The following is a 57,308-nucleotide window of genomic DNA, read 5'->3' as shown; positions in this document are numbered from 1 at the left end:
AATTTCAGCAGCCACCGCGCGGTCGCGGCCGCCCGCGCATCGGCTATACCGCCGTGCAGCGATCGGTGGGTTATCAGGAATTGGCGCAGGTCCTGGCCGACCAGCTCGGCAGCGACCCGCGCCGGCGCTCGGATGCCGCCATCGCGGCCGGGCGCGCGTGGGGTTCGAAATTGGAATCGGTGGATCAGCCGATCGAAACTCTCGAGGACGCCCGGGATCTGACCATCACCGTCGCCTCCGAACTCGGTTTCGCGCCCGAACGCGACCACGCCGACGAGACCGAGGAGCAGTCGCTCATCCGGCTCACCGCGTGCCCGCTGCGCGAATTGGCCCGCACCCACTCCGAGGTCGTGTGCGGCGTCCATCTGGGACTCATCCGGGAAGTGCTGGACCACAACGGCGCCCGCGACACCGTCACGGTACGGCTGCACCCGTTCGTCGAACCGGAGCTGTGCGTGACCCGCCTGGAACTGATCAAGGCGCGGGCCGCCGAGGGCGTGCCCGGGGTGAACGGTGAGGCCGGGGAAGAACCCCGGATCGCACCGTCAGCGAACCGGGTCGCCCCACAGCTGCGTAGCACCGACCCCCACCTGGGCAAGCAGTCGACGAACCAGCGGTAGACCGATACCGATCACGCTGGAGGGGTCGCCCTCGATGCGCTCGACGAACCAGCCGCCGCGACCGTCGAGGGTGAAGGCCCCGGCCACCTGCAGCGGCTCGCCGGTGGCGATGTAGGTCTCCAGCTCGTCGGCGTCCGGTTCGGCGAAATGCACCGTCGTGGTGCTGCAGTCCGCGGCCTCGCCGACGATCTCGCCGTCGCGCAGGCGCAGGACGCAATGCCCGGTGAGCAGATCGGCGCTGCGCCCGGCCATCACGGCCCAGCGTTTGCGCGCGACCTCGGGGGTGAGCGGTTTGCCCTGCAGCTCGCCGTCCACGAGCAGCATCGAATCACAGCCCACCACAACGGAATCGGGGAATTCGCCACCGATCCCGGCGGCGATGTCGAGCGCCTTGGCCCGGGCCAGTTCGATGACCACCCGATCGGGGGCGGTGCCGGGCGGCAGCGCGGCGGCCACCGCGTCCTCGTCCACGTTCGACACCCGGACCACGGGTTCGACGCCCGCGGTACGCAGGACGCCGAGCCGGGCCGGGGATTGTGACGCCAGTACGAAGGTCGTCACCGAGTTCAGTCGCGCAGGTGCGACAGCGTCGGGAAGGCGTACGGGGAGAACGGCGAGGAGCCGCGGTGCAGCAGGGTGGGCCTGCCCCACATGTCCAGCGGCCCGCTCGCGGCGGAGCCGGCGGGCGCGCCCGCGGCGGCGGCGACGACCGCGACCAGGGCGGCCAGTTCGATATCGGTGGGATTGCCCTTCAGAACCTGAACGATCGGCCCTGTGCTGGACTGTTCGGCATCGGCTACAGCCGTTTCGACCGCTTCTTCCGCCAGTCCATCGACGGCCAGATCCAGTTCGGCGGCGCGCAGTACTTCTTCGTCAGCCATGGTCGTCACAGCGCCAGTCCTCCTGTCCAATTGCCACGCGGGTAGCGCGGCGGGTTCACGGATGGTTGTTCGGATCCGCGAACGGTATTCGTTACGTCCCTCGAGGGGCGAGGGACGATTCCTACCATCTTTGCTCGGATGGGGCGATCTTGCGCGGTACGAGGGCCTCGGCACGAGCCGTACCGGGGCCCTGTCCACAGTGTGCGCCGCATACCGCGGTTATCGCCGATTCAGAGCGGAATGTTGCCGTGCTTCTTCGGCGGGAGGGTCACCATCTTGCGCTCGAGCAGCCGCAGCGCCGACACGATCTGGCCGCGGGTGTGCGAGGGCGGGATGACCGCGTCGACGTAACCGCGCTCGGCGGCCACGTACGGGTTGACCAGCGTGTCCTCGTATTCGTTCTGCAGTTCCAGGCGGAGCGCGTCGACGTCGGCGCCCTCGGCGGCGGCGTCCTTGAGCTGCTTGCGGTAGACGAATCCCACCGCGCCGGAGGCGCCCATGACGGCGATCTGGGCGGTCGGCCAGGCAAGGTTCACATCGGCGCCCATGTGCTTGGAACCCATGACGTCGTAGGCGCCACCGTAGGCCTTGCGGGTGATGATTGTGATCTTACCCACAGTGGCCTCACCGTAGGCATAGAGCAGCTTGGCGCCGCGGCGGATGATGCCGTTGTATTCCTGGCCGGTGCCCGGCAGGAAGCCCGGGACGTCCACCAGGGTGATGATCGGGATGTTGAAGGCGTCGCAGGTGCGCACGAAGCGCGCGGCCTTCTCCGAGGCGTCGATGTCCAGGCAGCCCGCGAACTGCGAGGGCTGGTTGGCCACGAAGCCGACGCTGCGGCCGTCGATGCGGGCGAAGCCGACGATGATGTTCATCGCGCGCTCGGCCTGGACCTCGAGGAACTCGTCGTCGTCGACCAGGGCACGGATGACCTCGTGCATGTCGTACGGCTGGTTCGGGGAGTCCGGGATGATCGTGTCCAGCGAGAGGTCGTCCTCGGTGAGGGACTCCTCGATGGCGCCGACGATCGGGTCCGACGCCGGGTGGCGCGGGGCCTCGGCGCGGTTGTTGCTCGGCAGGTAGCCCAGCAGGTCCTTCACGTAGTCCAGCGCGTCCTGCTCGCCGGAGGCCACGTAGTGGGCCACACCGGACTTCACCATGTGGGTCTGGGCGCCGCCCAGCTCCTCCATGGTGACCTCTTCACCGGTGACGGTCTTGATGACGTCGGGACCGGTGACGAACATCTGCGAGGTCTGGTCGACCATGACGACGAAGTCGGTCAGGGCCGGGGAGTACACGTGCCCGCCGGCGGCCGGGCCCATGATGAGCGAGATCTGCGGGATCACGCCGGACGCCTGGATGTTGCGGTGGAAGATCTCGCCGTAGAGGCCCAGGGAGACGACGCCCTCCTGGATGCGCGCGCCGGCGCCCTCGTTGATGCCGACGAGCGGACGGCCGGTCTTGAGGGCCAGATCCATGACCTTGACGATCTTCTCGCCGTAGACCTCGCCGAGCGAGCCGCCGAAGACGGTGACGTCCTGGGAGAAGATGCAGACGTCGCGGCCGTCGATGGTGCCGTAGCCGGTCACCACGCCGTCGCCGAGCGGACGCTGGTTCTCCAGGCCGAAGTTGACGCTGCGATGGCGGGCCAGCGCGTCGAGTTCGACGAAGGAGCCCTCGTCGAGCAGGGCGAGGATGCGCTCGCGCGCGGTCATCTTGCCCTTGGCGTGGACCTTGTCGACGGCGGCTTCACCCATCGGATGCTGGGCTTCATCGAGCCTGTTCCGCAGATCAGCCAGCTTCCCGGCGGTCGTGTGGATATCTGGGGCGCCCGCCGACCCCGGCGAAGGCTGCTGCTGGACACTCGTCATGCCGGGGAGTGTAACCAGTACCAGTGCCGTCTGTTAATCCCGTAGGGGCTACTCATGAGTACGGTTATTGACTGACCGCCAGTAAAAAGGCGCAGGTGGGGCCCGGTTTCCGCGCCGCGCGCGACCGTTCTGCCGGAAAAAATTCGATACCCGGGGTCACCGGACCATCACCCCGCCGTGACCGGGTGTACAGCCCGGGCGCGACCTGATGAACCGGACGAACCCGGCGCGGAGAGCCTATCCGCGCCGGGCGTCCCGGGTGGTCGGTTTCGAAATCCCGGCCGGCGGACCGGGATTCGGCTCAGGACAGGACCCGCCCCAGGGCGGCGACGGCCTCGTCCAGTTCCTCGACGGTGACGGTGAGCGGCGGCCGGAAGCGGATACCGCGCTCCCCCGACCCCAGGATCAGCACCCGTTCCTCGTCCCGCATGCGCTCGACCACGGTGTCGCGCAGCTGTCCCGATTCGAGTGTGATCGCGCACATGAGCCCGCGCCCGCGCGGTTCGGACACCCGCGGGTCCGCCGCGGCCAGCGCGGTGAGCCGGTCCAGCAGATGCGGGCCGAGCCGCGCGGCGCGCTCGACGAGACCTTCGCGGTCGATGACCTCGAAGACCCGCCGGGCCCGGACCATGTCGGCGAGATTGCCGCCCCAGGTGGAGTTGAGCCGGGAGCTGACCCGGAACACGTTGTCCGGCACCTCGTCCACGCGCCCGCCGGCCATGATGCCGCAGACCTGGGTCTTCTTGCCGAAGGCCACCACGTCCGGTTCGACGCCCAATTGCTGATAGGCCCACATGGTTCCGGTGAGGCCGACGCCGGTCTGCACCTCGTCCATGATGAACAGGGCGTCGTTGGCGTGACACAGTTCCTGCACCGCGCGCAGGAACTCGCCGCGCAGGTGCCGGTCGCCGCCCTCGCCCTGGATCGGCTCTGCGATGAAACACGCTATGTCGTGCGGGTTTTCGGCGAAGGCGCGGGCGATCTGGTCGAGCGCGCGCCGTTCGGCGGCCTCGATGTCGGGATGGTCGGCGCCGACGTACGGGGTGTCGATCCGCGGCCAGTCGAACTTCGGGAAGCGCGCGGTCTTGACCGGGTCGGTGTTGGTGAGCGAGAGGGTGTAGCCCGTCCGGCCGTGGAAGGCGCCGGTCAGGTGCAGCACCTTGGTGCCGAGTTCCGGTGCGCGCCCGTGTATTTCGTTGTGCCGGGATTTCCAGTCGAAGGCCGCCTTGAGCGCGTTCTCCACCGCGAGGCCGCCGCCGTCGATGAAGAACAGGTGCGGGAGCCGGGGGTCGCCGAGGACGCGGGCGAAGGTGTCCACGAACCGTGCCATCTCCACGGTGTAGACGTCGGAGTTGCTGGGCTTGTTCAAGGCAGCGGCCGTGAGGTTGGACAGGAACCGGCGGTCCCCGACCAGAGCCGGATGGTTCATGCCCAGCGCCGAGGAGGCGAAGAAGCCGAACATATCCAGGTATGCCGTGCCGTCGCGGGCGTCGACCAGCCTGCGGCCACGCGATTTGCGTAGATCCAGGACCAGATCGAAGCCGTCCGCGAGGATGCTCGCGGACAGGATTTCGTGCACCCGGGCGGGGGTGACCAGTGGCGTTTCGGCTACCGCCCCGAGCCGATCGAGTTCGAGGGTCACCGCCCCAGCGTAAATGAATTTTTACGGTCTTGCCCGCAACTTCCGAAGTAATTACGGAAGAGACCTACTTGTCATAGAATGTCTGCAGAATGATGGTGCTTCGTGTCCGGACATTGGCCGTCGCGCGGATTTCCTGCAGCAGCTGCTCCAGATGCCGGGGCGAAGCCACCCGCACCAGTAGCATGTAGCTCTCGTCACCGGCCACCGAATGGCACGCCTCGATGCCCGGGATGTGCTGGAGCAGTGCGGGTGCGTCATCGGGTTGCGAGGGGTCGAGAGGAGTGATCGCGACGAATGCCGACAGCAGCTGCCCGAGCGCTTCGGGATCCACGTTGGCGGTGTAGCCGCGAATCACCCCGCGCGCTTCCAGGCGCCGGACCCGGGACTGCACGGCGGACACCGACAGGTTGGCTTTCTCGGCCAGATTCGACAGGGTGGCGCGCCCATCGGCGATCAGCTCACGGATCAGCAAACGATCGATGTCGTCGAGTACGGGTTTCGCCGGTGTATCCGCCATCAGCGAAGGCTAACGCAGCGAACCGAACTCGTGGCCGGAACCCGGCACGCGGAGCCCTCGTTCCGGCCGATCTCACCGTCTCCGCGACTCTCCCGCACACCCGCGGCCCGCGTCGGCCGATCATCGGATTCGACGCGGACGCGCGAACTTCCGCCCGCGACCATGTACGGAGCTGCCCATGACTTCCGCGCTCACCGCCGACACCACCGGCGATCTACGCCTGCGCACCGCCGCGCTGCTGCGCGCCCTCGGCGCGAAATCGCCTGAATCGGGCGCACTCTCGGTCCGTACGCCGATCACCGGCGGCGAGCTGGCCACCCTGCGCCCGGACACCCCGGCGGAGGTGGACGCGGCGATCGGGCGCGCCGCGACCGCCTTCCGCGACTGGCGCACGGTGCCCGCGCCGCAGCGCGCCGCGGTCGTGCGCCGCCTGGCGCAGCTGCTCACCGAGCATCAGGCCGAACTCGGCGAACTGGTCACCCTGGAGGCGGGCAAGATCGGGGCGGAGGCGCGCGGCGAGGTCCAGGAGATGATCGACATCTGCGAGTTCGCCATCGGGCTCTCGCGCCAGTTGTACGGGCTCACCATGCCTTCCGAGCGCCCGGGGCACCGGCTCATGGAGACCTGGCATCCGCTCGGTGTGGTCGGTGTGATCTCGGCGTTCAACTTCCCGGTCGCGGTGTGGGCGTGGAACACCGCGCTGGCGCTGGTGTGCGGGGACACGGTGGTGTGGAAGCCGTCCGAGGCGACGCCGCTGACGGCGCTGGCGTGTCACACGCTGCTGCGCCGGGCGGCGGCCGACGTCGGCGCGGATCCGCAAGTGCACCAGTTGATTCAGGGCGGCGGCGAGATCGGCGAGCGCCTGGTGGACGATCCCCGGGTCGCGCTGGTGAGCGCCACCGGGTCGGTGCGCATGGGGCAGCTCGTCGCACCCCGGGTGGCCGCGCGCTTCGGGCGCGCGCTGCTGGAGCTGGGCGGCAACAACGGCGCGGTGGTGACGCCGTCGGCCGATCTGGATCTGGCCGCGCGGGCGATCGTGTTCGCCGCGGCGGGCACGGCCGGGCAGCGCTGCACCACGCTGCGGCGGCTGATCGTGCACGCCGATGTGGCCGGGCCGCTGCTGGATCGGGTGACGGCGGCCTATCGCCAACTGCGCGTGGGCAATCCGCTGGAGGAGGGCGTGCTGGTCGGCCCGCTGATCAACGAGCGTTCCTATACGGGGATGCGCGACGCGCTGGAGCGGGCGCAGGCCGACGGCGGCGAATTGCTCTGCGGCGGCGAACGAGTGGCGGGCCCGCACGCGGACGCGTACTACGTGCGCCCCGCCCTGGTGCGAATGCCCGCGCAGACGGCGGTGGTGCGCGAGGAGACGTTCGCGCCGATCCTCTACGTCCTCACCTATCACGATCTCGACGCCGCGATCGAGCTGCACAACGCGGTGCCGCAGGGCCTGTCGTCGGCGATCTTCACCACGAATCAGCGTGAGGCCGAACGGTTCCTGGGACCCGACGGCTCGGACTGCGGCATCGCGAACGTGAACATCGGCACGTCGGGCGCGGAGATCGGCGGCGCGTTCGGCGGCGAGAAGCAGACCGGCGGCGGCCGCGAGTCCGGGACGGACTCCTGGAAGTCGTACATGCGCCGGGCCACCAATACGGTCAACTGCTCGACCGAACTCCCACTGGCCCAGGGCATTCGGTTCGAGTAGAGCGCGAGTACGGGGAGACCGGCTCGGGTGCATCGCGTCCCGCCGCTTGGATCGAGGTCGCGAGACTGTCCGCGCCGAGCGAGGCGCACGTCCTGTCCTTCGGGACGACGTCGCGAAGTCTCCCCTGCCGACCGCCGCAGCGGGGCGGCCCGAACCCCCCGTGCGGTTCGGGCCGCCGCGTCGGGTCAGTCCTCGCTGATGGCGCGGATCTGGGCCTCGTAGCGGGCGCGGGTCGTCTCGTCCGCGGGGTGCAGGGCGCGGTCGCCGTTGAAGAGGCGGCGGACCAGGCGCACGGCGGCCTCGGGGGCGGCGGCCAGGGCCACCTCGACGGGGGCGAGGTAGTTGGGCACGGCGACTTCGGCTCGGCGGCTGCGTACGGTGCCGACGATGGCGGCGGCGACGTCCTCGGGGTCGACGGTGGGCAGGCCCGCGCCCAGGGTCAGGCCCGAGGACAGGCGGGTGCGCACGGCGGAGGGCATGACGCAGCTGACGCTGACGCCCTGCGGTTCGAATTCCAGGCGCGTCGCAGCGGACAGTCCGACGGCGGCGAACTTGCTGGCGTTGTAGACCGCCAGGCCCGGGATCGGGACCTTCCCGGCGAGGGAGGCGACGTTCACCACGTGGCCGCGGCCGCGCTCGATCATGCCGGGGACCACCGCGCGCATACCGTGGATGAGGCCCCACACGTTGATGTCGATGCTGCTGCGGCCCACCGCGTCCGATTCCTCGAGGAACGCGCCGGCGGGCATGACGCCCGCGTTGTTGATCAGGATGTCGACGGCGCCGAAGTCGGCGACGACCTTGTCCCACTGGCCGCGATCGCGCACGTCGAGTTCGTAGGCGCGGCCGTCGAGCGCGGCCGCGGCGGCCTCACCGGCGGCGAGATCCACATCGGCGATGGCGATCCGCGCGCCCTTGGCGGCGAAGAGCTCGGCCGTGGCCTGGCCGATCCCGCGGCCGCCGCCGGTGATCAACACCCGGGCGCCGTTGATATCGATTGCCGGATAGTTCTTTCCGAGAACGCTCATGCTGACTCCTGTGTCGTGCGGGGGTGGCGGGCCGGGCACCGCGCGGGTGCGGGCGGGGCGCGGCGGGCTCCCGCCGGCGCGGGTGACTCATTCGAAAGCGGCCTGGGACAGCGCTTTCCGGGTGCTGACCAGACTGTGTTCGAAGGTGGCGCGGCGGCGGCGGCCGTCCATGAAGTTGGGTCCCATGACGGCGAGATCCTCGGCCGAGGCGCCCAGGTACAGCACCTTGGTCCCGGTCGCGCGCAGCTCGGCGATCTCGGCGTCGAGCTTGGCGCTCATCCGGTTTCGCAGCTGGCGTTCGAGAAAGTGTCCGGCGCTGGTGGCGGGCAGCCGCCCGGGCGAGGCCATGGGCGCGATGACGACGACCTCGTCGAGTTCGGCCGGGATCAGCAGATCGACCGAGGCGGTGGAGGCCGCGCCGCCGTCGATGAAGGTGCGGCCCGCGATCGGCACGGGCGGGAACCAGCCGGGCACGCCCCACGAAGCTCGCAGGGCCGCACCGAGACTCGCCTCGGGCGCGCCCGGGGAGCCGAAGGCCACGCGTTCGCCGGTGGCGTCGTCCATGGCGACCAGCCAGGTCGCCGGATGCGCGACCCAGCCGCCGCCCGGGTTCAGGCGGTCGGCGAGGCGTTGCAGCCAGCCGGGATCGCCGCCGCCGATCGGCAGCAGGCCGCTGCCCGCGGTGAGCAGGGCGTGCCCGTTGCCGGGGCGGGCCAGCAGTTCGCGGGCCGCGCGGGCGGGCGCGCCGAGTCGCGGGCGCGGCAGGGGCGGGAAACGCCCGGGTTCGCACCGCATGTGCGAGGTGAGGATGGGATCGGTCGAGGTGCCGTCCTGCATGGCGACCAGTTCGTCCACGCCGACGCCGCTGCCCAGCATGGTCAGCATTTCCGCGCCGGCCGAGGTGCCGATCATGACGTCCGCGGTGCGCGGATCCCAGTCCAGCACATCGCGGGCGGCGGCCAGCGCCGCCACTATCCACGCCGCGCCCAGCGTTCCCCCGCAGCCGATGGCCAGGCCACGTCGCTGTGGCCCGTTCCTAGTACTCATGGTTTCAGACACTAGCAGTTTTTGGATACCGGCGGTATCCCGAATCCGGAGGTACATAGAATTGACCCCATGGCACGACTGACCCGGACCGAAACCCAGGCCCGTACCCGCGCTGACCTGCTCGCGACCGCCCGCGATCTATTTCTGACCGAGGGGTACGCCAAGACCAGCCTGGAACGGGTCGCCGAGGAGGCCGGGTACTCCAAGGGGGCGGTGTACTCGAATTTCAAGACCAAGTCCGCGCTCGGGCTGGAAGTGATCGAGCTGATTCACGCCACCAAGTTCAGCGAGGCCGGTGAGCTGCTCGAGGGCGGCGGCAGTCTCGACGAACGGCTCGAGCGATTCCGGCAGTGGGCCGAGCACACCCTCGGCGACGTGGGCTGGACCATGCTGGAATTCGAGTTCGCGATCGTGGCGCGCGAGGATCCGGCGCTGCAGGCCGGATTGGTCTCCAGTTTGTCGATCGTGCGCGGAGCCATTGCCGCGCAACTGCAATCGCTGGCCGACTCCATGGCCGTGCGCCTGCCGCTGCCCGCCGAGGATTGCGCCAACGCGATCCTGGGTCTCGGTGTGGGACTGGGCATCATGCGCGCCATCGATCCGAGCATCTCGGCGCAGTTGATCACCGACGCGGTGCGTGGGATCTTCGTCGGATCGTTGCGCGTGGACGCGGTGCCGGGGACCTCGGGCGCGACGGGGTGACTCTCACGGGCGGAAGTGCAGCGTCCATTCCCCGCGGTAGTGCAGGCTGGTGATGTTCACCGGCGGAACGTCTATGCGCCAGAACGATTTCGCGGGCGCGTCCAGGGTCACCAGCAGGGCCGCGCGGATGACGGCCGGATGGGTGATGGCGATGGTGGGTTCGCCGTGGGCGGCGATGTCGGCCAGCCACTCCCCCGTGCGCTCGATGACGTCCACCACCGATTCGCCGCCGTGCCCGCGATAGCTCGGGTCGGTCAGCCACAGGTACAGGTCCTCCTTGGGGACCGACATGAGCTCGCCGCCGCGCCAGGCTCCGGCGTCGAGGTCGCGTAATCGGTCGTCCTCGGCGCCGAGCAGACCCATGAGCGCGGCGGTCTCGACGGTGCGGCGTTCGGGGGCGGTGAGCACGCGCGCGTCGTGCATGCGGCCCCGGGCGGAGACCGCGCGGCGGCCGGCTTCGGTGAGGGGTTCGTCCACCGGGAAGCGTGCCTTACGCATCGCCTCGGTCATTCCGTGACTGACCAAGTCGAGTCGAAGCACCTTCTGCACGGTTGGAAGCGTACGCGCGGGGTCGGCGGGCGTAATCCGATTGCCCGCCCTTCGCTCGGCTCGACCGACCGGTTCGCCGCCGTCACCGCCGGGAACGGCCGCGCCCGCCCCGGACTGTCGGTGCCGGGGTGCAGACTGGGGCGATGGATCGGTTCTCTCCCGCGACCCGGCAGTGGTTCGACGGCGCGTTCCCCGCGCCGACGTCCGCCCAGCTGGGGGCCTGGCAGGCCATCGCCGCGGGTGAGCACACGCTGGTCATCGCGCCGACCGGCTCGGGCAAGACGCTGTCGGCGTTCCTCTGGGCGATCGACAGGCTGGCCACCCGGCCGCCGGAGCCGCCCGCGCCGGCCAGGACCGGGCGCGGGGCCCGGGGCAAGAAGTCCGCGGAGCCGGTCGAGCGCACGACCTCTGTGCTCTATATCTCGCCGCTCAAGGCCCTGGCCGTGGACGTGGAGCGCAATCTGCGCGCCCCGCTGGTGGGGATCACCCAGACCGCGAAGCGGCTGGGGTTGCCCGCGCCGGAGATCAGCGTGGGCGTGCGCTCCGGTGACACCTCCCCGGCCGCGCGCAGGCTCCTGCAGCGCACCCCGCCGGACATCCTCATCACCACGCCCGAATCGCTGTTCCTGATGCTCACCTCGGCGTCGCGGGAGGCGCTGCGCGGGGTGCACACGGTGATCGTGGACGAGGTGCACGCCATCGCGGGCTCCAAACGCGGTGCGCACCTGGCGCTTTCGCTGGCCCGGCTGGACGCGCTGACCGAGCGGCCCGCCCAGCGTATCGGGCTGTCGGCGACGGTGCGCCCGCCCGAGGAGGTGGGCCGCTTCCTGGTGGGGGCCGCGCCCATCACCATCGTGCATCCGCCCGCGCCCAAGACCTTCGATCTGTCGGTGCGCGTTCCGGTCGCGGATATGACCGAACCCGATGCGGGCGGCGCGGATTCGGACCAGCCCGGGTCGATCTGGCCGCACGTGGACGAGGCCATCGTGGACCTGGTGCTCGAGCATCGGTCGTCGATCGTGTTCGCGAATTCGCGGCGGCTGGCCGAGCGGCTCACCGCGCGCCTGAACGAGGAGTACGCGGGCAGGCTCGGCGAGCCGGTGGACACCGAGCACGCGCCGCCCGCGCAACTGGGGCCCTCGACCGAGGTGATCCACGGCGCGGCGCCGTTGCTGGCGCGGGCGCATCACGGGTCGGTGAGCAAGGAACAGCGCGCGATCATCGAGGACGATCTCAAGAGCGGGCGGCTGCGTTGCGTGGTGGCGACCAGCAGCCTCGAACTCGGAATCGACATGGGCGCGGTCGAATTGGTGGTGCAGGTGGAGGCCCCGCCGTCGGTGGCGAGCGGGTTGCAGCGGGTGGGGCGCGCCGGGCACCAGGTGGGCGAGATTTCGCGCGGCGTGCTGTTCCCCAAGCATCGCACCGATGTGGTGCACTGCGCGGTGGCGGCGCAGCGCATGGTCACCGGGCAGATCGAACGGCTGCGCATTCCGGCGCATCCCCTGGACATCCTCGCCCAGCAGACGGTGGCCGCGTGCGCGCTGGAGCCGATCGACGCCGAGACCTGGTTCGAGACGGTGCGGAGCACGGGCAGCTATGCGGCCCTGCCGCGTTCGGCGTTCGATTCGGTGCTCGATCTGCTCGCCGGCCGCTATCCCTCGGACGAGTTCGCCGAGCTGCGCCCGCGCATCGTGTGGGATCGCGACGCGGGCACCCTCACCGGCCGGCCCGGTGCGCAGCGCCTGGCGGTCACCTCCGGCGGCGCGATCCCCGATCGCGGCCTGTTCCCGGTCTTCATGGTCGGCGAGAAGGCTTCGCGCGTAGGCGAACTCGACGAGGAGATGGTCTACGAGTCGCGGGTGGGCGACGTGTTCGCCCTGGGCGCGACCAGCTGGCGGATCGAGGAGATCACCTTCGACCGGGTCCTGGTGACCCCGGCCTTCGGCCTGCCCGGCCGACTCCCGTTCTGGCACGGCGATTCCCTCGGCCGTCCGGCCGAGTTGGGCGCGGCCCTGGGGGAATTCGTGCGTACGGCGGGCAAGGCCGTGGAACAGCACGCCAATTCGCGCGCCGGGCTCGACGGGTCCGTGGATCGGCGGCGGGAGCCCTCGACGCCCGTCGCCCTCGCCACCGCGATGGCGGAACTCGAGCTGGGTGACAGCGCGACGGACGTGCCCGACGCCGCCGACGCCCAGGTCTCGAAGCCTCGCGGCACGCGTGGGAAGAAGGCCGCCGCGGGTAAGGATGTGGGTGGCGCGCCGGTCACCGAGCTGGAGCGGGTCACCGCCGCGGCCGGGCTGGACGCCAACGCGACCGGGAACCTGGTGGCGCTGCTGGCCGAGCAGCGGGAGGCCACGGGGCAGCTGCCGACCGACAAGACGCTGGTGGTTGAGCGGTTCCGGGACGAGCTGGGTGACTGGCGGGTCGTATTGCACTCGCCGTACGGGATGCCGGTGCACGCGCCGTGGGCGCTCGCCGTGGGTGCGCGGTTGCGCGAGCGGTTCGGGGTGGACGCCGCGCCGACCGCGTCCGACGACGGCATCGTGGTGCGGTTGCCGGACACGACCGACGATCCGCCGGGTGCGGAGCTGTTCGTCTTCGAACCGGACGAGATCGACGACCTGGTGACCGAGCAGGTGGGCGGTTCGGCGCTGTTCGCCTCGCGGTTCCGCGAGTGCTCCGCGCGGGCGCTGCTGCTGCCGCGCCGGGATCCGGGGCGGCGGGCGCCGCTGTGGCAGCAGCGGCAGCGGTCGGCGCAGCTGCTGGACGTGGCGCGCAAGTTCCCGGATTTCCCGATGCTGCTCGAGACCGTGCGCGAGTGTCTGCAGGACGTGTACGACCTGCCCTCGCTGCGGGATCTGCTGGGCCGCCTGGCCCGCAGGCAGTTGCGGCTGGTCGAGGTCGAGACCGCGACGCCCTCGCCGTTCGCGAATTCGCTGCTGTTCGAATACGTCGGGCAGTTCCTGTACGAGGGCGACAGTCCGCTCGCCGAGCGGCGGGCGGCGGCGCTGTCACTGGATTCGAGTCTGCTGGCCGAGCTGCTGGGGCGGGTGGAGCTGCGCGAGCTGCTCGACCCCGAGGTGCTCGCGCAGACCGAACGGGAGTTGCAGCGGCTCACCCCCGAGCGGCAGGCGCGCGACATGGAGGGGCTCGCGGACCTGCTGCGGCTGCTGGGGCCGGTGACCGCCGGTGAAGCGGCCGATCGCAGTCTCGAGGATCCGCGGCCGTGGTTCGCCGAGCTGGTGAAAGCCCATCGGGCGCTGGAGGTCTCGTTCGCGGGGTCGACGTGGTGGGTCGCCGTCGAGGACGCCGCGCGCCTGCGCGACGCGCTCGGCGTGCCGCTGCCCATCGGTGTTCCGGCCGCGTTCATCGAACCGGTCGCCGATCCGCTCGGTGACCTGATCGGGCGCTACGCCCGCACGCACGGCCCGTTCACCCTGGCGGCGGCCGCCCATCGGTTCGGGCTCGGCACCGCCGTGGTCGCGACCGCGCTGCATCGGCTGCACGCCGAGAAACGGGTGGTGGAAGGCGAATTCACGCCCGGGTCCACCGGCACCGAATGGTGCGACAGCGAGGTGCTGCGCCGCCTGCGCCGCCGGTCGCTGGCCGCCGCGCGCAAGGAGGTGGAGCCGGTCGCCACCGCGGCGCTCGGCCGGTTCCTGCCCGCGTGGCAGCACATCGGCACGGGTGAGCTGCGTGGCGTGGACGGTGTCGCCGCCGTCGTGGAACAGCTTGCGGGCGTGCCGATTCCGGCATCGGCCTGGGAGTCGCTGATCCTGCCCGCCCGCGTGCGCGACTACTCCCCGGCGATGCTCGACGAACTCATGGCGACGGGTGAGGTGCTGTGGTCCGGCCACGGCTCCATCACCGCCAAGGACGGCTGGATCGCCCTGCATCCCGCCGAACAGGCGCCGCTGACCCTGCCCCCGCCCGACGCCATCGACCTCACCGAAGCCCAGATCAGCCTGCTCGTGGCCTTGGGCGCCACGGTGATCGGCGACGGGCAGAGCGTCGGCGCAGCGGCCGGCGGCAGCTCGTCGGCCGGTGCGTCGTCGCCGGGGGATTCGAGCGATGTCGCTGCGCCGCAGGCCGACTCGGCGGTGGATACCGCCGGAAGCCCTGCCTCCGAAGATGATCCGGCACCCGGCCGATCGACAACGCAGGGCGGGTCCGGATATCAGGTGGTGTCACCCGCCGGCGGTGGAGCGTACTTCTTCCGGCAGCTGCTGGAGGCTTCCGGTATCGAGGGCGAGAGCGCGGTGGTCGCCGCGCTGTGGGAGCTGGTGTGGGCCGGCTACGTGGCCGGTGACACCTTCGCGCCGGTGCGCGCCATGCTGTCCGGGACGACGCGAACCACCACCGCGCATCGCACCCCGCGTCGCGCCCCGCGTGGCCGTATGTATCTGCCGCGCACCGGGGTACCGGCGCGCACCAGCCCGCCGAACACGGCCGGGCGCTGGTCCCTGCTGCCGGACCGCGTGTCGGACAACACGATCCGCGCGCACGCCACGGCCGACATCCTGCTCGAACGCTACGGCGTGCTCACCCGGGGCTCGGTGCAGAGCGAGGGCGTCACCGGCGGGTTCGCGCTCATGTACCGGGTGCTCACCGAGTTCGAGGATCGCGGCCGGTGCCGCCGCGGCTACTTCGTGGATTCGCTGGGCGGCGCGCAGTTCTCGACGACCGACGTGGTGGATCGGCTGCGCTCGTTCGACTCCGACCGCACCCCCGGCGCGAGCGAACCGGCGGGGCGCGGGCTGGCCCTGGCCGCCTGCGATCCCGCGAATCCCTTCGGCGCGGCGCTGCCCTGGCCCAAGTCGGCGGCCGAGGGCGCGGGCCATCGCCCGGGCCGCAAGGCCGGCGCGCTGGTGGTCCTGGTCGACGGTGAGCTGGCGCTCTACCTCGAACGCGGCGGCAAGACGCTGCTCACCTTCACCGAGGACCCCGCCGTCCGCACCGCCGCGGCGGCCGAACTCGCCGCCCTGGTCACCGGTCGTCGCGTGGATTCGCTCGTCATCGACCGCGTGGACGGGGAGTCGGTGCACGGCAACACGTTCGCCGATTTCCTCACCGGGGCCGGTTTCGCCGCCACCCCCAAGGGTTTCCGTCTCCGGAGCCGTCCGTGAGCGGAGATCCGGGCCTGCGGCCCGGAATCCGGAAGGACCGCCGTGCCCGAGGGTGACACGGTCTTCCTGGCCGCCGCACGACTGCGTACCGCCCTGGAGGGAAAGACGCTGACGCGCAGCGACTTCCGGGTGCCGCGCTACGCGACGCTGGACCTGCGCGGTCAGCCGGTGGAGAGCGTCGGCAGCTACGGCAAGCACCTGTTCGTCCGCACGCCCGGCCTGAGCATCCACACCCATCTGAAGATGGAGGGCACCTGGCGGGTGTACGAGCCCGGACAGCGCTGGACCAAGCCCGGATTCACCGCCCGCCTGATCCTGGGCGCCGAAGACACGGAGGCCGTGGGCTTTTCGCTGGGCCTGGTGGAGGTGCTGCGCCGCGCGGACGAGCACACCGCCGTCGACCACCTCGGCCCCGACCTCCTCGGCCCGGCCTGGGATCCGGCCGAGGCGGTCCGCCGCCTGTCCGAGCGCCCCGACCGCCCCGTCGGCCTGGCCCTGCTGGACCAGACGAACCTGGCGGGCATCGGCAACATCTACCGCAGCGAGGTCTGCTACCTCCGCCGCGTCCACCCCGCGACCCCCGTCGGCGACATCGACGACCTCACCGCCCTGGTAGATGAGGCGCACCGCATCCTGCTGCAGGCGGTGACCACCCCGCCCCGCCGGGTCCTGGTCTACGGCCGCCAGCGCCAGCCCTGCCGCCGCTGCGGCACAGGCATAGTCGTCCACCTCCTGGCCGACGACCCCACTCTCGCCCGCGCCGACCGCGGCATCTACTTCTGCCCCCGCTGCACTCCCCCACCCGCCGCCTGACCCGCGCCGCGCTCGCGCCCGGCCGCCCCGCGCCCGGCCGTCGCGCTGCACCCGAGTCGCCATCCATCTCCCGGCCGACAACCCGCTCGGCCGACCGCGTCATCTCCTTCTGCCCCGCCGCACTCCCCTGATCTTCGACAACCCGCCGCTGCCGCGGCACCGGCAGCGTCATCCACCTCGCGGTCGTGATCCGCGACGCCCCCGGGCCGGGGCGGGATGCGGTACCGATGCGATTGCCTCAGCGGCCCGATCACGCACCTGTTCACCGCCCCGCGCAGACCCCCCGTGCACGACGAACGCGCCCCTGCGATGAACTCGCAAGGGCGCGTGGCCCACACAAGGCGAAGCAGCGCGCGCGCTACTTCTCCGCGGGTACCGGGACCGGCTCCAGGATCCGCGGGCGGGGCTCGGGGGCGGCGGCGCGCAGAGCGTCGGCCGAGGCGTCGTCCTCGCGCGCCTGGGACTCGATCTCGGCGGTCACGCGGGCGTTGTAGGTCGCCACCTCGCGGGCGATGTCGGACTCGTCCCAGCCCAGGATGGGCGCCGCCAGGCGGGCGACCTGCTCGGCGCACTCCGCGCCGCGATGGGCGTACTCGATCGAGATGCGGGTCCGGCGGGCCAGGATGTCGTCCAGGTGCAGGGCGGCCTCGGCGGCCGCCGCGTACAGCACCTCGACCTGGAGGTAGCCGGGGGCGGCGGTGATCGGTTGCAGCAGATCGGGTTTGCCCTCGGCCAGGCCCAGCACCTCGTCGATGAGCGAGCCGTACCTGTTGAGCAGGTGCTGGATTCGGTACGGGTGGATGCCGTACTTCTCGGCCAGATGCGGCACCTGGTTCATGAGCGCGTGATACCCGTCGGCCCCGAGCAGCGGCACCTTGTCGGTGATGGTGGAGGGCACGTTGCGCGGAATGTCCTGCAGCGCTTCGTCGAGCGCGTCGTACGCCATGACCCGGTAGGTGGTGTACTTGCCGCCGGCGATGGCGACCAGCCCGGGCGCGATGCGCGCGACGGCGTGTTCGCGGGAGAGCTTGGAGGTCTGATCGCTCTCGCCCGCCAGCAGCGGCCGCAGGCCCGCGTAGACGCCGGTGATGTCCTCGTGCATGAGCGGGGTGACCAGCACCGAATTGACCTGCTCCAGCAGGTAGTCGATGTCGTGCTTGGTCGCCGCGGGATGCGCCAGGTCCAGGTTCCAGTCGGTGTCGGTGGTGCCGATGATCCAGTGGTCGCTGTGCCACGGGATGACGAACAGCACCGAAGTCGGGGTGCGCAGGATGAGCGCGGTGTCGCTGGCGATGCGGTCGCGTGGAACCACGATGTGCACGCCCTTGGACGCGCGCACATGGAATCGTCCGCGCAGATGCGACAGCGCCTGGATCTCGTCGGTCCACACCCCGGTCGCGTTGATGACCACGCTGGCCTTGACCTCGGCGGTCCGGCCGTCCTCGCTGTCGTGCACCTTGACCCCGGTGATCCGGTCGGCCTCGCGCAGGAAGCCGACGACCTGGGTCGAGGTGCGGATGACCGCGCCGTAGTGCGCGGCGGTGCGCGAGAGCGTCATGGTGTGCCGGGCGTCGTCGACCACGGTGTCGTAGTAGGTGAGCCCGCCGGTGAGCGCGGTGTGCTTGAGGCCGGGCGCCAGCCGCAGCGCCCCGGACTTGGTCAGATGATGCTGTCCGGGAACCGATTTCGCGCCGCCCATGGTGTCGTACAGGGTGAGCCCGGCCGCCACGTACGGCCGCTCCCAGCCGTAGTGGCTCAGCGGGTACAGGAATCGCAGCGGCTTGACAAGGTGCGGGGCCAGGGTGGAGAGCGAGAGCTCGCGCTCGTGCAGGGCCTCGCGCACGAGACCGAACTCCATCATCTCCAGGTAGCGCAGGCCGCCGTGGAACATCTTCGACGAGCGGCTCGAGGTGCCCGAGGCCAGATCGCGGGCCTCCACCAGGGCCACCTCCAGACCGCGGGTGGCGGCGTCGAGCGCGATACCCGCGCCGACCACCCCGCCGCCGATCACCACGACGTCGAAGGTGTCCTTGCTCAGCCGAGCCCAGGCAGCTTCGCGCTGCTCGGGGCCGAGAAACTGTGATCGCGGGTGCTTCGCCATGCTCGACTCCTCCGGGCCGCGCCGTGTCCGACGACGTGGAATTGGTATCGATGACGCTCTCGGTCTCGGATCAGCTACTCGATAGCAACCGTAGTCCACGGCCGACACCGACCGTGCGACCCGCACCCCTGGTGTCCGCTGCCGCGCGCACCTCCGCGATCGACCGGCCGACCCGCCCGGCGGGCAGGCGCGCGTCATCGCCACATCGGCGTGGCGGCGTCTAGTAGCCTGCTCGAATGCGTCGCTATGTGGCCGCCATCGATTCCGGCACGACCTCCAGCCGGTGCATCGTCTTCGATCACCACGGACTCATCGTGGGAGTCGCGCAACGCGAGCACGAGCAGATCTTCCCGCAGCCGGGCTGGGTCGAGCACGATGCCGAAAGTATCTGGCGCAACACCGAATCCGTCATCGCCGAGGCCCTGGACAAGTGTGGCATCACCGCCGCCGACGTGGCGGCGGTCGGTGTCACCAACCAGCGCGAGACCACCGTGGTGTGGGAGCGCGCCACCGGCAAGCCCATTCACAACGCCATCGTCTGGCAGGACACGCGCACGGCGGAACTGACCGTCGAGCTGGGCGGATCCGACGGGCCGACCCGCTACGCCGACCGCACCGGGCTGCCGCTGTCGACCTACTTCGCCGGGCCCAAGCTGCGCTGGATCCTGGACCGGGTGCCGGGGGCGCGCGAGCGCGCCGAGGCCGGCGAACTGTGTTTCGGCACGATCGACAGCTGGATGCTGTGGAACCTCACCGGCGATCACATCACCGACGTCACCAACGCCTCGCGCACGATGCTCATGGATCTGCGCACGCTGCAATGGGATTCGGCGATCTGCGCGGATTTCGGGATTCCGGAGGCGGTGCTGCCGCGGATCCGCAGCTCCTCGGAGGTGTACGGCGAGATCACCGGCACCGCGCTGGCGGGCGTGCCGGTCGCGGGCATCCTGGGCGATCAGCAGGCCGCCACCTTCGGGCAGGCGTGCCTGTCCCCCGGCGACACCAAGAACACCTACGGCACCGGCAATTTCATGCTCATGAACACCGGGGAGACGCCGGTGTTCAGCGAGCACGGCCTGCTCACGACCGTGTGCTACCGGCTCGGCGATCAACCCGCGGTGTACGCCCTCGAGGGGTCGATCGCGGTGACCGGATCGCTGGTGCAGTGGCTGCGCGACAACCTGGGCATGATCGCCTCGGCGGAGGAGATCGAACCGCTGGCGCACACCGTCGCCGACAACGGCGGACTGTACATCGTCCCCGCCTTCTCGGGCCTGTTCGCGCCGCGCTGGCGGCCGGACGCGCGCGGGGTGTTCGCGGGCTTGACCCGATTCGTCAATCGCGGGCACATCGCGCGAGCGGTACTGGAGGCCACGGCTTTCCAGACCCGCGAAGTCATCGACGCCATGCGCGCCGATGCCGCCGCGCAACAGCTGGACGTGGCGAAGGTGACGCTCAAGGTCGACGGCGGCATGGTGTCGAACGAGCTGCTCATGCAGTTCCAGTCCGACATCCTGGACGCGCCCGTGGTGCGGCCCGTGGTCACCGAGACCACGGCCCTGGGCGCGGCGTACGCCGCCGGGCTGGCGGTCGGCTACTGGGCCTCCCCCGACGACATCCGCGCCAACTGGGCCGAGGACAAACGCTGGACCCCCGGCATGGACGCGCAGACCCGCGAACACCTGCTGCACGAGTGGAACAAGGCCGTGGAGCGCACGTACGACTGGGCCTGAGCCCGCGAATCACCCGCGAGTCCACCGCCCGCCTGATATCGCGCGCACCGAACACCGTGGTGATGCCGCCGCGCCGGCAGCGTGGGCGTCAGACCTGGGCGGGCGTCGCGGCGCGGGCCAGGCGGCCGACCGCCTCGGTCAGTACGTCGGCGTCGGAGGTCGTGAAGCACAGGCGCATGGAGTGGCCGTAGTCGGTGTCGACGGCGAACGCCGCGCCCGGCACGTAGGCCACGCCCGCGTCCAGGGCGCGCGGCAGCAGCGCCTGCGTGTCGGTGCCGTCGGTGAAGTCGACCCAGACGAACATGCCGCCCGAGGCGTCGGTGGCCACGACCCGGTCGCCGAAGGTCGCGCGGACCGCGCCGACCAGGGACCGGGCGCGGGCGCCGTACACCTCGCGGACCGAATTCACGTGGGCGGCAAGCCAGTCGGTGTCGGCGAGCAGGTCGGCGGCGATCTGCTGGGTCAGCGCCGAACCACACAGGTCCGCGCCCTGCTTGAGCAGTTCCACCGCGCGGCACACCGCGGCGGGGGCCACCATCCAGCCCACGCGCAGGCTCGGCGCCAGGATCTTCGAGGCGCTGGACAGGCGAATCACGTTGGGCGAGTAGGTGGCGACCGGCGCGGGCGCGGGTTCGTCGAACCACAGTTCGCCGTACGGATCGTCCTCGATCACCCAGAAGCCGTGCGCGGACGCGAGTTCGGCGAGTTCGGCCCGCCGGGCCGGGCTCATGGTGACTCCACCCGGATTGTGGAAGTTGCTCACCGTGTGCACCACCGCCGGGCGCTCGCCCCGCGCCAGCAGGTCGCGCAGCGCGTCCACGCGCATGCCCTCGGCGTCGAGCGGGACGGCCGCGATGCGCGCTCCCGCGGCCCGGAAGACCTGCAGCGCACCGACATACGCGGGGTCCTCCACCACGACCAGCGCGCCCGGGTCCAGCAGCACCTCGGACAGCAGCGAGAGCGCCTGCTGCGATCCGTGCGTGACGAAGACCTCGCCGACGGGCACCGAACGCCCCAGCCGCCCGGATTCGCGCGCGGCGAGCACCTCCCGCAGCGGCCCCCACCCCGGCGACTCGGTGTACTGCAGTCGCCCGCTGTCCGCCAGCGCCGCCTCGGCCGCTACCGCGATCCGCTCCCGCGGCATGAGCGCGGCGTCCGGCAGCCCCCCGGCCAAACTGATGATCTCGGCGCGCGCGGTGAGCTTGAGCAGGTCACGAATGGCCGAGCTCTGCAGCCCGTCGAGCCGCCGGGACAGCGGTGGGGTGATCGCGGACATGGGACACCTCCGAGGAAAGCCGGGGTTTACGTTCTCCCACTGTGTCACACCGCTACCAGCATATGAAATTCGATTCCCACATAGTGATACACCAGACAACGACGAAGGGCGCCCGGCACGATGCCGGACGCCCCTGCGCGGTGTGAGGGATCAGCGTTCGTCGATGGCGTAGATCAGGTGTTTGCCGTTGCGGGTCACCGTGGTGATGTACTGCTGGTAGACGTCGGTCGCGCCGTCGGGGCGGTAGACGGTGAGGTCGACCACGTAGGCCTCGGGGCCCATGGCGAAGATGCGCAGGCAGTGCATCGTGCCGACCGGGGTGGGGTCGATACCCGCGGTCTGGATGACCTCGGCGGGCGAGACGTTCGGCGCGTCGGGGGCCACGAAGGACCGGGCCTTGGCGCCGTCGCGATCGATGTAGAAGGCGTGCTGGAAACCCAGGATGGCGTCCACGCCCGCGGTCGTGCCGCCGGTGCCGTTGCCGATCGTGAGGCGGCCCTCGCGCTTGGCGGCGCAGCTCGGCGCGGCGGGCACGGTCACCGGCGCACCGGGCAGCGCGGGGGTGGTACTCGTCGCCGTCGTGGTCGCGGCCGCCGTCGTGGTCGGCGCGACCAGTGGATCGTTGTCGTCACCGCCACCGCGTGTCACGGCGACCACGATGAGCCCCGCGACGATCAGCACCGCGAGCACGCCGCCCACGATGGTCGAGATCCGCGCCCAGGGCAGCGACCCGTCCTCGTCGGACTTCGGCGCGGCGGCGGCCTTGGGGGTCAGTCGCTTGGCGATCGGATCATCGGACCACGCCAGCGACTCCTGTTGCGGCGCGGGCTTCTTCGGGGTCAGCAGCTTGCCGATGGGGTCGTCCGCCCAGGCCAGGGACTCCTGTTGCGGTGCGCGCGATTCCGGCTTGCCAGAGGGCATTCCGGCCTCGGCGTTGCGCAGCCACGCCGATTCCCGGCCCGCGTTCGCGGTCTTGATGCCGCCGCCGGTCGCCCACCCGGACGCCTTGGGCGCGGGCGGATCGGCCAGCGGGTGGCGCACGGTCTCCTCGGGACTGCCCCCGAAACCGTTGTCGTGCTGCGTGTCCGCGTACCACTGCGCATCCGGCGCGGTGCTCGAATCGGGCGCGCGATACTCCGGCGGGACGGCCGGGGTGGTCGGCGAGCCGTCGGCGGGCCGCCAGGCCAGCTCCGGGGCGGCCAGGGCGGGCGCGGGCGACCAGCCCGGCGCGCCCGCCTCTGGGCCGGCACCGAACGCGCCGAACGCGGGCGGCTCGTATTCACCGGTGGGCGGGCCGAATTCGGTGTCGGCCGCACCGAATTCCGATGCCGGGGCGCCGAATACGGTGGCGGCCTCGGACCCGGCCACGGGCGCGCCGAACACCGCGCCCGCGTCACCGGCCGCGGTGTCGAAGCGCACGGTGGGATCCGACGGTGCGACATCGAACGCGGTCGTCGGATCGGCCCCGGTGGCGGGGGCGCCGAACTCCGACACCGGCGCCCCGAAGATCGTCTCGGCGCTCGGCCCGGTGACCGGCGGCCCGAATCCGGCGACCGGCGCGCCGAAGTCCGCGACGGCGGGCCCGAACTCGGATTCGGCGGTCGAACCGGATTCCGGCTGCGCGCCACTCGATTCGGAGTGCTCCGCGCCCTCGGGCGCGGGTAGGGGCTGGGAGGGGTCCGCCGACTCGTCCTTGCCGGAAACCATCGCCCGTCCTTTCGCCACACACGCGTGGGGCGGTCGCTTCCGACCGCCCCACGCGACGACTCACAACTTCCACCGGCCCGTCATCGGACCGGACCCCACCCTCAGTACTGGACCGAGCCACCCACCTGGGTGGTCACGCCACCGAGGTCGGTCGTCTGCCCGGGAATATCGCCCACCGGGAGCCTACCAATCTGGCTCGCGGCTTCCAGGACCGTGGCGCCACCGGGCATCAGCCGGATGAAGTTCTCGGTCTCGGCCTTGGCGGCGTTGGCCGCCGCGGTGTCCAGGATGAACTCGAGCTTGCGGTCGTCGCCGCCGTTCGCGGTGGCGAACGCGGTGACCTTGATCTGGTTGCCCACGGTGAAGTCGAGGGCGACACCGGCCTCGCCGAGCCCACCGGGGGTGGTGTAGCCGATGGTGCCGACGTAGCCGTCGAGGTTGCTGAAGTGGTGCGTGTTGGCGGCCCAGCCCGGCAGGGTGGCCCCGCCGTCGACGGTCGCGCCGATCTCGGTGCGCGGACCGGTCATCTCGACGACCGGCGCGGCGGGCGCGGTCTCCACGACCGGGGCCTGCCACTGCGGCTTCGGGGTGACCACGTCGTCACCGGTGAGGGTGTTGATCGCGGTATCGGGATCGGCGCCCTCGGTGCCGTCGATGACGAGTTCGGTCTCCGGCTCGGTGGTCCGGCCCGGCACCGTGGACTGACCCGGATTCGTCAAGCCCGGTTGCGTCGACTGCTCGGGCTTGACCTCGACCTGGACCGGCACGGACTGACCGGGCACCGGCAGCGGCGCGACGCGCGGCGAGCTCACACCCGGCTGCGCGACCTTGGGCTGCTGAGCCTTGGGATCGACCGACGCGGGCTCGGTGTCCTCGGTCTTGGTCTCGGGCTTCTCGGTCTCCGGCTTGGTGACGCCGGGCTGGCTCTGCTGCGGCTTGGTGTTGTTGTTCGGCACGCTCTCGGGCTTGGTACCGGGCACGACATCGGCCTTCTCCGGGACCGGCGCGACCTCGGGAGCAGGGTTCTCGTCCGTCGCGCCCGGCTGTACCGGCGCCGACGGGGCCGCGCCCGGATCGGCGGGAGCGGCGTTCGCGGGGGCGCTCAACAGGCTCACCACGGCGGCCGCGGCAGCCAGCGGCAGCGAGGTGCTCGCCTTGATTCGATTCGGCTTGCGGTGCTTCACTTTTGGCTCGTTCCTTCGTCCCTCGTCCGCACGATCGGACGTGAACGACCGCGAGCTGCGCCCCGGCACTACGCCGGAAAGGGTTGACCCCCCGACAATCTCGCGACCGCCCGACCGATCGCTTCCCGTCGCGAAGTGAATCACACCGACCGAAATGGAGCAAGGCGACAGGGGTTATCGCCCGGAAAAGATCATTCGTTAATCGAGATCGTCGTGCCGCATGAGCTGGCGTGCGGCCTCGGTCACAGAACCTGTCAACGAGGGGTACACCGAAAAGGTCTGGGCCAGATCGTTGACCGTCAGGTTGTTCTGCACCGCCAGGGCGATGGGCAGGATCAGCTCCGAGGCGATCGGCGCGACCACCACGCCGCCGATGACGACGCCGGTGGCCGGGCGGCAGAAGATCTTCACGAAACCCCGTCGCAGGCCCGACATCTTGGCCCGCGGGTTGGTGTTGAGCGGCAGCATGACCGTGCGCGCGGGCGTCTCACCGTTGTCGATGGCGGTCTGGCTGACGCCGACGGTGGCGATCTCCGGACGCGTGAAGACCGCCGAGGCAACGGTTTTCAGGCGAATGGGCTGCACGCCCTCGCCCAGCGCGTGGTACATCGCGATGCGGCCCTGCATGGCCGCGACCGAGGCCAGCGGCAGCAGGCCGGTGCAGTCGCCGGCGGCGTACACGCCGGTCGCCGTGGTGCGCGACACCCGATCGACCCGCAGGTAGCCGCCCTTGTCGAGCTCGATCCCCAGGCGTTCGAGGCCGAGCTTGCCGGTGTTCGGCACCGAGCCGACGGTCATCAGCGCGTGGCTGCCGGTGACCGTGCGCCCGTCGGACAGCTTCACCACGATGCCGTCCGCGGTGCGCTCGACCGCGTCGGCGCGCGCGTGCTTGACCAGCTCCACACCGCGTTCGGCCAGGGCCTCCTCCAGCACCAGGGCGGCGTCGGCGTCCTCGCTGGGCAGCACGCGGTCGCGGCTGGAGACCGCCTTCACCTTCACGCCCATCTCGGTGTACGCCGAGGCGAATTCGGCGCCGGTCACACCCGAGCCGACGACGACCAGGGTTTCGGGCAGCTCCTTGAGGTCGTAGAGCTGACGCCAGTTCAGGATGCGCTCGCCGTCCGGTTCGGCGCCGGGCAGCACGCGCGGGCTGGCGCCGGTGGCGATGAGCACCACCTCGGCCTCGATCACCTGCTGCTGACCGTCCGCGCAAGTGGCCTTGACGAGGTGGGTGGCCAGATTCGGGGCCTGATCGATCAATTCGCCGTACCCGGCGATGATCTTGACCCCCGCCTGCTGCAGCTTGACCTTGATGTCGGAGGACTGGGCCTGCGCGAGCGCCTTCACGCGCGAGTTGACCTCGGCCAGGCGCACCTGGGCCTGCGAGTGGTGCACGGTGATACCCAGGTCGCGAGCGCGGCGCAGATCGGTGCGCACACCGGTGGAGGCGATGAAGGTCTTGGACGGCACGCAGTCCCACAGCACGCACGCGCCGCCGATCCCGTCACTGTCGATCAGCGTTACCGGGGCTCCGTGCTGAGCCGCCACCAGTGCCGCCTCGTAACCGGCGGGGCCACCGCCGATGATCGCAATGCGGGTCATTGTCCCTCGCTTCATGCCTGGGCTCCGGGATCTCCGGCGCCGCCCCCACCACGTTATCCGCAGTGGTACGGACACCTCCGACCGCATCTGAAGACAGCTTCGTCACAATTTCGGGTGGTCCGGACGGCGATCGCGGCTGTTCCGGAGCAAACCGGCCAACTCACTCGAACCGCCCAGGATCGGGATCGGGAGTGGTTGCCGGTGATTGTTCGATAGTCTTCTATCGTGCCGATTTACGCCGCCTACGGATCCAACATGGATCCCGAGCAGATGCTCAAGCGCTGTCCGCACTCCCCCGTGTACGGAACCGGCTGGCTGGAGGGTTGGCGCCTGACCTTCGCCGGGGACGACATCGGCTGGGAGGGACCGCTCGCCACGGTGGTCGAGGAGCCCGGCTCCCGGGTCTTCGTCGTCCTGTACGACGTGCCCGGCGAGGACGAGGCCAGCCTGGACCGCTGGGAGGGCTCGGACTTCGGCATTCACAAGAAGATCCGGCTCCGCGTCACCCCCAACCAGGGCAACGCCACCGAACCCGTGCTGGCCTGGCTGTACGTGCTCGATGCCTACGAGGGCGGCCTACCCTCGGCCCGCTACCTCGGCGTCATCGCCGAAGGGGCCGAAAAGGCGGGCGCCCCAAGCGAATACGTTCACGCCCTGCGCACCCGCAACAGCAAGAACGTCGGCCCCGGCACCTTCGGCCTGAGCTGAGCCCCGCCCCTTTACTCCGAAATCCGGGCCGCGCCCACGGCACCGCCCGATCGAAACACCCACGTCCATAACCGAAGCCGGGTCCCGCCGAAAGGCGCGGCCCGGCTTCTTGCATCCGGCGGTGCGTCCCACGAACACCGCTCCACGGTCCGACACCCGGGCACGGTCACCGGGCCGGTCAACGACCCACATCCGAGCCCCGGGCGCGTCCGGTGGGCACGCCGGGCGTGGGTAGAGCCCCAACCATCAACCGCCGCCCCGCATTTCCCATACGAACTACGCCGGGCCGCACCTGACAGGTGCGGCCCGGCGTTCTGTTCCGGCGAACGAGTACGTCAGTACGAGTTCAGCACGATGTTCGTCATCACCCGCACACCGACCGCGAGCGCGCGCTCGTCGATGTCGAAGGTCGGCTGGTGCAGGTCGAGCTGCTCGCCCTGCCCGGACCACACGCCGAGGCGGGCCATGGCCCCCGGCACCTCCTCGAGGTACCAGGAGAAGTCCTCGCCGCCGCCGGACTGCTGGGTGTCGGCGAGGGCGTCGGGGCCGACCTCGCGGATCGCGTCCTCGAACATGCGCACGGCCAGTTCGTCGTTGACGACCGGCGGGACGCCGCGCTTGTAGTTGAGCTGGTAGCGCACCCCGGTCGGGGCGAGCAGGCCCTCGACGATCTCGCGGACCAGCGGCTCGAGCAGCGACCAGGTCGCGTGATCGCCGGTGCGGACCGTGCCGGTGAGCATGCCGGTCTGCGGAATCGCGTTGGGCGCCTTGCCCGCGGACACCGCGCCCCACACCATCACGGTGCTCGTGCGCGGATCGATGCGGCGGCTCAGCAGACCGGGCAGACCGGTGATGACGGTGCCGATGGCGTAGACCAGATCGCTGGTCAGGTGCGGGCGCGAGGTGTGCCCGCCGGGCGAGTCCAGCACCAGCTCGACCGTGTCGGCGGCCGAGGTGATGGCCCCGACCCGGATGCCGACCCGGCCGACCTCGAGCCGGGGGTCGCAGTGCAGCGCGAACATCCGCGACACGTCCTCCATGGCGCCGGCGGCGACCATGTCGATCGCGCCGCCGGGCATGACCTCCTCGGCGGGCTGGAACACCAGCCGCACGCCGACCGGCAGGTTCGGGACCTCGGCCAGCGCCAGGGCGGTGCCGAGCAGGATGGTGGTGTGCGCGTCGTGGCCGCAGGCGTGCGAGACGCCGGGCACGTTCGAGGCGAAGGGCAGACCGGTGTACTCCTGCATGGGCAGGGCGTCCATGTCCGCGCGCAGTCCGATGCGCGGGGTGTCCGGTCCGATATCGACGATCAGGCCCGTGCCGCTGGGTAGTTTGCGTGGTTCCAGACCGGCCTTGACCAGCCAGGACTCGAGGAACTCGGTGGTGCCGAACTCGGCCCGCGAGAGTTCCGGATTGGCGTGGATGTGCCGCCGCCAGGAAATCAGATCATCGGCGTGCTCGGACAGCCACGCGTCCACCGCATCTCGACCACTCATCTCGCCCATTTCGACGTCCATCACACCCATGTCGACCCCCACCGAGCTGCCCGCCGCGACGTCAGCGGCTCCCTGCGCCACGCAGGCAGCCGCTAGTGATCCCGTGGTGGCCCGTGTGGACTGGCCGGTTGTGCTCACCGAATGTCCTCCTGTCGCTGAAACTGCCGTTGACTGACGCGTTCCGACAACCTGTCCCTGTGAAATTCGTCGCCTGCGATCTGTATCGCGGTGCGGGCCAAAGCCGTTGCCCCGTCGATGACAGCAAGATCGGCGGAGGCGTTCACGGCCGCGGCGGCGAACGCGGGCTGATGCGTCACCGCACCCCCGGCGTCGATGCCGATAACGGGGTGAATACCGGCGATGACGTTGGTGACATTGCCCATATCCGTGCTGCCCAGCGGTCGTGCTGCCTCGAGTTCCGGGGCTATGGGCTCGCGTCCGAGTTCGCGAATCTGCTCGCGATAGGCACACAGTAGTGCGCTGTCGGGCGTGAGCTCGGTATATGTCGGCGCGAGCTTGCGGATTTCGTGTGTGCATCCGGTCGCCAGCGCTCCCGCCTCGAAACAGGCCGACGCGCGTTGCATCAGATCGTCCAGGGCCGCGGAGTCGACTGCCCGTAGGTAATACAGCAGTTCCGCATGGCCGGGCACGATGTTCGGGGCGATACCACCCGTGGCGACTATACCGTGGAGTTGCTGTCCGGGCAGGAGATGTTGGCGTAGCAAACCGAGCGCAACTTGAGCGACGGTGACGGCGTCCCCGGCGTTTCGCCCGTGCTGCGGCGCGGCGCTCGCGTGGGCTTCGCGGCCGCTGTAGGACACCGACAGATCCGCCAGGGCGAGCGACCGCGCACCCACGATGTCCTCCGGACCAGGGTGGATCATCATCGCCATGGCCAGGTCGTCGAAGACGCCGCGGTCCAGCATGAGAACCTTGCCGCCGCCGGATTCCTCGGCGGGCGTGCCGAGCAGTTTCACGGTGATGCCGCAGGCATCGGCGACCTCGGCCAGACCGAGCGCCGCGCCGACCGCCGCGGCCGCAATAATGTTGTGCCCGCAGGCATGTCCGATTTCCGGCAGGGCGTCGTACTCCGCGCAAATACCGACCACCAGGTCTCCGTGGCCGAATTCGGCGGTGAAGGCCGTGGGCAGATCGGCGACGCCGGTCTCGACGCGGAATCCGCGCTCGCGCAACGGCTCGATGGTCTTGGCGACGCTGCGGAACTCCTCGAACGCCAGCTCGGGTTCGGCGTGGATGGAATGCGACAGGGCCAGCAAACCATCGCGGGCCTCGGCGATGGCGGCGTCGGCGATCTCGAAGCGATCAGCGAGCACGGCGCCGGGGGTCGGCACAGCGGTCAAGGCCGGCACGAGCGGATCGCGCCGACCACTCGAGGCGGACGACCGTCGGTCGTCACCGCTGCGCGCTGGTGGCATGACACACAGTCAACCACTGTCCAGCAACCCCGCAACTTCGACGCACAGCTACCTACCGTTAACTGGCAAACGCAAGAGGTCGTCCGCACCCGAGCGTGGCACGCCGGACACGGACGACCGGTAACTCAGCTCGGGCTGAAGCCCAGGTTCTCCGGGGTGGTCTCCACGGCCAGGCCGGCGAGCGCGCGCTGATGCAGGGCCAGCTTGATGACCTGCAGGTTCGGCTTGCGGTTGCCCTTGAGGGCGTCGGCCTGGGCGATAGCGGCAGGCAGCAGGGCCTCCACATCGGCCTTGGCGTCCACGATCCGGGCGGCGATGGCGTCGTCGGCGCCGTAGCGGCGGCCGGTGGTCATGGCCTCGACCGCGACCTGGTTGATCAGGCGCTCGGTGACGAGGGCGTTCATGGCGACGGTGAAGGGCATGCCCAGGTGCACCTCGGGCAGGCACCAGAAGCCGCGATCCGCGCGCATGATCCGGAAATCACAGGAGGTGGCGAGCATCGCGCCGGCGCCGAACGCGTGGCCGTTGACCGCGGCGACGGTCGGGGTCGGGAACGCCAGCAGGCGGCTGTACAGCGAGTGCACGCGGTCCAGGTACCAGCAGTTCCGATCGAAATTGCCGAACAGCCAATCGGTGTCGAGACCGTTGCTGAAGAACTTGCCGTTGGCGGTGACGACCAGCGCGGCGGGACCCTCGGACGCCTCGACCTCGTCGAGCAGGGCGTGGACCTCAGTGATCCAGTCCGGATGGAAGCGATTCTCGCTGTCGATGTTTTGTCCCTCGGCGCCGAGGTACAACACGAACACGTCCCCATCACGCTTCAAAAAAGGCATATGCGCAGCGTAGCGCTGACACCCGTAATTCCTACCGACGGGTAGCAAACCGGGTGAGGGCAATCCGATTCGAACGGTCCGGACCACCGGCCGGGTATCTCCGGCGCGACCGCGCGCACGCACCCCGCAACCACCCGCCGAGGATGCTGGGTGTGCGCTGAACTTCCGAGAGACAGGACACCACGATCAAGTGACGACTACTGTGGCTTTCATGCTTGCCGAGCGGGCCGCTCAGGCCATTGCGGAACGAACCGGAGTACCCACGCACCCGGTCGCGGTAATTCTCGGATCGGGCTGGCAGGAAGCCGCCCTGGAGATCGGCGATCCGAGCGCCACCCTCCCCATGTCCGAACTGCCGGGTTTCGAATCACCCACGGCACTGGGACATCAGGGCACCATCCACTCGGTCGCGGTCAACGACGCGCCGGTGCTGTTGCTCATGGGACGCCAGCATCTCTACGAGGGCCACGAGCCCGCGCAGGTGGTGCACAACGTCCGCACCGCGATCGCGGCGGGCGCGAAGACCATCGTGCTCACCAACGCCGCGGGCGGCATCCGGGACGGACTCTCGGTCGGCGAGCCGGTGCTCATCTCGGACCATCTCAACCTGACCGGGCGCACCCCGCTCACCGGCGCCGACTTCGTGGACCTGGTCGATGCCTGGGATCCCGAATTACGCGCGCTGGCAAGGGAAATCGACCCGACCCTCACCGAGGGCGTGTACGCGGGGCTGACCGGTCCGCAGTACGAGACCCCGGCCGAGATCCGCATGCTGCGCACCATCGGGGCCGACCTGGTCGGCATGTCGACCGTGCTGGAGGCCATAGCCTGCCGTGCCGCGGACGTGCGCGTGCTCGGCATCTCGCTGGTCACCAACCTCGCCGCCGGGGTCACCGGCGCGCACCTCTCGCACGCCGAGGTGCTGGCCGAAGGACAGGCCGCCGCACCGCGATTGGGCAAGCTGCTGCGCGGCGTGCTCGAACGCCTCTAGGGCGGCCCGGGTTGCTGCGCTTCGGAACCGCCGGGCTGCGCGGTCCGCTCCAGGACGGCCCGGACGGCATGAACGTGGGCACGGTCGCGCGCGCGAGCGCCGGCATCGCCGACTGGTTGCGCGAGCGCTGCCTGGGCGGCGGGCTGGTGATCGTCGGCCGCGACGCCCGGCACGGGTCCGCCGACTTCGCCGCCGTCACCGCCGAGGTCTTCGCGGCGGCGGGCTTCTCGGTGCTGGCCCTGCCGCGCCCGCTGCCCACCCCCGTGGTGGCGTTCGCGGTCCGCGAGCTCGGCGCGGTGGCCGGGATCCAGATCACCGCCTCGCACAACCCCGCCACCGACAACGGCTACAAGGTCTACCTCGACGGCGGCTCCCAGCTGATCCCGCCCGCCGACGCCGAGATCGAGGCCCGCATCGACGCGGTCCGCGACCCGATCCCCCGCGCCGATCCCCTGCCGACCGCCCCACCGCCGGAACGACTTTCGCTCCCCGCCGGCGCCTCGGTCGCCGATCTGGGCGAGGAGATAGTCCGCCGCTACCTCGCCCGCGTCGCCGGTCTCCCGGCCCGCCTGGGCGGGTCCGCCGCGCACGGCCCGGACGCACGGGAACACGGGGCCGGAGCGGTCACCGGTGACACCACGCCGTCAGACCCCGGAATCGGCGTGCCGCGCAGCGGGATTCGTATCGCGTTGACGGCCATGCACGGTGTCGGCGGGGATTTGGCCGTCGCCGCGTTGCGGGCGGCGGGGTTCGACGACGTGCACGTCGTGGCCGAGCAGTTCGAGCCGGACCCGGACTTCCCGACGGTGTCGTTCCCCAACCCGGAGGAGCCGGGCGCGTCGGATCTGTTGCTGGAGCTGGCCGAGCGGGTCGGGGCCGACGTGGCCATCGCACTGGACCCGGACGCCGATCGGTGCGCGGTCGGGGTGCCGGGGGCACACGGTTGGCGGATGCTGCGCGGCGACGAAACCGGCGTGCTGCTCGGCGATTTCGTGTTGCGGGCGGCGGCGCCGGACTCGCTCGTGGCGACCACGATCGTGTCCTCGCGACTGCTGGGCGCGCTGGCTCCGGCACGCGGCGCGCGCTACGCCGAGACGCTCACCGGGTTCAAGTGGCTCGCGCGCGCGGGCGACGGACTCGTGTACGCGTACGAGGAAGCCATCGGGCACTGCGTCGATCCGGCCGCTGTACGCGACAAGGACGGCATATCGGCCGCGGTCGCGGTGGCGGAGCTGGTGGCGCGATCCAAGGCCGCAGAACGGACGCTGGACGATCTTCTCGACGATCTCGCCGTCGAGTTCGGGGTGCACGCGGGCACGCAGGTCTCGCTGCGGCTGGCCGACGCCGCCGAAGCGGCCGCGGTGGTCGAGCGGCTGCGCGCCGATCCGCCCGCCGAGATCGCCGGGGAGAAGGTGATCTGCACCGACATGTCCCAGCTCAGGGGGCGAATGCGGACGGACGCCCTGGTCTTCGAAGGGCCCGCGCTGCGCCTGGTCGTGCGGCCCTCGGGGACCGAGCCGAAGCTCAAGTGTTACCTCGAAGCCGTCGTCCCGGTCGCCTCTCCTGGAGCATTAGCCTCCGCGAAGGCCACTGCGGCCCACATACTCTCGGGTAGTAGGAGTTTCTGCGAGAAGCTGTGAGGTGTCCCGTGGGCGAACTGCACTGCACCCATTGTGGGAGTGAGAACCTGGAGCCGGGTTTCCTCGATGACGCGGGTGATTCCGCGCCCGGCTACACCCGCTGGATACCCGGCCCGCTCGAGATAGGCATGTTCGGCGGCGCGAAAAGGATAGGCAAGCCCAGGATCTCGGTGCTCGCGCACCGCTGCCGGGGCTGCTCGCATCTGGAGCTCTTCGCGCCCAAGTAACCGCCCGCCGCGGTCAGCGGGGGCCGAACTGCCGGTCCCCCGCGTCGCCGAGCCCGGGCACGATGAACGCGTCCGAGTTCAGGCCGCGGTCGACCGCGGCCGTCACCAGGCGCAGCGGATGGCCCGACTTCTCCAGCGCCGCAATGCCTTCCGGGGCGGCTACGACGCAGATGACGGTCAGGTCCGTGGCCTTGCGCGCGGCGAGCAGATCCAGGGTGTAGACCATGGAGCCGCCGGTGGCGAGCATGGGATCGAGCACGATGACGGGGGTCTGCGACAGGTCCTCGGGCAGCGATTCCATGTACGGGGTCGGCCGGTGCGTCTCCTCGTCACGGGCGAGTCCGACGAACCCGATGCGCGCGTCCGGGATGAGGTTCTCGGCCGTCTCCACCATGCCCAGCCCCGCCCGCAGCACCGGGACGAGCAGCGGCGGCGCGGACAGCATCGTGCCCTCGGCGGCGGCCACCGGGGTGGCGATCGGGAAGCGGGTGACGGGCGCATCGCGCATCGCCTCGTAGACGAGCAGGCCGGTGAGATCGCGTAGCGCCGCGCGGAAGGTGGGATTGCTGGTCTGGACGTCGCGCATGGTCGTCAGCAGAGCGGCGGCGAGCGGGTGGTCCACGATGTCGGTGCGCATAGGAAAACGATAGGTCAGCACCCACATTCGGGGTCGGGGCCGTGCGAATTTCGCGCACGACCGGAACCGATGCGCCCCGCCGCCCGTCCATACACACGACGGACCGATTCCAGCGACGGCACGACAGGGGTTGCCATGACACGGTTTTCGATCGATCCCCACGGCCTCACCGCCTACTCGCGCACGGCCATCGGCATGGCCGCGCACCTGAGCACCGCCGCGACCCGGGCCGCCGCGGCCGACCCCCTCCTACTCGCCCCGGCCCTGGGTATCGCGGGCGCCGACTTCCTGGCCGCCTACCGCGCCGCCCACACCACCCACCTGTCCACCCTCACGTCCCTCACCACGGTCCTGACCAGCATGGGCGCCGCGAGCGGCACGGCCACGACCGCCTACTCCGCCACCGACTCGACCTACGCCGCCGCCCTGGCCGCCACCGCACCGGAGGACGTGCCGTGAGCGCGGCCATCGCGCGGCGGTCGGGCGGCACCCGCGGATCCGCGCGGGCGCATCGACAGCGCACGCGGCCGCAGATGGGTCAGGTCACCCGGTCCGACCATCCATCGAACGTCGAAGCCGTGCGCACTCGGCTGGACGCGGTCCGAACTGCTCAGCCGATCGCGGAGACGGCTCAGTCGATCGGGAACGCGCAGCGAGCGGAGGCGTATCCGTGAGCGTGGAGTTGGATGTGGCCGGGCTGGCGCGGCCGATCACGGGGTTGATGGAGAGCCTCGGCAGCGGGGACGTCGCGGCGGCGGTGGCCGGGCTGCGGGCGGGTTCGGGGGTGGTGGACGAGGTGATCGGGGCGGGCCGGAACGGGATCGACGGAATGTACGCCGCATGGCGGGGCGAGGGCGGCGACGCGGCCCTGGGCACCGCGCTGCGGGTGCAGACGTGCGCGGCGACGGTCGCGGATCGCGGGGTCGAGATGGCGGCGGTGCTCGAGCGGGCCGGGTGCGCGCTGGCCGCGGGGCAGCGGGAACTGGCGGAGATCCTGCGATCGTTCCTCGACTCCGCGGACAACGTCGGCCGGGCCGGGGTGACACCGGCCGGGATCGCGATCGTGGTTGGCTCGGCGCTGGACCACTCGGGCCTGGCGCTGCAGGTAGCCGAGCGGGTGCGGACCGAACTGGCCGACGAGACCGCCGCGATGCGCGAATTGATCCCGCCGCCACCCGTTCCCGCGCCCGCGGCTGGGACGCCGGAGCCGGGCGCGGCGGCACCCGGATCGGGTGAGCCCACCGCCTCGGAGGCCGGCACCGTCGCGGCCGCGGCCGGCGACTCGGGCGGGCAACTCGGTCCCGCCGCGCTCGCCGCCGGCGGGCAGGCGCTCGACTCCACCGCGGGTCTCGCGAGCGGGCTCACGACCGTCCCCGCGTCGGTGGGTGACGCGCCCGCGTCCGCCCCGCCCCCGACCGGCGAAACGCACGCCGCCGGGACCGGGGTGCTGCTCACCCTGCCCGACGGCAGTACCGTGGAGGCCCCGAACCAGCGGGCCGCGGACGCGGTGCGCAACGCCCTGAGCGAGCTCGGCACGCCCTACGTCTGGGGCGGTACGACACCCGGCGCCGGACTCGATTGCAGCGGGCTCACGCAGTGGGCGTACGCCGAAGCGGGTGTGCCGCTGCCCCGCCTGGCGCAGGAGCAGGGACAGGGACACGCGCAGATCGGTCCAGGGGACTTGATGCCCGGTGATCTCGCGGTGTGGGACGGGCACGTGGCCATGGTGATCGGCAACGGTCAGCTCGTCGAGGCAGGCGACCCGGTACAGATCGGCCCGATTCGAACGGAGAACAGCGGAATGAGTTTCCTCGGCTTCTATCGGCCCACCGCATGAGCGCGCCCCGTATTCCGGCCGTCACCGTCGCGGCGAGCGGCAATCGCGCGGGCACGGTGACCGTCCACGCCACCGACCAGGGCCTGCCCGTGGAGATCCACTTCGAACGTGATGAATACCGTTACGGCGCACAGGCTCTGGCCGACGAGATCCTGCGCCTGACCAAGCGTTCGGCCATCGTCGCCGGCTCCCGGCGCCGCGAGGCCCTGGCCGAAGCCGGCATCCCCGCCGACATCCTGGACCGGCTCGGCCTGCCCACCCGGCAGGCCGCGGTCGACGAACTCGACCGCCTGGACGACGCCGACACCGGCCCGGCCGGCTGGACGAGGCGATCATGAGCGACCCGATGGACGCGCTGGTCAACGACGTCGCCACCCGATTGGACGCCCTCGAAACCGCCCTCGACGGCCTGAGCCGGGTACGCGGGCGGTTCGGTTCCCCCGATGGTTCGGTCACCGCCGAGGTCGACGGCGAGGGCGCGCTCACCGGCCTGTGGCTGGCCGAATCGGTGACCACGCGCCCACCCGCGGACGTGGCCCGGCTGATCCTGTGGGCGTGCGGGGAGGCGGCCGCCGCGGCGAGCGCGCGCCGCGCGGCCGTCCTGGCCCGATTGAACGCCGCGATCGTGCCGGGAAATGTTGGGGGCGGCCCGGATAGTGCCTGAGGCAGCCACTAGATAGGCTTCCGGTCATGGCTTCTGGAGACATCGTCCCGATCGCGCTCGGCCTCACCAAAGGCGATCTCGTCACCCTGTGGGCACCGCGCTGGCGAGACGGTGACGATGAGTGGCAGGCGTTCCTCGGATTCGAGGAAGACCTCTACGGTTTCGACTCCGTGGCGGAGCTCGCCGCGTTCATCCGTTCCAGCTCCGACAACGATCTGGTCGACCATCCGGCGTGGAAGATCATCGCCGGGCTGTCGGCCGCCGAACTCGAGCCGGAGGAGCAGTTCGTCTTCGACCTCGTCGGCGTGCCCGAACTGGCGGCGGACGACCCGGACCCGGAGATCATCTCCGAGCTCGAGGAGACCCTCGACATGGTCCGCAACATCGGCGAGGTTTGCGACCTCGACGTGGTGACCAAATTCTTCAGCTCTCACCCGGTGCTCGGCGCGCTGCCCAGCGGCGTCAGCGTCTTCGCCGGCAAGGAGGGCCAGGAGCTCTGGGACCAGATCGGCGCGGCCATCAACAAGGACTGGGACGCGGTCCTGGATGCCATCGACTCGGTGGTGGAGATTCCGGACGTGGACGCCGACGCGGTGGCGGTCGCGGAAGCGGAACTGCTTGCGGCGGAAGAGAACGTCGTCGACGCCGAGGACGCGGCCGACGGCGACGAGGACAACGAGTTCGAGACCGTCGACCTCACCAAGCGCGACGAGGACGACGACGAGGGCGAGCCCTCCTTCTGGCACGGGGTCGGCATCGACCCGGTCAAGATCATCACCTCGGACGGCACCTGGTTCACCCTGCGCTGCTACGTCGACGACGAGCCGCTGTTCCTGGGCACCGAGGGTTCGATCACGGTCTTCGGCTCCGAGCGCGCGCTGGCCCGCTACCTCGCCGACGACCACGAGCACGATCTGGCCCGGGTGAGCACCTACGGCGAGATCCAGTCCGCCGCGGTGGACGGCGCGCTCGAGGTCGAGGTGGACGAGGAGAACGTCTACGTGCTGCCCGGCATCGCCGAGGATCTGGCCGCGGGCCCGAAGTCGGTCGACACCGACCAGCTCGATCTGGCCGTCGAATTGTTCACCGACGCCGCCGATTACGCCGACGACGACGCGGTGGAACGCGCCCTGGCCGGTTCCAACCCGCTGGGCTGGTACGTCTCCTATCTGCTCAACCCGGACCCGAGCCGGATGGCCCCGAACCCGCCCTTCGCGGCCGAGGCCGAGGCGTGGCGCGTCCTCGAGGTCGCCTTCGAGGGCCGCCTCACCAAGGGCTGAGCGAGACGAGAACCCAACGCCCGCGGCCTCTTCCACGCGAAGGGGCCGCGGGCGTTTCGCCGCAACGGGACCGCCTCAGCCGATGAGCACCGCGTAGCCCGGCTTGATCACCTCGTCGATGAGCTTCAGGCGATCGGGGAACGGGATGAAGGCCGACTTCATCGCGTTGATGGTGAAGCGTTCCAGATCGCTCCAGCCGTAGCCGAAGGTCTGCACCAGCTTCTCCATCTCCTGGCTCATGGTCGTGTCACTCATCAACCGGTTGTCGGTATTGACCGTGACCCGGAAGCGCAGGCGCGCCAGCAGATCGAAGGGGTGTTTGTCGAGGGAGGGCACCGCGCCGGTCTGCACGTTCGAGGACGGACAGAGCTCGAGCGGAATTCGCATGTCCCGCACGTAGTTCGCGACCCGGCCCAGCCGCGGGCCGTCCGCCGAATCGGTGATGTCGTCGGTGATGCGCACGCCGTGCCCGAGCCGATCGCAGCCGCAGAACGCCAGCGCCTCGTGAATGGACGGCAGGCCGAACGCCTCCCCGGCGTGAATCGTAAAATGCGCGCTGTTGGAACGCAGGTACTCGAAGGCGTCCAGGTGCCGGGTGGGCGGGTACCCGGCCTCGGCGCCCGCGATGTCGAAACCGCCGACGCCGCGATCGCGGAATCGCACGGTGAGTTCGGCGATCTCGCGGCCGCGCGCGGCGTGGCGCATGGCGGTGAGCAGACAGGTCACCCGGATCGGCGTGCCCGCCGCGGCGGCGATCGCCTCGCCCTCGCGGAAGCCCTCGAGGGTGTGCTCGACGACCTCGTCCAGGGTGAGCCCGGCCTCGAGGTGCTGTTCGGGAGCGAACCGCACCTCGGCGTAGACGACGCCGTCGGCGGCGAGGTCCTCGGCGCATTCGCGGGCGACCCGGCGCAGGCCCTCGGGCGTCTGCATCACGGCGACGGTGTGCGCGAAGGTTTCCAGATACCGTTCGAGCGAGCCGCTGTCGGCCGCGTCACGGAACCAGGTCCCCAGGGATTCGGCGTCACCAGCCGGTAGCTGGTCGTATCCGCAGTCGCGGGCGAGCTCCAGTACCGTCGCGGGCCGCAACCCGCCGTCCAGGTGATCGTGCAGGACCGCCTTGGGCGCCTGGCGGATCGCAGCGAGTGTGAGGGGCGTCGGTCCAGTCATGTAGAAACGGTAGCCGCATTTGCGTTCTGCGGCATGGCAGTTGGCATGCGTGCACCGGCGATTAGGCGTGTCGTTGCCCATACGTTGCTGATCGAGTGAAGATCTTCACCTGTCAGCCACATGCGATGCCGTTGCCGTCCCGGTCGAGTCGGCGGTTGTAGCCGGGTTGCCCGACCAGCAACGGAGCCTTGCCCGCCTGCCGAACCTCGTGGCAATTGGCGTAATACGGATAGGGCTGCGACCGCGAGGTGCTCGGCGGCGAATTGTCTATGCGCGGTTCGGCGGACGCGGATCCGGCGAGTCCGGCGGCCGGCAGCGTGGCGAGGCCGAGGGCCACCGCACCGAGCACCGCCGCCATCCGGGCGCGCGATCGAACATCGGAAGTACGGTTCACCGCATCCAGGCTAGGCCCGCTCCCCCGCGTTCGCCGTGCGTCGGCACGGGCGATCGGGTGCGGTCGCGGCCGGTTCCACCCGGCTCGCGCGCGATCGCGGGCCGACCCGCTCAGGCCGTGATCCGGCCCAGCACCAGCGGTTGTTCGGGTATCTCGGTATCCGCCGCGCCGATGGTGAACGCCGCGCCCAGCGATTCCAGCACGGCGGGCAGCACATCCGGGGTGTCGGTGTGCAAAGTCAGGAGGGGTTGACCGGCGGTGACGGAATCGCCCGGTTTGAGGTGCATTTCGATACCCGCGCCGAGTTGCACCGGATCGCCCTGCCGGGCCCGGCCCGCCCCGAGCCGCCACGCCGCGACGCCGATGTCCATGGCGTCCAACCGGGTCAGCACGCCCGTCGCGGGGGCGCGCAGGGTTTCCACGTGCCGGGCGCAGGGCAGCTGCGCGTCGGGATCCCCGCCCTGGGCGCTGATCATGGCGCGCCAGTGGTCCATGGCCCGGCCGTCCGCGAGCGCGTCGGCGGGATCGATGCCGTCGATTCCGGCCTGGGCGAGCATCTCCCGGGCCAGGGTCAGGGTCAGCTCCACCACGTCCGCCGGGCCGCCGCCGGCCAGCACGTCCAGCGATTCGGCCACCTCCAGGGCGTTGCCCGCCGTGCAGCCGAGCGGGGTGTCCATGGCGGTGAGCAGGGCGACGGTGCGCACGCCCGCGTCGGTGCCGAGTTCGACCATGGCCGTGGCCAGCTCGCGCGCCTGCGCCTGTTCCTTCAGGAACGCGCCGCGCCCGACCTTCACGTCCAGCACCAGCGCGGCGGTGCCCTCGGCGATCTTCTTGCTCATGATCGAACTGGCGATGAGCGGAATGGATTCGACGGTGCCGGTGACGTCGCGCAGGGCGTAGAGCCGTTTGTCGGCGGGCGCGAGGTCGGCCCCGGCCGCGCACACGACCGCGCCGGCGGCCGGATCGGTGAGGATCTCGCGCATGCGGGCCACCGGGATGTCGGCCTGCCAGCCGGCGATGGCCTCGAGCTTGTCGAGGGTGCCGCCGGTGTGGCCCAATCCGCGCCCGGACAGCTGCGGCACCGCCGCGCCGCACGCGGCGACCAGCGGCGCGAGCGGCAGCGTGATCTTGTCCCCGACGCCGCCGGTGGAGTGCTTGTCCACCGTGGGCCGGGGCAGATCCCGAAAGTCCAGCCGCCGCCCGGAGGCGATCATGGCCGCGGTCCAGCGCGCGGTCTCGCGCCGGGTCATGCCCCGCCACACGATGGCCATCGCCAGCGCGGACATCTGCTCGTCGGCGACCTCCCCGCGCGTGAACGCGGCCACCACCCAGTCGATCTGGGAGTCGCTGAGCTCACCCCCGTCGCGCTTGGCCCGGATCACCTCGACAGCCGAGTGCACAGTCACCCCACCACCCTTACACGCCTCGGGTGCCGCGTCAGGTTGATCGTCCGGGCCGCGTCGCGGCGGGGTCACAGTTGCCCGGCGGCCAGATCGTCCGGCCCGAAGGCGTCGGGCAGCAGAGCGCTCAGCGGCCGGGGCCCGGCGCGGTGATCGATGAGTACCCCGGCACCCCCGTGCTCCAGCAGGATCTGGCGGCACCGCCCGCAGGGGGTCAGGATTTCGGCCCGGGAATCGCACACCGAGACGGCCAGCAACCGCCCCCCGCCGGACGAAATCAAGTTACCGACCAGTACGCATTCGGCACACAGGCCCAGTCCGTATGAGATATTTTCCACATTGCAGCCGCTCACAATGCGGCCGTCCGCGGTGAGAGCGGCGGCCCCCACGGGGAATCTCGAGTACGGTGCATAGGCATTCCGCATGACTTCGGATGCCTTGGCGCGCAATGCATTCCACTCAATATCGGGCATATCGGACCATCCTTCCACGGGCATACTTACACCCGCACGGAAGCCGTTTTACCGGGCCTCGAAAATCAGGAAAGGCAAACCTAACTCAGCGAATTTACGGCCAACGAGCGGCACGCCGAATTAGTTCCGTCCAACCGCTGGGATTAGAGTTCACGACAGATCGGTTCAGGTTCCCGACAGCGGGCCTGCAGCACTGCCACCGGACGGCGATTCCGGCTGTGAGCTGGTGTTATCGACAGTCCAATGGCTCCGCGCCGGATCTGACCGGGTCCATCAACGACGTTGGAGGCACCGCACTCTATGACCACGCTAGAAGCTCCGGCCAAGCCGAAGCGATCCTTGTACCGAGGCGACCCCGGAATGTGGTCCTGGGCTCTGCACCGCATAACCGGCGTGACGATCTTCTTCTTCCTGTTCGTCCACGTCCTCGACACCGCCCTCGTGCGGGTCAGCCCGGACACCTACGACCAGGCCATCGAGACCTACAAGACCCCGCTGGTCGCTCTCATGGAGATGGGTCTCGTCGTCTGCGTGCTGTTCCACGCGTTCAACGGCATCCGGGTGATCCTCGTCGACTTCTGGTCGCAGGGCCCGCGCTACCAGCGGCAGATGCTCTGGGTCGTGCTCACGATCTGGATCCTCGTCGCGGGCGCCGGCATCGGCCGCCAGTTCTTCTACCTGCTGACGGAGCACTGATCATGACCGCACCTGTCCTGGGCAAGTCCTACGATCGCCCCGCCAGCCTGGACGCGCCCCGCGCTCCCCGCCGCGCCGGCGGCAGCAACTTCGAGAAGTACGCGTGGCTGTTCATGCGCGCCTCGGGCCTGCTGCTCGTCATCCTGGTCATCGGCCACATGACGATCATGCTGATGATCGACGGCGGCGTGCAGCGCCTGAACTTCGCCTTCGTGGCCGGCCGCTGGGCCAGCCCGTTCTGGCAGATCTGGGACCTGACCATGCTGTGGCTGGCCCAGCTGCACGGCGGCAACGGCATGCGCACCGTGATCGACGACTACGCCCGCAAGGACTCCACCCGCTTCTGGCTGAAGTTCCTGCTGGTCGTCTCGATGATCCTGGTGATGGGCGTGGGCACCTACGTCATCTTCACCTTCGACCCCAACATCACAGGTTAGGAACAGGCCGCCCCGAATGAGTGAGCACAGCGAACGAACCACCGGTGCTGAGTCACGTCCCGTTCAGGAGCACCGCTACGACGTCGTGATCGTCGGTGCCGGCGGCGCGGGCATGCGCGCGGCCATCGAGGCCGGGCCGCGCGTCCGCACGGCCGTCCTGACCAAGCTCTACCCGACCCGCAGCCACACCGGCGCGGCGCAGGGCGGCATGTGCGCCGCCCTCGCGAACGTGGAAGAGGACAACTGGGAGTGGCACACCTTCGACACCGTCAAGGGTGGCGACTACCTGGTCGACCAGGACGCCGCGGAGATCATGGCCAAGGAAGCCATCGACGCCGTGCTCGACCTGGAGAAGATGGGCCTGCCGTTCAACCGCACGCCCGAGGGCAAGATCGACCAGCGTCGTTTCGGCGGGCACACCCGTGACCACGGCAAGGCCCCCGTGCGCCGCGCCTGTTACGCCGCCGACCGCACCGGTCACATGATCCTGCAGACGCTGTACCAGAACTGCGTCAAGCACGACGTGGAGTTCTACAACGAGTTCTACGTGCTCGACCTGGTGCTGACCGAGGGCCCGAACGGCCCCGTCGCGACCGGCGTCGTCGCCTACGAGCTGGCCACCGGCGATCTGCACATCTTCCACGCGAAGTCGATCGTGTTCGCCACCGGCGGCTCGGGCCGCATGTACAAGACCACCTCCAACGCCCACACCCTCACCGGTGACGGCATGGCGATCGTGTTCCGCAAGGGACTCCCGCTGGAGGACATGGAGTTCCACCAGTTCCATCCGACGGGCCTGGCCGGCCTGGGCATCCTCATCTCCGAGGCGGTCCGCGGCGAGGGCGGCATCCTGCGCAACGCCTCCGGCGAGCGGTTCATGGAGCGCTACGCCCCCACCATCAAGGACCTCGCGCCGCGTGACATCGTCGCGCGCTCGATGGTGCTCGAGGTGGCCGAGGGCCGCGGCGCGGGTCCGAACAAGGACTACGTGCTCATCGACGTGACCCACCTCGGCGAGGACGTCCTCGAGGAGAAGCTCCCGGACATCACCGAGTTCGCCCGCACCTACCTGGGCGTGGACCCGGTCAAGGAGCCGGTGCCGGTCATGCCGACCTGCCACTACGTCATGGGCGGCATCCCGACCCGCATCCGCGGCGAGGTGCTGCGCAACAACACCGACATCGTTCCCGGCCTGTACGCCGCGGGCGAGTGCGCGTGCGTGTCGGTGCACGGCTCCAACCGCCTGGGCACCAACTCGCTGCTGGACATCAACGTGTTCGGCCGGCGCGCGGGCATCGCCGCCGCCGAGTACGCCCAGCGCGCGGAGTTCGTCGAGATGCCGGAGAACCCGGCGCAGATGGTGCAGAACTGGCTGGCGCTGATCCTGTCCGACCACGGCAACGAGCGCGTGGCCGACATCCGCACCGAGCTGCAGGCCACCATGGATGCCAACGCGGGCGTGTTCCGCACCGAGGACACCCTCAAGCAGGTCCTCACCGACATCCACGGGCTCAAGGACCGCTACAGCCGGATCACCGTGCAGGACAAGGGCAAGCGCTACAACAGCGACCTGCTCGAGGCCGTCGAGCTGGGCTTCCTGCTCGAGCTGGCCGAGGTCACCGTGGTGGGTGCGCTGAACCGGAAGGAATCGCGCGGCGGCCACGCCCGCGACGACTACCCGAACCGCGACGACACCAACTACATGCGCCACACCATGGCGTACAAGGAGAGCCCGGAACTGATCTCCGAGATCCGGCTCGACTACAAGCCGGTCGTGCAGACCCGTTACGAGCCGATGGAGCGTAAGTACTGATGACTGCCACACTCGAGAAGCCGGCCTCGCAGAAGCCCGCTCCGGTGCACGAGGGCTCGGTCATGATCACCGTCAAGGCCGCGCGCTTCAATCCCGAAGACGGCCAGGGCCAGCACTGGGACGAGTTCAAGGTCCCCGTGCTGCCGACGGACCGCTTCCTGAACGTGCTGATCTACATCAAGTCCTACCTGGACGGCACGCTCACCTTCCGTCGCTCGTGCGCGCACGGCGTGTGCGGCTCGGACGCCATGCGCATCAACGGCGTCAACCGGCTGGCCTGCAAGCTCCTGATGAAGGACATGCTGCCCAAGAACGGCAAGGATCTGACGATCACCGTCGAGCCCATCCGCGGTCTGCCCGTGGAGAAGGACCTCGTGGTGAACATGGAGCCGTTCTTCGACGCGTTCAAGGCGGTCAAGCCGTACCTGATCACGCGCGGCAACGAGCCGACCATGGAACGCATTCAGTCCCAGCACGATCGGGCGCGCTTCGATGACACCACCAAGTGCATCCTGTGTGCCTGCTGCACCACCTCGTGCCCGGTGTACTGGAGCGACGGCAGCTACTTCGGCCCGGCCGCGATCGTGAACGCGCACCGCTTCATCTTCGACAGCCGTGACGAGGGCGCCCGCGAGCGCCTGGACATCCTGAACGACGTCGAGGGTGTGTGGCGCTGCCGCACCACCTTCAACTGCACCGACGCGTGCCCCCGCGGCATCGAGGTCACCAAGGCGATCCAGGAAGTCAAGCGCGCCCTGCTGTTCGCGCGCTAGACGGCCCTGGGCCACCGGGGTTCGCACGAACCCTGAACCCGAGAGCGAGGCCGCCCGTATCTCCGGATACGGGCGGCTTTTCTCGTTCACACGCCTGTCGACCAGGCGGATTCACCGTATCGAAAGAGCTGTGGGGGAAGATGTCGTACCACCGTCACCGAGGCGCACGAATGCTCGCTCGCGTGCGAGCGGCGGGTTTGGGCGCGCTGCTGGTTTTCGCGGCCGCGTGCACCGGGTCGCAGGAGCAGGCCGCCGCACCCGACCTGTCGAAGTTCGAGCGGCAGTCCCTGGAATGGGGCTCGTGCCAGGACTTCTCGCAATTCGGCAAGGAGCTCGTCGAGGCCGGTCTGCAATGCGCCCGGATCACGGTGCCGCTGGACTACGACCGGGCCGACGGGACGACCGCGCAGATCGCGCTGTCCCGCCTGCCCGCGCGTGGCGAGCGCATCGGCGCGCTGGTCACCAATCCCGGCGGTCCGGGTGTGTCCGGGCTCGGCATGCTGCTGATGTTCGCGGAATCCGAACTCGCGCAGCGCTTCGACCTAGTCGGGATGGATCCGCGCGGCGGCGGGGCGTCCACGCCGAAGGTGGTGTGCCGGACGGCGGAGGAGTTCGCGGCCGAGCGCGCCGACCTGGACCTGGACTACTCCCCCGCCGGTATCGCGCAGACCGAACAGGAGAACCGGGACCTGGTCGCCGACTGCGTGCAGCGCAGCGGCGCGGAACTGCTCGCGAACGTCGGAACCATCGACGTGGCACGGGATCTCGACATCGTCCGGGCCGTTCTCGGCGACGCGAAGCTGACCTTCGTCGGCGGGTCGTACGGCACCCGGATCGGCTCGACCTACGCCGAACTGTTCCCGGATCGGGTGCGGGCCATGGTGCTGGACGGCGCGGTCGATCCCGAGACGAACATCATCGACCCGGTCAACAGCAGCCTGAGTTTCCAGCGGGCCTTCGAGACGTACGCGGCCGACTGCGTCGCGAAGTCCGCCTGCCCGCTCGGCGACGACCCGAGTCCCGCGCGAACGAGTGTGGCGCTGCGGGATCTGATGCGCCCGTTGATCGATCGCCCGGCGACCACCGCCGACGGCCGCGAACTCGGATACCGGGACGCGGCCAGCGGGGTGCTCAATTCGCTGTACAACCCCGCGAGCTGGCCCGGAATCACCAAGGGCCTCGAGGAGCTGCGCCAGGGCCGCGGCGACACCCTGCTCGCCATCGCCGATTTCATGGAGACCCAGATCGGCCTGGAGCGCGATCATCAGCAGGCTGTGCTCTGCCTCGACGACACGCGCGTCCCGGATCGCACGGCCGCGGCCGACCTGGCGCGGGAGGCGAACGCGGTCGCGCCCGCCTTCGACGACGGCCGTCCCACCGACACCGCCCCGCTCGGCGTGTGCGAATTCTGGCCCAGCGAACCCAGTTCCGTCCCGCACCGGCTGGACGTGACCGGCCTGCCGAAGACCGTCGTGATCTCCACGACCGGCGATCCGGCGACCCCGCATCAGAACGGGATCAATCTCGCCCGGGCGCTCGGCGCCACGCTGATCACCTTCGAGGGGACCCAGCACGGGGTGTTCGGCACCGGCACGGCCTGCGTGGACACACCGGCGATCGAGTACCTGATCACTCTCACCGCCCCGGCCGACGGGCTCGTCTGCAAGTCCGCCTGATCGCCGTCGCGAAGCGGAACACCCGGGCCGCCCGGATCTTTCGATCCGGGCGGCCCGTCGTGTCGGCGGCCGTGCCTACTTCGGCAGGCGTGCCAGCGCGTTCTCCGCGACGGCCTGCGCCACCGCGGGGTCGTTGCTCATGACGCCGATGATCGGGAGCTGGGTGATCGCGCGGTTGCCCCAGACACCGGGGAACTCGTCGCCGACGATCACGTCGATGAAGGTGTCGCCCTGGTGCTCGGAGCGGTAGCCCACGTAGTCGCCCAGGCGGATCTCCTGCTTGTCCAGGGTGATCAGGTCGCGTTCGCGATTCTCCAGCGAGATGAGGGTGGAGGCGCCGTCGACGGTCAGGTAGCAGCTGTCCAGAGTCTGTTCCTGCCAGTCGAACTCGACCTTGCGACTCGCCCGCAACTCGTCCAGCCCGACGCACGGCGACCGCAGGCTCGACAGCACGGTGACCGTGGTGGCCGGCGAACTGCCCTGTGCCGGATGCTCGTTCCACCGCTGGATGATCCCGGGCACCAGCTCGTCACCGGTGGCGCAGGGGTCCGCGGCCCGGTCCATCTCCACCGAAACCGTCACGCCGAGACCGCCGTCCAGCGGGATGCGGTAGTCGCACTCGGTCTGCACGAGCTGATCGCGCTGCGCGGCGGGCACGGTCTCGCGGATGTCGACCCGGTGCACCTGCCGGTCCTCGATCTCCACCACGTTCCCGTACTTGAAGGTCTCCACCTGCGGGGCGAAGCCGATGCGCACGTCGAGGTCGATCCGCCCGTCCGGCCCGCCGGTCACGACGGCGGAACAGTTCGTGGTCATGGACGAGGTGCCCAGGACGACCTCGGGCCCGAGCGTGCGCAGCCGGCCCGCGTCGAGCAGGGCGCAGGGGTCCACCTCGCGCGCCCAGCCGATCGTCTCCGGGCGTGAATCCCCCGGCGGCGCGGCGGCATCGGCCTTCGCACCCGACTTCGCGTCGTCCCCGCACGCGACGGCGGTGCACAGCAGCACCGTGACCAGGACAAGCAGTCTTGACACCAACGAATCCCCTCGTTCGATCGAACACGGAAGAGCCAGGCCCGAGCAGCCTATGCGGATGCCCGCGCGCCCCCGCAGCGAGCTACCCGGCACGCGGGCGTTCCGATCGCCACGCCGGTGCGCACACGCCGGGCGGGCGGCGGCGGGCGTTGCCCGAAGGTGCGCTCGCTGCCTATCAGTACCCCCGCCACTCCGCGTTCAACCGGCGACTTCTCCTGCTCGGCTTGGCAATCTGCGCAGCTGTGCGGGTGTTTGTTGTCGGTTTGCCGTACGGGTGCTTGCATCGACGTATGTTCACCGAGGCCCAGCTGTACTCGCCGGTGACCAAGGACGTCGACGGCGATGTCACCGTGCACCTGAGCGACGCGCACCCCGGCGTGCACGATCGCGCGTATCGCGAGCGCCGCAACGCGATCGCCGCGCTGGCCCTGGACTACCGCCCGGGCTCCCCCGTGCCCCCGATCGCCTACACCGATGCCGAGCAGGGGGTTTGGCGGATCGTCGCCGCCGAGCTCGCCCGCAAGCGGGAGCGCTACGCGTGCACGGAGGTGAACACCGCGGCCGCACGCCTCGGCCTGCCCGCCGATCACATCCCCCAGCTCGCCGAGGTCTCGGAGAAGTTGTTCCCGCTCAGCGGATTCCGTTACGTCCCGGCCGCCGGCCTGGTCCCGCTGCGCGAGTTCTTCGGATCCTTCGCGGATCGAATCTTCCACTCCACGCAGTACATTCGGCACCACTCCGCGCCGCTGTACACCCCCGAGCCCGATGCCGTGCACGAGATCCTCGGTCACGCAACACAATTGGCGAGCCCGCGGTTCGCCGCGGTCTACGCGGCCGTCGGCGCGGCGGTGGCCCGCCTGGAGACCGAGCGGGCGCTCAAGTTCCTGGCCGACGTGTTCTGGTTCTCGATGGAGTTCGGCGTGGTTCGCGAGAACGGTGAGATCCGTTGCTACGGTGCGGGACTGCTGTCCTCGTACGGGGAGATCGAGGAGTTCCGGCACGCCGAGCTGCGCCCCCTGGACATCGCGGAGATGGGGAACGCGGTGTACGACATCACCCGCTACCAGCCGGTGCTGTACTGCGCGGAGTCGATCGCCGAGATAGAGGACACCGTCGGCGGCTTCTTCGCCACGATGGACGACGACGCACCGCTCAGAGCCGCATCCCGGATTCCAGGAAGGCTATGACTCGGGCGATGGACGCGGGATCGAACGGATCGCTGTCCATCAGCACGGCCTTGGCGGCCCCGATCAGCGCCCCGGCCAGGGCTCGCACCTCGAAGTCCGCGGGCGTGCGCCCGGCCCGCTCGGCCACCAGTTCCGCGACCATGTCGACGTTGCGATCCATCTCCAGCGCCAGCACGCCCCGCAGTTCCGGGACGGTGCTGACGAAGCTCGCGCGCTCGCGTTCGAAGGCGAACTGCGCGGGATCAAGGGACCCGAACGACTCCACGGTGGCGCGCCGGAACGCCTCGAGGGCGGAGAGTTCGGGCGGCTGGGCCCGGAACCGCTCCATCATGATCGGGTCCAGGTCGTCGGCCAGGACCACCTGTTCCTTGGACGGGAAGTAGCGGAAGAAGGTGCTCGGGGAGATGTCGGCGGCGTCGGCGATCTGTTCCACGGTGGTGGCCGCGTAGCCCTGCTCACGGAAGAGCCGGAAAGCCTCGAGCCGGATGGCCGAGCGGGTGCGCTCCTTCTTGCGTTCGCGCAGCCCGGGCCGGGCCCGGACCGCGGGTTCCCCGGCCGGTTCGGGGACCGACCGGGACCGGGTGGACTCCGCGTGGATGGACTCAGCCGACATGTACCGATTGTGCAGCATCGGGCGTGGCCGCCGGCCCGGCCGGTGCCCGGGTGAGCAGGGCGGCCAGGACCGTCGCGCCCAGGCAGACCGCGGCGCACACCCACAGCATGGCGCTCATCCCGCTCATGAAGGCCGACTGCACGTGGGCCAGCAGCTCCGCGTCGCCGAGCCGATGGGCAACGCCCACACCGGCATTGACGCCGTCGTCGACGGGCGGCCGGTTCGCCGCGCCGAGTTCGGCGCGGTACCGGGTGGACAGCACCGTGCCCAGTACCGCGACGCCGATGGTGCCCGCCGCCTGGCGCAGCGCCTGCAGCAGCGCGGATCCGGACCCGGCGCGTTCGGCGGCGAGTTCGCCCATGGCCAGGCCCATGGCGGCGGGCATGACCAGGCCCATGCCCGCGCCGAGCAGGGTGAGCGCGGTGGCGGCGACCCCGTACCCGCTGTCGGCGGTGAGCAGCGCGGCCAGCGCGAGACCGCCCGCGAGCAGCGCGAATCCGCCGGTGAGCACCACGCGCAGCCCCGCCCGGGGCAGCAGCGCGTCGACCACCCGGCTGCCGACGATGAGACCGCCGATGAGCGGCAGCAGACGCAGGCCGCTGCCGAGCGCGTCGGCGCCCAGCACGGCCTGGAAGTACTGCGGCATGGTGAAGAAGAGGCCGAACATGGCGAAGTTGACGACGATCATATAGACGGTGCCCCAGCGGAATCCGGGTGCGGCGAAGAGTCCGAGGTCGATCAGCGGATGCGCCGCGCGACGCTGCCACAGCACGAACGCGGTCAGCAGCGCGGCGCCGCCGGCCACCGCGGCCCAGGCCGGTCCGTCGCTCCAGCCCTGCTCGCCGAACCGGATGAATCCGTAGGTGAGACCGAGCATTCCGAGCACGGACAGCACGACACCGGGCAGATCCACCCGAATCGCGGTGGCGCTGCGTGATTCCGGCACCAGCAGCGCGACGGCGGTCGCGCCGATCGCCACCATGGGCACGTTGATCAGGAACACCGAACCCCACCAGAAGTTCTGGAGCAGCCACCCGCCCACGATCGGGCCGAGCGGCAGGCCGATGGCGGTCGAGGTGATCCAGATGGTCAGGGCGCGTTGGCGATCGGCGGGGTCGGGGAACAGGCCCGGCAGAATCGCCATGGACAGCGGCATCATGGCCGCGGCGGCGAGTCCGAGGACCGCGCGGGCGGCGATGAGCTGACCGGACGTGCCGGCGAAGGCGCAGGCCAGCGAGGCCGCCCCGAACAGCAGCAGCGCGGCCAGCAGCAGTTTCTTGCGCCCGTAGCGATCGCCGAGCGCGCCCGCCGGGAGCATGACCGCGGCCAGCGCGAGGGTATACGCGCTGCTGAACCACTGCAGCGCGCCGGTGCCCGCGTGCAGATCGACGGCGAGCGTGGGCAGCGCGACGGTGAGCACGGTGACGTCGAGCCCGATGGTGAGCATGGCCACGGCGAGCGCGCCGAGTGCCAGCCAGCGCTTCGAAGCCGAATCATTCATGACAGTCCCTATCAGTTGAAAACAACTAGATAATGAGAGAGTCTTTCAAATTAGAGAGACTGTCAAAACTTGACGCGTCACCGAGTCGCCGCGCCCGGGCGGCTGATGCCCGCCCGGCATGACGTTTCAACGAGCCGCTGTTACCGTCATCCGGTCCGTTTTCAACGCGACTACCGCACAACAGGTCTGGATCTTTGAGGCTCTAAATGACTGAAAACGCAACAGAACCCGTGGCGACACCGCTGCACCTGCAGGGTCGTGACGCCGTAATCGCCGCTGCCGCACCGGAAGAGTGGCGCGACGGGGTTCCCGACTATCACCTGAGCTCGGTCGTCATGCCGGTCGAGCGAACCACCGACCACGCGCCGGACTCGCTGGAGTTCATCGTCGAAGAACTCGTGAAGGTCTTCGAGATGGAGGTCTCGCACAAGAAGGACCCCGCGACGTGGGTCTCGCTGGTCGCCGAGCACTACCGCGGGCGGGTCAACGGCGGCGAATGGCAGGACTCCGAGGAGTTCGCGCGCATCGGCTCGTACAACATCCTGATCGGCGAGAACCCGTACTACCCCGGCGGCGAGACCTTCGAGTCCTCGCACCACATCTTCCACACCGCCTTCCCGGGCGGCTTCTTCTGGGAGGTGCTCGAGGTCCTGTCCGGGCCGCCGACCGTCACCTTCAAGTGGCGGCACTGGGGCCGGTACACCGGCGAGTACAAGGGCCACGAGCCCACCGGCGAGATGATCGAGATGACCGGCATCACCATTGCCAAGGTCAGCGATGACCTGCGCATTCTCGAGCTCGAGCACTTCTACGACAACAACCGGTTGCTCGGCCCGCTGGCCCACGGCTGCCCGGTGACCAAGACCTCCTGACCCGTCGAACTTTCGCGCGTGCCCACAGCCCCGGGCGCGCCGCCCCACGGTCCCGCGTTCCCGGGGCCGTTCGCACCGGTCGCCCCGCCGCACAGCCCGCGGCGGGGCGACTCGCACTTCCCGTGCGGAACGCATCGGTCGCAGTCACCGTGCGGGATGCGCCGAGGTGCACGCACCGCGCGGACCGCTCGGCTCTAAGCTCGTCCGCGATGAGCATCCGCAGGCATTCGCGCCATGACCAGAGTCCGGCCCATCGCCGACCACGTCGGCATCGCTCCGCTTCCGGCGGCACCGCCCTGCTCGCCGTGGCGCTGACAACGGCCACCCTGACCGTCGCTTCCGCGCCGCTACCGGCGGCCAGAGCCCAACCTCCCACCACCACAACGCCGTTCACCACGCCCGATACCGACGACTGCCCGAACCGGACCACACCCCCGCCGCCGATCGACCTGTCGGAGGTACCGCGCCCCGGCCGGACATCGCCCGCGCCGCTGCCGATCCCGTCCCCGCCCATCGGCGGCAAGAGTCTGGGTTCGTGCGGGGTGATCCGGCCCGCGGGCGCACCGCAACCGCCGGAGGGGATTTCGGCGACCGCGTACCAGGTGTCCGATCTCGACACCGGCGAGGTGCTGATCGCCAAGGACCCGCACGGCCGCTACCGTCCGGCGTCCACCATCAAGGTGCTGCTGGCCGCGGTCGCGCTGCGCACCCTGGACCTGAACAAGGTGGTGATCGGCACCCAGGAGGACGCCGACGTGGACGGGACCCGGGTGGGTATCGGCCCCGGCGGCCGGTACACCAACCGGCAGCTGTTCCAGGCGCTCATCATGGCCTCGGGCAACGACGCCGCGCACGCCATCGCCGCCCAGCTCGGCGGCGACGACGCGGCGGTGGCCAAGATGAACGATCTCGCGGAGCGATTGCAGGCCAAGGACACTCGCGCGGCCACGCCCTCGGGCCTGGACGGGCCGGGCATGAGCACCTCGGCCTACGACCTGTCGGTGGTGTTCCGCGAGGCCATGTCGATCCCGCTGTTCGCCGAACTGATCCACACCGAGGAGGTCGGCTTCCCGGGCTACGGCGCGGATCCGAAGAATCCGGCCGCGACCGAGCACCCGGGCTACCCCATCGCGAACGACAATCTCCTGCTGTTCAACTACGACGGCGCGATCGGCGGCAAGACCGGATTCACCGACGACGCGCGCCAGACCTTCGTGGCCGCGGCCCAGCGCAACGGCCGCAGGCTGGTGGTCACCCTGCTCAAAGCCGATGTGCGGCCGTACCGTCCGTTCGAGCAGGCCGCCAAGCTGCTCGACTACGGTTTCGCGCTGCCGTCGGGCGCGAGCGTCGGTGAGCTGCCGGAGGTGAACACCCCCGAGGTCGCGACCTCGACGGCGGCGCTGGCGACCCCGCCCAAGCCGGTCGCGGCCGATGTCGACGACGCCGGTGGGCGGCACGACGATCTGCGCGTGACCCTCATGGTCGGCGGGATCATCCTGGTGCTGTTCCTGCTCGCGGGAGCGCGCCAGATCCACCAGCGCCGCTACTAGCGGCGCGGGTCAGCGCCGCCGCAGCACCGAAACCAGTGCTCCCGCAACGGCGCCCGCACCGAACAGCGCCGCGCCCGCGCCGGCCGTGAGCCCGGAGATCGACACCCGGGGCTCGATCACGGCCGGGGCGGGCGGCGGGATGTCGGCCGGCAGATCGTTCTCCGACGCGGTGGCCGCCCACGCGGTGGCGAACAGGATGATCCGCGCGGTGAAGTAGCTGAACACCATGAGGCCGATGATCGGGCCGAAGGTCACCCCGGCGGGGCCGTTGACGACCGACCGCAGCACCAGCGACGAGAGTTGTTTGAGCAGTTCGAACACCACCGCCGCGATCAGCGCCGCGCGGGCCGCGCTGCGCAGCGTCACCGGGTGCCGGGGCATGCGGGCGATGACCCACACGAACACGGCCCAGTTCGCGAGCACGGCCAGGATCAGGGACAGCACGGTCAGCAACGCCGTGATGCCCGGCGCCTCGGAGATCTCGAACCTGCGCAGCAGCGTGCGGATGAGGCCGCTCGAGGCCAGCACCGACAGGCCGAGCGAGACGCCGATGGCCAGGAACAGGCCCACCATGGCCAGCAGATCCGAGAGTTTGGTCAGCGCCCAATTGCGGTCCTGGACAGGCTGTTCCCACTGTTCGGTGAGCGCGGCCCGCAGGTTCGCGATCCAGCCCAGACCCGCGTACGCGCCCGCCAGCAGGCCGACGATGCCCACGCCCGCGCGCGAGTCGACCGCCTGGGTGATCAGGTCGTTGATCTGATCACCGGCCGCGCCGGGAATGTTCTCGACGATCTTGGCCTGAATCTCGTTGAGCAGCTCCGGATCTCGCGCCAGTACGAAGCCGGCCACCGCGAATCCCACCATGAGCAACGGGAACAGCGAGAGCACCGTGAAGTAGGTGATGCCCGCGGCGTAGTAGTCGCCGCGCTGCCGCTGGTACCGCCCGGCCGCCCGCACCAGGTGGTCCAGCCAGTGGCGCCTGCGGATCTCCCGCTCGATGCGCGCCCTCGTCTTGTCGAACACCGCTCACCTCCACCGAACACCAGGTCAGATCGATCACTCTTCCATCCCCCCGGCCGGGTCGCCGCCAGGTGCTCCGGCGCGGCGATTGTGACGCGTGCCCGGCCCCGGGCGCCCTCGTGGAATACCCACGCGGCGGGTAGCGACACCGCCGGGCGTGACACAGCCGGGCGCGGCAGCATCGGGCGCGGCCGACGGGCGGATCGACCCTGACCGACTTCGGCGACGGCGTGGTCAGCGGAACGGCGGCCGCGCTCGCCGCCCGCGTTCCGCCGACGCGTGGAATGTCCGGGTTCCGGGACGGGTTCGCGCCCCGCGGGTTAGCGTGATGACCTTGGTCCGCCCGCCCCGACGACCGGAGACCGCCCGCGTGAAAACCGCACTGCTGACCTTGGCCCTGACCGCGAGCGCCGTGCTCGCCATGCCCGGCGCGGCCGCCGCCCCGGCGAGCGCCTTCGACCTGCAGGCGCATCGCGGCGGGCGCGGGCTGGTCGTGGAGAACACGCTGCCCGCGTTCGCGCACGCCCTGGAACTGGGGGTATCGACCCTCGAACTCGATATCGGGATCACCGCCGACGGGCGCGAGGTCATCACGCACGACGCCGCCGTCGACGGCGGCAAGTGCGCCGACACCGGACCCGTGACGCCCGGCGATCCGCAATTCCCCTACGTCGGCAAGTTCATCAAGGACCTGACTTTCGACCAGGTCCGCACCCTCGACTGCGGATCGAAGGCCCAGGCGGACTACCCCGGCCAGCGCACCGCGCCCGGCGCGCGGATGCCCACCCTGGACGAGGTGTTCGCCCTCGCCGCCGACCGCGGGGCCGACACCGTGCGGTTCAGCATCGAGTTGAAGAACGATCCGGCGGCCCGCGAGACCGCGCCGCGCGAGGTGTTCGTCGCCCGCGCCGTCGCCGAGATCGACCGGGCGGGCATGCGCGAGCGCGCCGCGATCCAGAGCTTCGACTGGGGCACGCTGATCCAGGTGCACGCGGCCGATCCCGGCCTGCGGCTCTACGCGCTCACCGAGCCCACGAAGGTGTACCCCTTCTCCCCGTGGCTGGGCGGCCTGGACATCGCCCGATTCGGCGGCAGCCTGGCCCGCGCCGCGAAGTCCTTCGGCGCGGCCGCGCTCTCGCCGCTGTACGCGCTGCCGCCCAGCGGTTCGGCGAGTCTGCCTCTGGTAACCCGTGATTCGGTCGCCGAGGCGCACGCCGCGGGAATCCTGGTCGTGCCGTGGACGGTCAACGAGCCCGGCGCGATGCGCTCGCTGCTGGACACGGGCGTGGACGGCATCATCACCGACTATCCGGACCGCCTGCGCGAGGTGCTGAGCGACCGGGGCGCGCCGCTGCCGCCGCGCTACCCGGCGCGCTGACGGCCGGCCGGCATTCGATCGCGGGCGCCGACCAACCCCTGAGCGGCCCGCGGCGAGTGGCGGGTTCGTCGCGCGCCCGCAGGCACTACGCCACAACCGCTCCTGGAAGTGATCCGGTTCCGGTAGTCAGACGCGGTGCTCGATGGCGCGGTATCTCGTTACAGGAGGCGTGGTCCGGCCGCCGCCGGCGCGCGGACGACCCGGTCGATGTCTGGTGAACCGGCCTCGGCGTTCGACTCCGGCCGTTCCGAACGGCGAACGCCCGCGGACTCTTCCGCGGGCGTTCGGGTAGGCGCCGATCAGCGGGCCAGCAGGCCGATCCGGTCGTACACCTGGGCCAGGGTCTTGCTCGCGACCTCGCGGGCCCGGTCCGCGCCGGCGGCGAGGATGCGGTCCAGCTCGGTCTGATCGGACATGAACTCGTTCACCTTGGCCTGCAACGGCGTAACGAACTCCACCAGGGCGTCGGCGGTGGCGGCCTTGAGGTCGCCGTAGCCCTTGCCCGCGAAGTCCTGTTCCAGGGTGACGATCGGGGTCTCGATCAGCGAGCTCAGGATGACCAGCAGGTTGCTGACGCCCGCCTTGTGCTCCGGGTCGTAGCGGATCTCGCGTTCGGTGTCGGTGACGGCCGAGCGGATCTTCTTGGCCGAGACCTTGGGATCGTCGAGCAGGTTGAGCAGGCCCGCGTCCGAGGAGGCGGACTTGCTCATCTTGGCGGTGGGATCCTGCAGGTCGTAGATCTTGGCGGTGCCGGTGACGATGTGCGGCTCGGGCACCACGAAGGTCTTCTTGTACCGGGTGTTGAAGCGCTGGGCCAGGTTTCGGGTCAGCTCCAGGTGCTGGCGCTGATCCTCGCCGACCGGAACCAGCTGCGGGCGGTACAGCAGGATGTCCGCGGCCATGAGCACCGGGTAGGTGAACAGGCCCACGGTGGCGTTCTCCGCACCCTGCTTGACCGACTTGTCCTTGAACTGGGTCATGCGGCTGGCCTCGCCGAAACCGGTGAGGCAGTTCAGGACCCAGGCCAGCTCGGCGTGCTCGGGCACCTGGCTCTGCACGAACAGCGTCGACTTCTTGGGGTCGACGCCCAGGGCCAGCAGCTGCGCGGCCGAGATCTTGGTCCGCCGGCGCAGTTCCTTGGGATCCTGCGGCACGGTGATGGCGTGCAGGTCCGGGATGAAATAGAAGGCGTCGTAGTCGTCCTGCAGGCGCACCCAGTACTGCACCGCGCCGAGGTAGTTCCCGAAGTGGAACGAATCGCTGGTCGGCTGGATCCCGGAGAGGACCCGCTGCTTGCGGTCGGCGGAGGGTGCAGGACTCGACATGGTTCCGATCTTTCCATGCCGGTCCAGCTGTATTTGATCTGCCTCCGCTGCGCTCCGGCTGTTCGCGGCCCTCGTAACCCGGTTCTTCCCTCCTCCGCTCCTCCGCTTCGCTCCCCCGCTCCGTCAGTCCAGAACCGGGCGGGCC

The 57,308-nt window shown here is 70.3% G+C and carries 50 protein-coding genes; 24 read left to right on the top strand and 26 right to left on the bottom strand.

The window, feature by feature from the left end:
• Window positions 1–53 precede the first annotated feature (53 nt).
• Window positions 54–620, top strand: coding sequence for a helix-turn-helix transcriptional regulator (locus ACWDOP_RS25760; RefSeq protein WP_456347107.1), 567 nt, complete (start codon window positions 54–56; stop codon window positions 618–620).
• Here the strand turns inward: ACWDOP_RS25760 and ACWDOP_RS25755 are convergent.
• From ACWDOP_RS25755 to ACWDOP_RS25735, 5 genes are all read right to left on the bottom strand, one after another.
• Window positions 546–1,181, bottom strand: coding sequence for a Maf family protein (locus ACWDOP_RS25755; protein WP_456347106.1), 636 nt, complete (start codon window positions 1,179–1,181; stop codon window positions 546–548). The genes ACWDOP_RS25760 and ACWDOP_RS25755 overlap by 75 nt on opposite strands.
• A gap of 5 nt (window positions 1,182–1,186) precedes the next feature.
• Entirely contained in the window at window positions 1,187–1,501 is a 315-nt protein-coding gene (locus tag ACWDOP_RS25750) for an acyl-CoA carboxylase epsilon subunit (RefSeq protein ID WP_454202572.1), read from the bottom strand.
• A gap of 230 nt (window positions 1,502–1,731) precedes the next feature.
• On the bottom strand, window positions 1,732–3,372 hold the full coding sequence (locus ACWDOP_RS25745; RefSeq protein ID WP_454202482.1) for an acyl-CoA carboxylase subunit beta: 1,641 nt from the start codon (window positions 3,370–3,372) through the stop codon (window positions 1,732–1,734).
• Between the two features lie 301 nt (window positions 3,373–3,673).
• On the bottom strand, window positions 3,674–5,014 hold the full coding sequence (lat, locus tag ACWDOP_RS25740; RefSeq protein ID WP_456347105.1) for an L-lysine 6-transaminase: 1,341 nt from the start codon (window positions 5,012–5,014) through the stop codon (window positions 3,674–3,676).
• Between the two features lie 64 nt (window positions 5,015–5,078).
• Entirely contained in the window at window positions 5,079–5,531 is a 453-nt protein-coding gene (locus ACWDOP_RS25735; RefSeq protein WP_354990430.1) for an Lrp/AsnC family transcriptional regulator, read from the bottom strand.
• Between the two features lie 178 nt (window positions 5,532–5,709).
• Here ACWDOP_RS25735 and amaB point away from each other — a divergent pair, with 178 nt between their 5' ends.
• On the top strand, window positions 5,710–7,239 hold the full coding sequence (gene amaB, locus ACWDOP_RS25730; protein ID WP_456347104.1) for an L-piperidine-6-carboxylate dehydrogenase: 1,530 nt from the start codon (window positions 5,710–5,712) through the stop codon (window positions 7,237–7,239).
• 185 nt (window positions 7,240–7,424) lie between these two features.
• Here the strand turns inward: amaB and ACWDOP_RS25725 are convergent, their stop codons facing one another.
• Together ACWDOP_RS25725 and ACWDOP_RS25720 are read right to left on the bottom strand one after the other, a co-directional pair.
• Window positions 7,425–8,267 (bottom strand): SDR family oxidoreductase, encoded by an 843-nt coding sequence (locus ACWDOP_RS25725; protein ID WP_456347103.1) that lies wholly within the window; start codon window positions 8,265–8,267, stop codon window positions 7,425–7,427.
• Window positions 8,268–8,354: 87 nt separating this feature from the next.
• Window positions 8,355–9,314, bottom strand: coding sequence for a patatin-like phospholipase family protein (locus tag ACWDOP_RS25720; RefSeq protein ID WP_456347102.1), 960 nt, complete (start codon window positions 9,312–9,314; stop codon window positions 8,355–8,357).
• A gap of 69 nt (window positions 9,315–9,383) precedes the next feature.
• Between ACWDOP_RS25720 and ACWDOP_RS25715 the strand changes: the two genes are divergently transcribed.
• The gene (locus ACWDOP_RS25715; protein WP_456347101.1) at window positions 9,384–10,016 is read left to right on the top strand and encodes a TetR/AcrR family transcriptional regulator; all 633 of its coding nucleotides are present in this window, start codon (window positions 9,384–9,386) and stop codon (window positions 10,014–10,016) included.
• Between the two features lie 3 nt (window positions 10,017–10,019).
• Here ACWDOP_RS25715 and ACWDOP_RS25710 read toward each other — a convergent pair whose 3' ends face one another.
• Entirely contained in the window at window positions 10,020–10,565 is a 546-nt protein-coding gene (locus ACWDOP_RS25710) for a histidine phosphatase family protein (protein ID WP_454202476.1), read from the bottom strand.
• 143 nt (window positions 10,566–10,708) lie between these two features.
• Here ACWDOP_RS25710 and ACWDOP_RS25705 point away from each other — a divergent pair, with 143 nt between their 5' ends.
• Together ACWDOP_RS25705 and ACWDOP_RS25700 are read left to right on the top strand one after the other, a co-directional pair.
• Window positions 10,709–15,691 carry an ATP-dependent helicase gene (locus tag ACWDOP_RS25705; protein ID WP_456347100.1) on the top strand — a complete coding sequence of 1,661 codons (4,983 nt, stop codon included), beginning with the start codon at window positions 10,709–10,711 and terminating at the stop codon, window positions 15,689–15,691.
• Between the two features lie 42 nt (window positions 15,692–15,733).
• A complete protein-coding gene (locus tag ACWDOP_RS25700; RefSeq protein WP_456347099.1) occupies window positions 15,734–16,504 on the top strand; it encodes a DNA-formamidopyrimidine glycosylase family protein in 771 nt (256 codons plus the stop codon).
• A gap of 358 nt (window positions 16,505–16,862) precedes the next feature.
• Here ACWDOP_RS25700 and glpD read toward each other — a convergent pair whose 3' ends face one another.
• Complete coding sequence (gene glpD, locus ACWDOP_RS25695) at window positions 16,863–18,605, bottom strand: glycerol-3-phosphate dehydrogenase (protein WP_456347098.1); 1,743 nt, start codon at window positions 18,603–18,605, stop codon at window positions 16,863–16,865.
• 236 nt (window positions 18,606–18,841) lie between these two features.
• Between glpD and glpK the strand changes: the two genes are divergently transcribed.
• Window positions 18,842–20,338, top strand: coding sequence for a glycerol kinase GlpK (gene glpK / locus ACWDOP_RS25690; protein WP_456347097.1), 1,497 nt, complete (start codon window positions 18,842–18,844; stop codon window positions 20,336–20,338).
• A gap of 88 nt (window positions 20,339–20,426) precedes the next feature.
• Here glpK and ACWDOP_RS25685 read toward each other — a convergent pair whose 3' ends face one another.
• From ACWDOP_RS25685 to ACWDOP_RS25670, 4 genes are all read right to left on the bottom strand, one after another.
• On the bottom strand, window positions 20,427–21,614 hold the full coding sequence (locus ACWDOP_RS25685; RefSeq protein ID WP_456347096.1) for an aminotransferase-like domain-containing protein: 1,188 nt from the start codon (window positions 21,612–21,614) through the stop codon (window positions 20,427–20,429).
• A gap of 150 nt (window positions 21,615–21,764) precedes the next feature.
• Window positions 21,765–23,321 carry a hypothetical protein gene (locus ACWDOP_RS25680; protein ID WP_456347095.1) on the bottom strand — a complete coding sequence of 519 codons (1,557 nt, stop codon included), beginning with the start codon at window positions 23,319–23,321 and terminating at the stop codon, window positions 21,765–21,767.
• Window positions 23,322–23,422: 101 nt separating this feature from the next.
• Window positions 23,423–24,505 carry a hypothetical protein gene (locus tag ACWDOP_RS25675; protein WP_456347094.1) on the bottom strand — a complete coding sequence of 361 codons (1,083 nt, stop codon included), beginning with the start codon at window positions 24,503–24,505 and terminating at the stop codon, window positions 23,423–23,425.
• A gap of 198 nt (window positions 24,506–24,703) precedes the next feature.
• The gene (locus ACWDOP_RS25670) at window positions 24,704–26,107 is read right to left on the bottom strand and encodes an NAD(P)H-quinone dehydrogenase (protein WP_454202464.1); all 1,404 of its coding nucleotides are present in this window, start codon (window positions 26,105–26,107) and stop codon (window positions 24,704–24,706) included.
• 225 nt (window positions 26,108–26,332) lie between these two features.
• Between ACWDOP_RS25670 and ACWDOP_RS25665 the strand changes: the two genes are divergently transcribed.
• Window positions 26,333–26,815: a gamma-glutamylcyclotransferase gene (locus tag ACWDOP_RS25665; protein WP_354990412.1), complete on the top strand. Its 483-nt coding sequence runs from the start codon at window positions 26,333–26,335 to the stop codon at window positions 26,813–26,815.
• Between the two features lie 335 nt (window positions 26,816–27,150).
• Here the strand turns inward: ACWDOP_RS25665 and ACWDOP_RS25660 are convergent, their stop codons facing one another.
• The 3 genes from ACWDOP_RS25660 to ACWDOP_RS25650 all read right to left on the bottom strand — a co-directional run bounded on the left by ACWDOP_RS25660 (window position 27,151) and on the right by ACWDOP_RS25650 (window position 30,580).
• The gene (locus tag ACWDOP_RS25660) at window positions 27,151–28,311 is read right to left on the bottom strand and encodes a M20 family metallopeptidase (protein WP_456347148.1); all 1,161 of its coding nucleotides are present in this window, start codon (window positions 28,309–28,311) and stop codon (window positions 27,151–27,153) included.
• 134 nt (window positions 28,312–28,445) lie between these two features.
• Entirely contained in the window at window positions 28,446–29,747 is a 1,302-nt protein-coding gene (locus ACWDOP_RS25655; RefSeq protein ID WP_456347093.1) for an amidohydrolase, read from the bottom strand.
• Window positions 29,748–29,872: 125 nt separating this feature from the next.
• On the bottom strand, window positions 29,873–30,580 hold the full coding sequence (locus tag ACWDOP_RS25650; RefSeq protein ID WP_456347092.1) for an enoyl-CoA hydratase/isomerase family protein: 708 nt from the start codon (window positions 30,578–30,580) through the stop codon (window positions 29,873–29,875).
• Between the two features lie 211 nt (window positions 30,581–30,791).
• Between ACWDOP_RS25650 and ACWDOP_RS25645 the strand changes: the two genes are divergently transcribed.
• The 3 genes from ACWDOP_RS25645 to ACWDOP_RS25635 are packed head-to-tail and all read left to right on the top strand — an operon-like array spanning window position 30,792 to window position 33,438.
• Window positions 30,792–31,571: a purine-nucleoside phosphorylase gene (locus tag ACWDOP_RS25645; RefSeq protein ID WP_456347091.1), complete on the top strand. Its 780-nt coding sequence runs from the start codon at window positions 30,792–30,794 to the stop codon at window positions 31,569–31,571.
• 11 nt (window positions 31,572–31,582) lie between these two features.
• Window positions 31,583–33,211, top strand: coding sequence for a phospho-sugar mutase (locus tag ACWDOP_RS25640; RefSeq protein ID WP_456347090.1), 1,629 nt, complete (start codon window positions 31,583–31,585; stop codon window positions 33,209–33,211).
• 8 nt (window positions 33,212–33,219) lie between these two features.
• Window positions 33,220–33,438: a hypothetical protein gene (locus tag ACWDOP_RS25635; RefSeq protein WP_454202460.1), complete on the top strand. Its 219-nt coding sequence runs from the start codon at window positions 33,220–33,222 to the stop codon at window positions 33,436–33,438.
• A 13-nt stretch (window positions 33,439–33,451) separates the two neighbouring features.
• On the opposite strand, the gene upp is transcribed toward ACWDOP_RS25635, so the two are convergent.
• The gene (gene upp, locus ACWDOP_RS25630) at window positions 33,452–34,075 is read right to left on the bottom strand and encodes a uracil phosphoribosyltransferase (RefSeq protein WP_456347089.1); all 624 of its coding nucleotides are present in this window, start codon (window positions 34,073–34,075) and stop codon (window positions 33,452–33,454) included.
• A gap of 135 nt (window positions 34,076–34,210) precedes the next feature.
• On the opposite strand from upp, the gene ACWDOP_RS25625 reads away from it, so the two are divergent.
• From ACWDOP_RS25625 to ACWDOP_RS25605, 5 genes are all read left to right on the top strand, one after another.
• Complete coding sequence (locus ACWDOP_RS25625; protein WP_456347088.1) at window positions 34,211–34,534, top strand: type VII secretion target; 324 nt, start codon at window positions 34,211–34,213, stop codon at window positions 34,532–34,534.
• A 211-nt stretch (window positions 34,535–34,745) separates the two neighbouring features.
• Window positions 34,746–35,912, top strand: a complete 1,167-nt coding sequence (locus ACWDOP_RS25620) for a C40 family peptidase (protein WP_456347087.1) — start codon at window positions 34,746–34,748, stop codon at window positions 35,910–35,912.
• Window positions 35,909–36,250, top strand: a complete 342-nt coding sequence (locus ACWDOP_RS25615; RefSeq protein WP_454202456.1) for a hypothetical protein — start codon at window positions 35,909–35,911, stop codon at window positions 36,248–36,250. Before ACWDOP_RS25620 ends, ACWDOP_RS25615 begins: the two co-directional genes overlap by 4 nt.
• Complete coding sequence (locus ACWDOP_RS25610) at window positions 36,247–36,576, top strand: YbaB/EbfC family nucleoid-associated protein (RefSeq protein ID WP_456347086.1); 330 nt, start codon at window positions 36,247–36,249, stop codon at window positions 36,574–36,576. Before ACWDOP_RS25615 ends, ACWDOP_RS25610 begins: the two co-directional genes overlap by 4 nt.
• A 26-nt stretch (window positions 36,577–36,602) precedes the next feature.
• Entirely contained in the window at window positions 36,603–37,856 is a 1,254-nt protein-coding gene (locus ACWDOP_RS25605) for a primosomal protein (protein ID WP_456347085.1), read from the top strand.
• Between the two features lie 75 nt (window positions 37,857–37,931).
• Here ACWDOP_RS25605 and ACWDOP_RS25600 read toward each other — a convergent pair whose 3' ends face one another.
• The 4 genes from ACWDOP_RS25600 to ACWDOP_RS25585 form a co-directional block, all read right to left on the bottom strand.
• Entirely contained in the window at window positions 37,932–39,023 is a 1,092-nt protein-coding gene (locus tag ACWDOP_RS25600) for an adenosine deaminase (RefSeq protein WP_454202453.1), read from the bottom strand.
• A 112-nt stretch (window positions 39,024–39,135) separates the two neighbouring features.
• Window positions 39,136–39,417: an excalibur calcium-binding domain-containing protein gene (locus ACWDOP_RS25595; protein WP_456347084.1), complete on the bottom strand. Its 282-nt coding sequence runs from the start codon at window positions 39,415–39,417 to the stop codon at window positions 39,136–39,138.
• A gap of 110 nt (window positions 39,418–39,527) precedes the next feature.
• Window positions 39,528–40,817 carry a thymidine phosphorylase gene (locus tag ACWDOP_RS25590; RefSeq protein WP_456347147.1) on the bottom strand — a complete coding sequence of 430 codons (1,290 nt, stop codon included), beginning with the start codon at window positions 40,815–40,817 and terminating at the stop codon, window positions 39,528–39,530.
• A 71-nt stretch (window positions 40,818–40,888) separates the two neighbouring features.
• Window positions 40,889–41,290: a cytidine deaminase gene (locus ACWDOP_RS25585; RefSeq protein ID WP_456347083.1), complete on the bottom strand. Its 402-nt coding sequence runs from the start codon at window positions 41,288–41,290 to the stop codon at window positions 40,889–40,891.
• Between the two features lie 300 nt (window positions 41,291–41,590).
• On the opposite strand from ACWDOP_RS25585, the gene sdhC reads away from it, so the two are divergent.
• From sdhC to ACWDOP_RS25560, 5 genes are all read left to right on the top strand, one after another.
• The gene (sdhC, locus tag ACWDOP_RS25580) at window positions 41,591–41,986 is read left to right on the top strand and encodes a succinate dehydrogenase, cytochrome b556 subunit (RefSeq protein WP_454202450.1); all 396 of its coding nucleotides are present in this window, start codon (window positions 41,591–41,593) and stop codon (window positions 41,984–41,986) included.
• 2 nt (window positions 41,987–41,988) lie between these two features.
• Entirely contained in the window at window positions 41,989–42,423 is a 435-nt protein-coding gene (locus ACWDOP_RS25575) for a succinate dehydrogenase hydrophobic membrane anchor subunit (RefSeq protein ID WP_354991132.1), read from the top strand.
• A 16-nt stretch (window positions 42,424–42,439) separates the two neighbouring features.
• Window positions 42,440–44,236: a succinate dehydrogenase flavoprotein subunit gene (gene sdhA / locus ACWDOP_RS25570; protein WP_456347082.1), complete on the top strand. Its 1,797-nt coding sequence runs from the start codon at window positions 42,440–42,442 to the stop codon at window positions 44,234–44,236.
• A complete protein-coding gene (locus ACWDOP_RS25565; protein WP_456347081.1) occupies window positions 44,236–45,009 on the top strand; it encodes a succinate dehydrogenase iron-sulfur subunit in 774 nt (257 codons plus the stop codon). The genes sdhA and ACWDOP_RS25565 overlap by 1 nt, the downstream gene beginning before the upstream one ends.
• A gap of 170 nt (window positions 45,010–45,179) precedes the next feature.
• The gene (locus ACWDOP_RS25560) at window positions 45,180–46,685 is read left to right on the top strand and encodes an alpha/beta hydrolase (RefSeq protein WP_456347080.1); all 1,506 of its coding nucleotides are present in this window, start codon (window positions 45,180–45,182) and stop codon (window positions 46,683–46,685) included.
• 75 nt (window positions 46,686–46,760) lie between these two features.
• On the opposite strand, the gene ACWDOP_RS25555 is transcribed toward ACWDOP_RS25560, so the two are convergent.
• Entirely contained in the window at window positions 46,761–47,717 is a 957-nt protein-coding gene (locus ACWDOP_RS25555; protein ID WP_456347079.1) for a hypothetical protein, read from the bottom strand.
• A 290-nt stretch (window positions 47,718–48,007) separates the two neighbouring features.
• Between ACWDOP_RS25555 and ACWDOP_RS25550 the strand changes: the two genes are divergently transcribed.
• Window positions 48,008–48,904: a phenylalanine 4-monooxygenase gene (locus tag ACWDOP_RS25550; RefSeq protein WP_456347078.1), complete on the top strand. Its 897-nt coding sequence runs from the start codon at window positions 48,008–48,010 to the stop codon at window positions 48,902–48,904.
• Here ACWDOP_RS25550 and ACWDOP_RS25545 read toward each other — a convergent pair.
• Together ACWDOP_RS25545 and ACWDOP_RS25540 are read right to left on the bottom strand one after the other, a co-directional pair.
• The gene (locus ACWDOP_RS25545) at window positions 48,870–49,517 is read right to left on the bottom strand and encodes an acyl-CoA-like ligand-binding transcription factor (RefSeq protein WP_456347077.1); all 648 of its coding nucleotides are present in this window, start codon (window positions 49,515–49,517) and stop codon (window positions 48,870–48,872) included. The genes ACWDOP_RS25550 and ACWDOP_RS25545 overlap by 35 nt on opposite strands.
• Window positions 49,507–51,018: a DHA2 family efflux MFS transporter permease subunit gene (locus ACWDOP_RS25540; RefSeq protein ID WP_456347076.1), complete on the bottom strand. Its 1,512-nt coding sequence runs from the start codon at window positions 51,016–51,018 to the stop codon at window positions 49,507–49,509. The genes ACWDOP_RS25545 and ACWDOP_RS25540 overlap by 11 nt, the downstream gene beginning before the upstream one ends.
• 206 nt (window positions 51,019–51,224) lie before the next feature.
• Here ACWDOP_RS25540 and ACWDOP_RS25535 point away from each other — a divergent pair, with 206 nt between their 5' ends.
• Together ACWDOP_RS25535 and ACWDOP_RS25530 are read left to right on the top strand one after the other, a co-directional pair.
• Complete coding sequence (locus tag ACWDOP_RS25535; RefSeq protein WP_456347075.1) at window positions 51,225–51,890, top strand: ester cyclase; 666 nt, start codon at window positions 51,225–51,227, stop codon at window positions 51,888–51,890.
• A gap of 209 nt (window positions 51,891–52,099) precedes the next feature.
• Window positions 52,100–53,440 (top strand): D-alanyl-D-alanine carboxypeptidase family protein, encoded by a 1,341-nt coding sequence (locus ACWDOP_RS25530; RefSeq protein WP_456347074.1) that lies wholly within the window; start codon window positions 52,100–52,102, stop codon window positions 53,438–53,440.
• A gap of 9 nt (window positions 53,441–53,449) precedes the next feature.
• On the opposite strand, the gene yhjD is transcribed toward ACWDOP_RS25530, so the two are convergent.
• On the bottom strand, window positions 53,450–54,463 hold the full coding sequence (gene yhjD, locus ACWDOP_RS25525) for an inner membrane protein YhjD (protein WP_454202440.1): 1,014 nt from the start codon (window positions 54,461–54,463) through the stop codon (window positions 53,450–53,452).
• 325 nt (window positions 54,464–54,788) lie between these two features.
• Between yhjD and ACWDOP_RS25520 the strand changes: the two genes are divergently transcribed.
• On the top strand, window positions 54,789–55,838 hold the full coding sequence (locus tag ACWDOP_RS25520) for a glycerophosphodiester phosphodiesterase family protein (RefSeq protein WP_456347073.1): 1,050 nt from the start codon (window positions 54,789–54,791) through the stop codon (window positions 55,836–55,838).
• 299 nt (window positions 55,839–56,137) lie between these two features.
• Here the strand turns inward: ACWDOP_RS25520 and trpS are convergent, their stop codons facing one another.
• Window positions 56,138–57,163 (bottom strand): tryptophan--tRNA ligase, encoded by a 1,026-nt coding sequence (gene trpS, locus ACWDOP_RS25515; protein WP_456347072.1) that lies wholly within the window; start codon window positions 57,161–57,163, stop codon window positions 56,138–56,140.
• Window positions 57,164–57,308: the final 145 nt, after the last annotated feature.

Source organism: Nocardia sp. NPDC003693, assembly GCF_053981095.1.
This window is presented reverse-complemented; position numbering and strand designations above follow the sequence as displayed.

Coding starts and splice junctions, on each gene's coding strand:
- ACWDOP_RS25750 (WP_454202572.1), bottom strand. CDS start 1,501: ATGGCTGACGAAGAAGTACTGCGCGCCGCCGAACTGGATCTGGCCGTC.
- ACWDOP_RS25745 (WP_454202482.1), bottom strand. CDS start 3,372: ATGACGAGTGTCCAGCAGCAGCCTTCGCCGGGGTCGGCGGGCGCCCCA.
- ACWDOP_RS25735 (WP_354990430.1), bottom strand. CDS start 5,531: ATGGCGGATACACCGGCGAAACCCGTACTCGACGACATCGATCGTTTG.
- amaB (WP_456347104.1), top strand. CDS start 5,710: ATGACTTCCGCGCTCACCGCCGACACCACCGGCGATCTACGCCTGCGC.
- ACWDOP_RS25725 (WP_456347103.1), bottom strand. CDS start 8,267: ATGAGCGTTCTCGGAAAGAACTATCCGGCAATCGATATCAACGGCGCC.
- ACWDOP_RS25720 (WP_456347102.1), bottom strand. CDS start 9,314: ATGAGTACTAGGAACGGGCCACAGCGACGTGGCCTGGCCATCGGCTGC.
- ACWDOP_RS25715 (WP_456347101.1), top strand. CDS start 9,384: ATGGCACGACTGACCCGGACCGAAACCCAGGCCCGTACCCGCGCTGAC.
- ACWDOP_RS25705 (WP_456347100.1), top strand. CDS start 10,709: ATGGATCGGTTCTCTCCCGCGACCCGGCAGTGGTTCGACGGCGCGTTC.
- glpD (WP_456347098.1), bottom strand. CDS start 18,605: ATGGCGAAGCACCCGCGATCACAGTTTCTCGGCCCCGAGCAGCGCGAA.
- glpK (WP_456347097.1), top strand. CDS start 18,842: ATGCGTCGCTATGTGGCCGCCATCGATTCCGGCACGACCTCCAGCCGG.
- ACWDOP_RS25685 (WP_456347096.1), bottom strand. CDS start 21,614: ATGTCCGCGATCACCCCACCGCTGTCCCGGCGGCTCGACGGGCTGCAG.
- ACWDOP_RS25680 (WP_456347095.1), bottom strand. CDS start 23,321: ATGGTTTCCGGCAAGGACGAGTCGGCGGACCCCTCCCAGCCCCTACCC.
- ACWDOP_RS25670 (WP_454202464.1), bottom strand. CDS start 26,107: ATGACCCGCATTGCGATCATCGGCGGTGGCCCCGCCGGTTACGAGGCG.
- ACWDOP_RS25660 (WP_456347148.1), bottom strand. CDS start 28,311: ATGAGTGGTCGAGATGCGGTGGACGCGTGGCTGTCCGAGCACGCCGAT.
- ACWDOP_RS25655 (WP_456347093.1), bottom strand. CDS start 29,747: ATGCCACCAGCGCGCAGCGGTGACGACCGACGGTCGTCCGCCTCGAGT.
- ACWDOP_RS25650 (WP_456347092.1), bottom strand. CDS start 30,580: ATGCCTTTTTTGAAGCGTGATGGGGACGTGTTCGTGTTGTACCTCGGC.
- ACWDOP_RS25645 (WP_456347091.1), top strand. CDS start 30,792: ATGCTTGCCGAGCGGGCCGCTCAGGCCATTGCGGAACGAACCGGAGTA.
- upp (WP_456347089.1), bottom strand. CDS start 34,075: ATGCGCACCGACATCGTGGACCACCCGCTCGCCGCCGCTCTGCTGACG.
- ACWDOP_RS25625 (WP_456347088.1), top strand. CDS start 34,211: ATGACACGGTTTTCGATCGATCCCCACGGCCTCACCGCCTACTCGCGC.
- ACWDOP_RS25615 (WP_454202456.1), top strand. CDS start 35,909: ATGAGCGCGCCCCGTATTCCGGCCGTCACCGTCGCGGCGAGCGGCAAT.
- ACWDOP_RS25610 (WP_456347086.1), top strand. CDS start 36,247: ATGAGCGACCCGATGGACGCGCTGGTCAACGACGTCGCCACCCGATTG.
- ACWDOP_RS25605 (WP_456347085.1), top strand. CDS start 36,603: ATGGCTTCTGGAGACATCGTCCCGATCGCGCTCGGCCTCACCAAAGGC.
- ACWDOP_RS25600 (WP_454202453.1), bottom strand. CDS start 39,023: ATGACTGGACCGACGCCCCTCACACTCGCTGCGATCCGCCAGGCGCCC.
- ACWDOP_RS25585 (WP_456347083.1), bottom strand. CDS start 41,290: ATGCCCGATATTGAGTGGAATGCATTGCGCGCCAAGGCATCCGAAGTC.
- sdhC (WP_454202450.1), top strand. CDS start 41,591: ATGACCACGCTAGAAGCTCCGGCCAAGCCGAAGCGATCCTTGTACCGA.
- ACWDOP_RS25575 (WP_354991132.1), top strand. CDS start 41,989: ATGACCGCACCTGTCCTGGGCAAGTCCTACGATCGCCCCGCCAGCCTG.
- sdhA (WP_456347082.1), top strand. CDS start 42,440: ATGAGTGAGCACAGCGAACGAACCACCGGTGCTGAGTCACGTCCCGTT.
- ACWDOP_RS25565 (WP_456347081.1), top strand. CDS start 44,236: ATGACTGCCACACTCGAGAAGCCGGCCTCGCAGAAGCCCGCTCCGGTG.
- ACWDOP_RS25560 (WP_456347080.1), top strand. CDS start 45,180: ATGCTCGCTCGCGTGCGAGCGGCGGGTTTGGGCGCGCTGCTGGTTTTC.
- ACWDOP_RS25550 (WP_456347078.1), top strand. CDS start 48,008: ATGTTCACCGAGGCCCAGCTGTACTCGCCGGTGACCAAGGACGTCGAC.
- ACWDOP_RS25545 (WP_456347077.1), bottom strand. CDS start 49,517: ATGTCGGCTGAGTCCATCCACGCGGAGTCCACCCGGTCCCGGTCGGTC.
- ACWDOP_RS25540 (WP_456347076.1), bottom strand. CDS start 51,018: ATGAATGATTCGGCTTCGAAGCGCTGGCTGGCACTCGGCGCGCTCGCC.
- ACWDOP_RS25535 (WP_456347075.1), top strand. CDS start 51,225: ATGACTGAAAACGCAACAGAACCCGTGGCGACACCGCTGCACCTGCAG.
- ACWDOP_RS25530 (WP_456347074.1), top strand. CDS start 52,100: ATGAGCATCCGCAGGCATTCGCGCCATGACCAGAGTCCGGCCCATCGC.
- ACWDOP_RS25520 (WP_456347073.1), top strand. CDS start 54,789: ATGACCTTGGTCCGCCCGCCCCGACGACCGGAGACCGCCCGCGTGAAA.
- trpS (WP_456347072.1), bottom strand. CDS start 57,163: ATGTCGAGTCCTGCACCCTCCGCCGACCGCAAGCAGCGGGTCCTCTCC.